The 57,671-nt window shown below is 69.2% G+C and carries 45 protein-coding genes and 1 CRISPR repeat array (1 of these 46 running past the window's edge); of the genes, 8 read left to right on the top strand and 37 right to left on the bottom strand.

Features of this window, described 5'->3' with window-relative positions; translation table 11 throughout:
• Positions 1–1,709: the 3' portion of an O-linked N-acetylglucosamine transferase, SPINDLY family protein gene (locus GGD89_RS09030; protein ID WP_184044313.1), read on the top strand. The gene continues 460 nt to the left of window position 1, outside the view; only the last 1,709 of its 2,169 coding nucleotides appear in the window; its start codon lies beyond the left edge, outside the window; it ends in the stop codon at positions 1,707–1,709.
• A gap of 18 nt (positions 1,710–1,727) precedes the next feature.
• On the opposite strand, the gene GGD89_RS09025 is transcribed toward GGD89_RS09030, so the two are convergent.
• From GGD89_RS09025 to GGD89_RS08895, 27 genes are all read right to left on the bottom strand, one after another.
• Positions 1,728–2,867 carry a hypothetical protein gene (locus GGD89_RS09025; RefSeq protein WP_184044311.1) on the bottom strand — a complete coding sequence of 380 codons (1,140 nt, stop codon included), beginning with the start codon at positions 2,865–2,867 and terminating at the stop codon, positions 1,728–1,730.
• A 67-nt stretch (positions 2,868–2,934) separates the two neighbouring features.
• A complete protein-coding gene (locus GGD89_RS09020; protein ID WP_184044309.1) occupies positions 2,935–3,927 on the bottom strand; it encodes an NAD-dependent epimerase/dehydratase family protein in 993 nt (330 codons plus the stop codon).
• Between the two features lie 179 nt (positions 3,928–4,106).
• Entirely contained in the window at positions 4,107–5,276 is a 1,170-nt protein-coding gene (locus GGD89_RS09015) for a radical SAM/SPASM domain-containing protein (protein ID WP_184044307.1), read from the bottom strand.
• Between the two features lie 335 nt (positions 5,277–5,611).
• Positions 5,612–6,862, bottom strand: coding sequence for a TIGR00180 family glycosyltransferase (locus GGD89_RS09010; protein ID WP_184044305.1), 1,251 nt, complete (start codon positions 6,860–6,862; stop codon positions 5,612–5,614).
• On the bottom strand, positions 6,859–7,515 hold the full coding sequence (locus GGD89_RS09005) for an acetyltransferase (protein ID WP_184044303.1): 657 nt from the start codon (positions 7,513–7,515) through the stop codon (positions 6,859–6,861). Before GGD89_RS09005 ends, GGD89_RS09010 begins: the two co-directional genes overlap by 4 nt.
• Positions 7,516–7,517: 2 nt before the next feature.
• On the bottom strand, positions 7,518–8,033 hold the full coding sequence (locus tag GGD89_RS09000) for a dTDP-4-dehydrorhamnose 3,5-epimerase family protein (protein ID WP_184044300.1): 516 nt from the start codon (positions 8,031–8,033) through the stop codon (positions 7,518–7,520).
• Positions 8,030–8,731, bottom strand: coding sequence for a sugar phosphate nucleotidyltransferase (locus GGD89_RS08995; RefSeq protein WP_184044298.1), 702 nt, complete (start codon positions 8,729–8,731; stop codon positions 8,030–8,032). The genes GGD89_RS09000 and GGD89_RS08995 overlap by 4 nt, the downstream gene beginning before the upstream one ends.
• Positions 8,732–8,782: 51 nt before the next feature.
• A complete protein-coding gene (locus GGD89_RS08990; protein ID WP_184044296.1) occupies positions 8,783–9,904 on the bottom strand; it encodes an osmoprotectant NAGGN system M42 family peptidase in 1,122 nt (373 codons plus the stop codon).
• A 56-nt stretch (positions 9,905–9,960) separates the two neighbouring features.
• Positions 9,961–11,655: a Na(+)/H(+) antiporter subunit D gene (locus tag GGD89_RS08985; RefSeq protein WP_184044293.1), complete on the bottom strand. Its 1,695-nt coding sequence runs from the start codon at positions 11,653–11,655 to the stop codon at positions 9,961–9,963.
• Positions 11,642–11,971 carry a hypothetical protein gene (locus GGD89_RS08980; RefSeq protein WP_184044291.1) on the bottom strand — a complete coding sequence of 110 codons (330 nt, stop codon included), beginning with the start codon at positions 11,969–11,971 and terminating at the stop codon, positions 11,642–11,644. Before GGD89_RS08980 ends, GGD89_RS08985 begins: the two co-directional genes overlap by 14 nt.
• The gene (locus GGD89_RS08975) at positions 11,968–13,455 is read right to left on the bottom strand and encodes a monovalent cation/H+ antiporter subunit D family protein (protein ID WP_246422995.1); all 1,488 of its coding nucleotides are present in this window, start codon (positions 13,453–13,455) and stop codon (positions 11,968–11,970) included. The genes GGD89_RS08980 and GGD89_RS08975 overlap by 4 nt, the downstream gene beginning before the upstream one ends.
• Position 13,456: 1 nt before the next feature.
• Positions 13,457–15,031, bottom strand: a complete 1,575-nt coding sequence (locus GGD89_RS08970; RefSeq protein WP_246422994.1) for a monovalent cation/H+ antiporter subunit D family protein — start codon at positions 15,029–15,031, stop codon at positions 13,457–13,459.
• Positions 15,028–15,441 carry a cation:proton antiporter subunit C gene (locus GGD89_RS08965; protein ID WP_184044289.1) on the bottom strand — a complete coding sequence of 138 codons (414 nt, stop codon included), beginning with the start codon at positions 15,439–15,441 and terminating at the stop codon, positions 15,028–15,030. The genes GGD89_RS08970 and GGD89_RS08965 overlap by 4 nt, the downstream gene beginning before the upstream one ends.
• Positions 15,434–15,922, bottom strand: coding sequence for a Na(+)/H(+) antiporter subunit B (locus GGD89_RS08960; protein ID WP_184044287.1), 489 nt, complete (start codon positions 15,920–15,922; stop codon positions 15,434–15,436). The genes GGD89_RS08965 and GGD89_RS08960 overlap by 8 nt, the downstream gene beginning before the upstream one ends.
• Positions 15,919–16,512, bottom strand: coding sequence for a DUF4040 domain-containing protein (locus GGD89_RS08955; RefSeq protein ID WP_184044285.1), 594 nt, complete (start codon positions 16,510–16,512; stop codon positions 15,919–15,921). Before GGD89_RS08955 ends, GGD89_RS08960 begins: the two co-directional genes overlap by 4 nt.
• Positions 16,513–16,515: 3 nt before the next feature.
• Positions 16,516–16,944, bottom strand: coding sequence for a monovalent cation/H(+) antiporter subunit G (mnhG, locus tag GGD89_RS08950; protein ID WP_184044284.1), 429 nt, complete (start codon positions 16,942–16,944; stop codon positions 16,516–16,518).
• Positions 16,941–17,243 carry an MrpF/PhaF family protein gene (locus GGD89_RS08945; RefSeq protein ID WP_184044282.1) on the bottom strand — a complete coding sequence of 101 codons (303 nt, stop codon included), beginning with the start codon at positions 17,241–17,243 and terminating at the stop codon, positions 16,941–16,943. The genes mnhG and GGD89_RS08945 overlap by 4 nt, the downstream gene beginning before the upstream one ends.
• Positions 17,240–17,749 carry a Na+/H+ antiporter subunit E gene (locus GGD89_RS08940; RefSeq protein ID WP_184044280.1) on the bottom strand — a complete coding sequence of 170 codons (510 nt, stop codon included), beginning with the start codon at positions 17,747–17,749 and terminating at the stop codon, positions 17,240–17,242. The genes GGD89_RS08945 and GGD89_RS08940 overlap by 4 nt, the downstream gene beginning before the upstream one ends.
• A gap of 467 nt (positions 17,750–18,216) precedes the next feature.
• On the bottom strand, positions 18,217–18,456 hold the full coding sequence (locus tag GGD89_RS08935; protein ID WP_184044279.1) for a hypothetical protein: 240 nt from the start codon (positions 18,454–18,456) through the stop codon (positions 18,217–18,219).
• A 46-nt stretch (positions 18,457–18,502) separates the two neighbouring features.
• Positions 18,503–19,345 (bottom strand): CheR family methyltransferase, encoded by an 843-nt coding sequence (locus GGD89_RS08930; RefSeq protein ID WP_184044277.1) that lies wholly within the window; start codon positions 19,343–19,345, stop codon positions 18,503–18,505.
• Between the two features lie 2 nt (positions 19,346–19,347).
• Positions 19,348–20,535, bottom strand: a complete 1,188-nt coding sequence (locus GGD89_RS08925) for a protein-glutamate methylesterase/protein-glutamine glutaminase (protein ID WP_425503026.1) — start codon at positions 20,533–20,535, stop codon at positions 19,348–19,350.
• A gap of 438 nt (positions 20,536–20,973) precedes the next feature.
• Positions 20,974–21,345 (bottom strand): response regulator, encoded by a 372-nt coding sequence (locus GGD89_RS08920; protein ID WP_184044273.1) that lies wholly within the window; start codon positions 21,343–21,345, stop codon positions 20,974–20,976.
• 328 nt (positions 21,346–21,673) lie between these two features.
• Complete coding sequence (gene alaS / locus GGD89_RS08915; RefSeq protein ID WP_184044271.1) at positions 21,674–24,337, bottom strand: alanine--tRNA ligase; 2,664 nt, start codon at positions 24,335–24,337, stop codon at positions 21,674–21,676.
• 129 nt (positions 24,338–24,466) lie between these two features.
• Complete coding sequence (locus GGD89_RS08910) at positions 24,467–25,507, bottom strand: aspartate-semialdehyde dehydrogenase (RefSeq protein WP_184044269.1); 1,041 nt, start codon at positions 25,505–25,507, stop codon at positions 24,467–24,469.
• Between the two features lie 158 nt (positions 25,508–25,665).
• Positions 25,666–26,358, bottom strand: a complete 693-nt coding sequence (locus GGD89_RS08905; RefSeq protein ID WP_343058569.1) for a cell wall hydrolase — start codon at positions 26,356–26,358, stop codon at positions 25,666–25,668.
• A gap of 1,064 nt (positions 26,359–27,422) precedes the next feature.
• Complete coding sequence (gene leuB, locus GGD89_RS08900) at positions 27,423–28,517, bottom strand: 3-isopropylmalate dehydrogenase (protein WP_184044268.1); 1,095 nt, start codon at positions 28,515–28,517, stop codon at positions 27,423–27,425.
• A 95-nt stretch (positions 28,518–28,612) separates the two neighbouring features.
• The gene (locus GGD89_RS08895; RefSeq protein ID WP_184044266.1) at positions 28,613–29,653 is read right to left on the bottom strand and encodes a ChaN family lipoprotein; all 1,041 of its coding nucleotides are present in this window, start codon (positions 29,651–29,653) and stop codon (positions 28,613–28,615) included.
• Positions 29,654–30,000: 347 nt separating this feature from the next.
• Between GGD89_RS08895 and GGD89_RS08890 the strand changes: the two genes are divergently transcribed.
• From GGD89_RS08890 to GGD89_RS08865, 6 genes are all read left to right on the top strand, one after another.
• Entirely contained in the window at positions 30,001–31,053 is a 1,053-nt protein-coding gene (locus GGD89_RS08890; protein ID WP_184044264.1) for a TAXI family TRAP transporter solute-binding subunit, read from the top strand.
• A gap of 145 nt (positions 31,054–31,198) precedes the next feature.
• Positions 31,199–33,391: a TRAP transporter permease gene (locus GGD89_RS08885; protein WP_184044262.1), complete on the top strand. Its 2,193-nt coding sequence runs from the start codon at positions 31,199–31,201 to the stop codon at positions 33,389–33,391.
• Between the two features lie 15 nt (positions 33,392–33,406).
• Positions 33,407–35,026, top strand: a complete 1,620-nt coding sequence (locus tag GGD89_RS08880) for a gamma-glutamyltransferase family protein (RefSeq protein ID WP_343058568.1) — start codon at positions 33,407–33,409, stop codon at positions 35,024–35,026.
• Between the two features lie 98 nt (positions 35,027–35,124).
• Entirely contained in the window at positions 35,125–36,177 is a 1,053-nt protein-coding gene (locus GGD89_RS08875) for a Bug family tripartite tricarboxylate transporter substrate binding protein (protein ID WP_184044260.1), read from the top strand.
• Positions 36,174–36,695 carry a tripartite tricarboxylate transporter TctB family protein gene (locus tag GGD89_RS08870; RefSeq protein WP_184044258.1) on the top strand — a complete coding sequence of 174 codons (522 nt, stop codon included), beginning with the start codon at positions 36,174–36,176 and terminating at the stop codon, positions 36,693–36,695. The genes GGD89_RS08875 and GGD89_RS08870 overlap by 4 nt, the downstream gene beginning before the upstream one ends.
• Positions 36,686–38,176 (top strand): tripartite tricarboxylate transporter permease, encoded by a 1,491-nt coding sequence (locus GGD89_RS08865; protein ID WP_343058567.1) that lies wholly within the window; start codon positions 36,686–36,688, stop codon positions 38,174–38,176. The genes GGD89_RS08870 and GGD89_RS08865 overlap by 10 nt, the downstream gene beginning before the upstream one ends.
• 17 nt (positions 38,177–38,193) lie before the next feature.
• Here GGD89_RS08865 and clpA read toward each other — a convergent pair whose 3' ends face one another.
• The 10 genes from clpA to GGD89_RS08815 form a co-directional block, all read right to left on the bottom strand.
• A complete protein-coding gene (clpA, locus tag GGD89_RS08860) occupies positions 38,194–40,566 on the bottom strand; it encodes an ATP-dependent Clp protease ATP-binding subunit ClpA (RefSeq protein ID WP_184044256.1) in 2,373 nt (790 codons plus the stop codon).
• A 6-nt stretch (positions 40,567–40,572) separates the two neighbouring features.
• On the bottom strand, positions 40,573–40,920 hold the full coding sequence (gene clpS / locus GGD89_RS08855; RefSeq protein ID WP_184044254.1) for an ATP-dependent Clp protease adapter ClpS: 348 nt from the start codon (positions 40,918–40,920) through the stop codon (positions 40,573–40,575).
• Between the two features lie 433 nt (positions 40,921–41,353).
• On the bottom strand, positions 41,354–41,845 hold the full coding sequence (locus GGD89_RS08850) for an Hpt domain-containing protein (RefSeq protein ID WP_184044252.1): 492 nt from the start codon (positions 41,843–41,845) through the stop codon (positions 41,354–41,356).
• A 109-nt stretch (positions 41,846–41,954) separates the two neighbouring features.
• Entirely contained in the window at positions 41,955–42,680 is a 726-nt protein-coding gene (locus GGD89_RS08845) for a fumarylacetoacetate hydrolase family protein (RefSeq protein WP_184044250.1), read from the bottom strand.
• A gap of 47 nt (positions 42,681–42,727) precedes the next feature.
• On the bottom strand, positions 42,728–43,588 hold the full coding sequence (locus tag GGD89_RS08840) for an ABC transporter permease (protein ID WP_246422993.1): 861 nt from the start codon (positions 43,586–43,588) through the stop codon (positions 42,728–42,730).
• Entirely contained in the window at positions 43,578–44,342 is a 765-nt protein-coding gene (locus GGD89_RS08835; protein ID WP_221238385.1) for a methyltransferase domain-containing protein, read from the bottom strand. The genes GGD89_RS08840 and GGD89_RS08835 overlap by 11 nt, the downstream gene beginning before the upstream one ends.
• Before the next feature lie 352 nt (positions 44,343–44,694).
• Positions 44,695–44,871, bottom strand: coding sequence for a hypothetical protein (locus tag GGD89_RS08830; RefSeq protein WP_184044246.1), 177 nt, complete (start codon positions 44,869–44,871; stop codon positions 44,695–44,697).
• Between the two features lie 292 nt (positions 44,872–45,163).
• Positions 45,164–49,338: direct repeats of the CRISPR family, unit length 36 nt; unit sequence GCTTCAATGAGGCCGGGGCATGACTGCCCCGGAAGG.
• A 257-nt stretch (positions 49,339–49,595) separates the two neighbouring features.
• Positions 49,596–49,898, bottom strand: a complete 303-nt coding sequence (gene cas2 / locus GGD89_RS08825; protein WP_184044244.1) for a CRISPR-associated endonuclease Cas2 — start codon at positions 49,896–49,898, stop codon at positions 49,596–49,598.
• 14 nt (positions 49,899–49,912) lie between these two features.
• Positions 49,913–51,640 carry a CRISPR-associated endonuclease Cas4g/Cas1g gene (gene cas4g/cas1g, locus GGD89_RS08820; RefSeq protein WP_184044242.1) on the bottom strand — a complete coding sequence of 576 codons (1,728 nt, stop codon included), beginning with the start codon at positions 51,638–51,640 and terminating at the stop codon, positions 49,913–49,915.
• A gap of 651 nt (positions 51,641–52,291) precedes the next feature.
• On the bottom strand, positions 52,292–53,272 hold the full coding sequence (locus tag GGD89_RS08815; RefSeq protein WP_184044240.1) for a DMT family transporter: 981 nt from the start codon (positions 53,270–53,272) through the stop codon (positions 52,292–52,294).
• A 1,593-nt stretch (positions 53,273–54,865) separates the two neighbouring features.
• Here GGD89_RS08815 and GGD89_RS08810 point away from each other — a divergent pair.
• Positions 54,866–57,133 (top strand): ATP-binding protein, encoded by a 2,268-nt coding sequence (locus tag GGD89_RS08810; RefSeq protein WP_343058573.1) that lies wholly within the window; start codon positions 54,866–54,868, stop codon positions 57,131–57,133.
• The last annotated feature ends 538 nt before the right edge of the window (positions 57,134–57,671 follow it).

Below are 57,671 nucleotides of genomic sequence, written 5' to 3'. Positions count from 1 at the left end.
ACCTGGAGCCGTTCCTGGAGGTGTGCCTGCGTCAGCAGATCGCGATCCTCGACCGCGCCGGCCGGCATGCCGAGGCGATTCCGCTCTATCAACGCCTGATCGCCCTGGAGCCCGCCAAGGACTACTTTTACATTACGCTGACGCGCCACCTGACCGACATGAACTACCTGTCGGCGGCGGCGCTGTTCTGCAAGCGGGCGATTCACCTTGATCCGGAGAGCCTCGCCAGCCGCGTCGAACTGGGCCTGCTCAAGCGCGAGACATGGCATCTGGAGGAGGCGCTCAAGGCGTTCATGCAGGCCCACCTGCTGGATCCGGGGCACCCCGTGCCCCTGGGCAACGCCGCCAACGTGCTGCTGGACCTAGGGCGTCCGGACGAGGCGTGGCGCATGACCGACAGGGCGACCCTGGTCGAGCCCGACAAGACCACGCCGATGAGCAACCGTATCTTCACCGCGCATTATGACCCCAAGGCGACGCGCGAGGACCTGCGCGCCATGATCGATGCCTGGGTCCATCGCTTCGTCCCCGAGGACGAGGCACCGCGGGCGTTCCATGACCCCGACCCGGATCGCCCCCTGACCATCGGCATGGTGTCGTCCGGCTTCATGAACCATCCCGCCCTGGCGCTGTCGCTGCCGGCGTTCGAGGCCCTGGACACCGACACCTACCGGCTGATCGCCTATTCGGACCGGCGGCGGATGGACTTCGTCTCGCGCCGCCTGGCGGCCTGTGCCGAGATCCAGTTCGTCGCCAACCTGGACGACGCGGGCCTGGCCGACCAGATTCGCAAGGACAAGGTGGATATCCTCATCGACATGTCCGGCCATGCCGCCGGCTGCCGCCTGCGCATCATTCCCATGCGGCCGGCGCCCGTGCAGGTGAAGTGGGTCGGGGGCCTGTTCAACACCTCGGGCGTGCCGGGCATGGACTGGCTGATCGCCGACGCGATCGAGGTGCCGCACGGCGAGGAGCGCTGGTACTCCGAGCGCATCTACCGCATGCCCGACGGCTATGTGGTGTTCTGTCCGCCTGACGAAAGTCCGCCCGTCTGGCCGCTGCCGGCTCAGTTGAAGGACCGGGTGACCTTTGGGTCGTTCAATAATCCGAACAAGATCAACGACGAGATGTTGGGCCTGTGGGCGCGCATCCTGCATCGGGTGCCCGACAGCCGGTTGATGTTGAAGGGGGCCAAGTTCAGCGTCGCGGAGGCGCAGGAGGTCACGCTGGCCCGCTTCGCCCGGCACGGCATCGACGCCGAGCGCATCATCCTGCGCGGCTTTACAGTCCACAGCGACCAGTTGCGCACCTTCAACGAGGTCGACATCGCCCTGGACCCCTGGCCCTACTCGGGCGGACTGACCACCTGCGAATGCCTGTGGATGGGGGTGCCGGTGATCACCTGGCCGGGTCCGACCTTCGCCGGGCGCCACGCCGCGTCGCATCTGAACAACGTGGGCCTGTCGGACTGGATCGTCGACAGCGCCGATGCCTATGTCGAACTGGCGGTGTCCTGGGCCAACCGGGTGCCGGACCTGGCGGCCCTGCGCCAGGGCCTGCGGGCGCGGACCGCCGCCTCGCCGCTGTGCGACGGGCCGCGCTTCGCCCGCAACCTGGAAAAGGCCCTGCGCTTCATGTGGCAGACCGGCCTGGCCGAGGCCGGGCTGATCGATCCGGCGTCGGTGACCCACCCCACCCCGGACGGATGACCGCCGCCGCCGGTCGGCTCACGGCGCCCGGCGCGTCTCGGCGGGGTCGGGCGCGATGAGGGTCACGGCCTGCCCGCCGCGCAGGAAGGCGAGACGGAACAGGGACCAGCAGAACGTCTCGCCGGCCTCGTCGCGGTACCGCACCCGTGGCAGCAGGCACAGGCGCTCGTCCGGCCCATCGGCCATGGAGGCCGTGGAGGTCAGGTACCCCACGCGGTCGTAGTGCCCCATGAGCAGTTCCGCCGGCAGCCACCCGGGCAGCACGGTGAGCTGTCCCGCCTCCTCCGGCGGCAGCATCAGGATGTCGGTGGCGGCGTTGGGATGCGGCTTGAGGTGCACCTCCCACCCCTCGTCCAGCATCTCGCGCACCGCCGCCGCCAGACCGGCGCGGCTGGCGTCCAGGTCGACGCGCGGATCCGCGAGCACGGTATCGTCCAGCAGCAGCGCCCGGCGCGCCGCCGCGCGGTCGGGTAACAGCCCCTCCACCAGCGGTCCGTAGCGCCGCGCCAGCGTCGCCCAGTCGTCCAGCGCGACCCAGCGCCGCTCGCCCAGGTCGGCGCCGTCGATGCCCAGGGCGCCGTATCGCCAGTCGTCGCCGCCGCGCGGCCTGGCTTCCACATACTTGATCGGTCCCCCCAGGACCTGTCCGGCATGCAGGAGCAACGAGACGTAGGTCGGATGTGCCGTGCCCGCCAGGTCCTCGGGCCCGCGCCGCTGGAACTGGAACAGGCCGCTCAGGATGTCGGAGTCCAGTTCCACCACCGCATGCCCCGCCGCCGTCGCCTGGATGAGGATGCTCAGCAGCGGCATGCACCCCATGAAGTGCCAGTAGAGAAGCTCGCTGCCCGGCGGCAGCGCCGCGACCACCTGATCGAGGGCGTCGCGGTTGGCCCCCACCACGTCGACGATGCGCCGCCACCCGGCCGGGGGGGCCTCGTCCGCCAGGCATCCCCAGCACATGGCGCCGGGGACGGCGATGAAGCGATCGGGTTTCAGGAAGTCGCCGTAGAAGGCGTGATTCACCGCGCTGTCGGTGGCGATCACCCACAGCGGCCGGTCCGGGTCCAGCACCGACAGGACCTGGCGGACATGACTGATGTTCTCGGCGACCACCACCTGGGGGGCGGGGCCGGTCGGGGACGCGGGGGCGGCGGTCATGCGGCGGCTTCCCTGGCGGGCGAGACTCAACGGCGGGCGCGGCGGGTCCGGCGCTCCCGCGCCGGGGTCATCCCTCGGCGAAGTAGTTCTTGCGATGCTCGTGTTCGGACTGGTTCTCGCGGAACCACGTCCAGGTCTCTTCCAGGCCCTGGCGCAGGCTGGTGGACGGCGTGTAACCGATCCACGCCCGGGCGCGGCTGATGTCCATCACCCGCCGGGGATAGCCGGAGGGCTTGCTGGTATCGAACTCGTAGCGAAAGTCGATGAACGACGCCAGGGTCTCGACCAGGGTACGGATGGAGACCTCCTCGCCGCTGGCCAGGTTGACGAAGCTGCCGCGCGTGCCGTGGTACAGCGCCTGGATGGTGCCGTCGGCCACGTCCCGGCAATAGGCGAAGTCGCGAATGGCGGAACCGTCGCCCCAGACCGTGACCGGGTCGTCGCCCCGGGCGATGCGCGCCATCAGGGTGGGGATGACCATGGCGCTCTCGGGCTTGAAGCTGTCGCCGGGGCCGTAGATGTTGCAGGGACGCACGATGGCGAAGTTTTCCAGGCCGTACTGAACGCGGTAGGTCTGCACCTGCATCTCGGCGATGCGCTTGGCCCAGCCGGGGTACTGGTCCATGGGCGGCTGGCCTTCGTCGTAGTCGTCCTCGCGGAACACCTCGGCCGCCGCGTAGGCGCCGATGGTGCTGGTGTAGACCACCTTGCGGGCCTTGTTCTGGCGGGCGGCCTCCAGGACGTTGGTGTTCATTTGCAGCAGCGGCACCAGGAAGCTCGCCGGCTTGGACTTGGTCACGTCCACCGAGCCCTTGATGCCCGCCACGTGCAGCACGTGGTCCATGTCCTGGGTCAGGTCCTTGATCCGCACGAAGTCCGCGAGGTCGGCCTTGACGTGGTCGGCTCGGTCGTCGACGACGATATCGTCCAGGGAAATGATCCGAACATGCGCGCCGGCGTCACACAGGCGCCGCGCCACCGCGCGGCCGATCATGCCGGTGCCGCCGGTGACGACGCAGTTGGAGCCGGCGAAGCTGTTCAGAATGTCGTCTTCGATCACGGTGTTTCCCTTTCGTGACTGTCAGTCATCAAGGCCGGTCATGGCGGCCGGTCGCGACGGCTGGCGACGCCTTGGGGCAGGCCGCGGCCCCGGCGGCGCGTCGCCCACGGGGACGCCGTGGGGATGCCGTGGGAACGGGGGGACGTCGACCGGCCCGCTGTCGTCGCGGAACGGGCGGATCAACCCCGGACCGACATCGGGGCGGGTGGGGACGGATCGGCGGGGGCCGCCGGCCGTGGCGGGGCCTGCGGTTCGGCGGTGGCCGGGGCGAGGCCCAGGTAGCCGCAGACCTTCTTCTGGTCGCAGCGTTCGGCGCACTTGTGGCCGGGTGGGAACCGGCCGGTGACGTGCCAGTGCCGCAGGTCGCGGTACCGGTCGCCGTTCCAGATCTCTTCCAGGGACTGCTCCATGACGTTGCCGAGCACCATTTCCACGTCGTAGTCCTGGGTGCAGGGCACCACGTTGCCGTCGGCCATGACGGTCAACGAGGTCCAGGGAAACTCGCAGTACTGGCTTTCGTAGTGGGAGCGGTTCTCGGCGGCGGCCTGGTCCTCGAAGTACCAGCGATTGTCCTGGCTCTTGACGTAAGCGAACACGTCCTTGTCCGTCCACAGGTCGAGGAACTGGCGGTGCATGGCGCGGGCTTCGTCGTCGTTGGACAGGGCGATCATGGTGGGCACGATCAGCGTGTCGAAGCCCTCGGTCTTTTTCATCTCCAGGATGTCGAGGATGGTGTCGAACGCCTTCGAGAAGTTGTTGCGCTTGCCGCGAATCTTCTTCTGCAACTCGTCGTTCAACGCATCCATGGAGAACTTGAGCACCGTCAGCCCCGCCGCCATGACGGCCCGGCAGCGCTCGACCGTGATGTTGGCCGGCACGCAGGAGAAATAGGTGGGGATGCCCCGCGCGCTGCAGGACTGCACCCGCTGGACGATCTTCTTGTCCAGCAGCGGCTCGCCATAGCCGTGCAGGATCAGGCAGCGCGAGACGATATGGAAATAGAAGGCGTTTTCGTCCGGCCGGTCGAAGCGCACGTTCCAGCGGTCGCGGACGAAGGTCCAGAAGTCCTCCAGGTCGGCGGTCGCCCAGGGTTTGATCTGGTCCAGGACCCGTTCGAACACCGCGTCGTCGATCCAGATGTTCTTGCGGGTCATCAGGGTCGTGCGCGGGCACATGATGCAGGTCATGTTGCAGTAGTTCGTGGTCTCCACGTTGAAGACCTTCGGCTCGCGGGCGCGATGCGTCTCCAGCGCGGACTCCACGGTCGCCGCATCCGTGGGGCCGAAGTCCCCGGAGACGATGCGACGCTTCACGGAATCGATGGCCTTGAAGAAGGAAATGTCGAACATTCTGTCGTTCCTTTCCAACCGTGCGCCCGGTGTCCGGCAGTGTCGGTCCACACCAGCACAGAATCACCTTACATGAGGTGTGTGCTTTGTGAAGGTCAGGACAGCCTGTCACGGGGGGCCAGGACTGTCCCGATCGACTCAGGGGAAACACACGGGCTTTTGCCGCTCCTCGGCATCCTCGACCCTACGCGACGCGATTTCTTCGGGCAAGGGCATGTCTGGTCTTGGTCTTTTCTGATCCGGCTGCGTTCCTCGTGCAGCGCCGGTGATACAGCAAATAGCATGCCGGTCGGCGCCGGGCGATCGCGCCCCGGCGTTTTCGCGGATCGGCGCCGTCACGGCGCGCTGGTCATCATCGCCTGGAACTCCTCGGTCCGTCCGCTGTCCGACAGCAGCTTGGACAGCATCATGCGCGCCACCGGCGTCGGCGCCATGGCCAGGCTCATGCGGTACCACAGGATCGCCTCGCCGATGCGATCGTCCATCATGGCATCCTGGGCCTGTCCCGCGCAGGCGTCGGCCAGAACACGGGCCTCGGCGCCCGCCTCGATCCCGTCGCCCCGCTCGGTCAGGGCCGACTCCACCGCCACGCGGGTGATGGGGGGCGCGACGGGCGCGTCCAGGAAGGCGGTCACGTCCTGGTAGTCGGGAAACGGCGCCAGCAGCCCCTTCATGTCCGGCAGCGGGTCCGGGGCGAAGGCGGGGTCGTGGCTCTTCTGGAAGTGGTAGGGGATGAGGATGGTCAGGTTGCGCCAGATCTCCCGGTCGATGATGGCGCGGGCCTCGGCGAGGGGGAGGTCGCTTTGGGCCACCAGTTCCTGTCCCAGCCGCTCCAGCAGCCCGTCCCGGAACGCCGGCCAGCCCGGGTCGTTGAGCAGGCCGTACGGGGTGTTGCGCCGCCAGACCCCGCCCGAGTCGTCCAGTTGAGCGATGGGGCCGAAGCGGGGCATCATGCGGAAGCGGCCGCGAATCACCGCCAGGCAGTTGGGCAGGAACTCCTCGCCGAAGTAGGGCAGGTTGAGGGTCTTGCTGGCTTCCAGGCAGGCGCGCCAGGTGTCCGAGCGCATCACCGCGTAGTACAGGCTGAGGCCGTAGCCGGTGTAGTAGGCCAGCCGCTTGACGGGGTCGGGATCCTCGAAGTCCGCGTACTTGGTGAGGATGGCCCAGGTGACCCGGCCCCACGGGACGACCGCGCCCAGCTTGACGTTCAGGCGCTCGCCCATGGCGCCCACGTAGTCCGGGTGGGCGTCCAGGAAGTCGGGCGCCTCCCGCAGGCTGCCCGGCATGTGCAGGTCATCGTCGGGGACCATCACCATGTAGGGGGTCTCGACCAGGTCGACCATGCGCTGCACGCACTCCGCCAGGGTCGGGTAGCGGTCCTTGGGCAGCGGTTCCAGGTGGATGGTCAGGCGGTCCGCGAAGCGTTCCACCGCCGCCTGGACCAGTTGGGCGTGGGGCGCCGTGGAGGAATCACCCAGGATGATGCGCCCGGCGAAGCCCCCGCGCGCATAGAACGCCAGGGCCCTCACCACGAACTCGGCGCGGTTGAGGGTGGGAATCAGCACCGTGACGCGATCGTCGCTCATCCTGCCTCCTGCTTGATCGGTCGGGCCGGCACGCCGACCACGGTTTGTCCGGGCGCGACGTCGCGGACCACCACCGCGCCGGCGCCGACGCGGGCGCCGGGACCGATGGTCACGTTCTGGTGAACGATGGCGCCGGCGCCGATGCTGGCGTGCCGGCCGATCCGCACGGTCCCCAGGACGATCGCCCCTGGCCCCACGGAAACATAGTCGTCAAGGGTTACCTCGTGGTGAAGCGTGGCGTTGATGTTGACGTTGCAGCCCCGGCCGATCCGCACGGCGGGCATGATGGTCACGCCGCGCTGGATGATCCCGGCCGGTCCGACGATGGCGTGGCGAGACACGGTCGCGTGCGGCGAGACCAGGCCCTCCAGGTTTCCCGGTCCGTAGTGCGCGGTCAGGCGCTCGCGCAGGGCCGGCGGGTCGATCACCAGGCAGACCTTCAGGCCCGGCCGCCGCGCCTGCCAGCCGATGAACGCGGTGTCGTCGCCCAGGTGGCGCAGCCCGTGGGTGTCCCGCGCGGCGTCGATGTCGAACACGCCGACGAGGTCGTACCGGTCGAGGCTTTCGGCCAGATCCGCGACATCCCACTCGCACGGCACGATGGCCAGGGGGACGCGGGCGCCGGCCATATCGTCGCCCGGGGGCGCCGCCATCGTCACGCCAGACCCCGGTCGCGGCGGGACAGGATGGGCGCCGGGACCGGCCAGTCGATGGCCACCGTGGGGTCGTTCCACAGCACGGTGAACTGACGGCCGCGATCGTAGCTGGTGGTCTGCTTGTAATGGAAGATCGCCGTGTCGCTCAGCACCACATGGCCGTTTCCGAACCGGGGGGGAATCAGCACCTGTAGCCGGTTGCGGTCGGACAGGGTGAAGGATTCCCACTGGCGGTACTGCGGCGAGTCCGGATTCCAGTTGACGACCACCAGGTAGAACCGGCCCGCCAGGCACGACACCAGCTTGGCCGTGCTGTCGTCCCCATGGATGCCGCGCAGCACATGACGATGCGAGACCGAGATGTCGTCCTGGATGAAGGTCTCGGTGATCCCCGCGGCGCGGTACAGGTCCTCATTGTATGTCTCTACGTATTCGCCCCGGAAATCCTCGAACCGGGTCGGCGGCTCGATCAGCTTCACGCCGTCCAGCGTGGTGGCACGGACCGTCACGCTCATGCGTCGTCTCCCATGAAGGCCGGCACGACGGTCTGGGCCCGGGCGAGGTCCGCCGGCACGCCGATATCGATGAACATCCCCTCGAACACCCGACCCACCAGGCGCCCGGCCGCCGCCTGACCGGGAAACACGTCCCGCTCCAGGGAGCAGGGGCCGGCGATGGCCTCCAGGAGGCCCGGGCGCACCACATAGACCCCGCCGTTGACCAGCCCCGGGCCGCCGTCCCCGCGCTCCTGGAAGCCGGTGACGCGGTCGCCCTCCAGGACCACCCGGCCGCTGCGGCCGGTGTCCTCCAGGTGGCGGAGCGCCATGGCGAGGGACCAGTCGCCCGGATGCGCCGCCAGGGCCTGGACGTCGGCGTCGAACAGGGTATCGCCGTTGACCAGCGCGACCGGGGGCGCCAGCCGGTCGGCGGCGAAGCGCAGCGCGCCGCCGGTGCCCATGGCCTCCGGCTCCACCACCACCGAGACGGTGGCTCCAGCGATATGCCGGTTCTCATAAGCCGCGTGCAGGCGCTCCCCCTGCCAGCCGGCCAGCACCAGGATGTCGGTCAGGCCCTGGCCCGCCAGATGTCGGATCAGGTGATCCAGGAACGGCCGATCGCCCACCGGCAGCATTGGCTTGGGGCAGTCGTTGGTCAGCATGCCCAGCCGGGTCCCGCGCCCGCCGGCCAGGATGACACCGCGACGCACGGCCATGACGAAACACTCCTTTTGGAAACGAGGGACTGCGGCGAGGGGCGATCCCGCTCAGTCGTCCTGAAGCTGCACGTCCGGGAAGTCGCTGCGCGGCCCCAGGGGTACCTTGTCACGCTCGAAGATGGGCGGCATCTGGATGTAGTGGGCCAGCAGCTCGGCCAGGGCGACCAGGGACTTGACGTGGGTGCGCTCCCACCCGTGCGAGCCGTCGCAGGCGAAGCAGACCAGCGACGTACGTATGTCGTTGCCGGCCTCCAGGGCGGCGGCGCCGTCGCTGCGGTAGTAGCGGAATACGTCGCGGGTGTATTCGATCCCGCACGCCTCGCAGAGCTTCAGCAGCCGCCGGGTCAGGTGCCAGTCGAACGGTCCGCTGCTGTCCTGCATGCAGATGGTGACACCGTATTCGCTGGTGTTCTGGCCGGGGGCGATGGTGCCGTTGTCCACGCTGACCATCTCCGCCACGTCGCCGTGCAGCACGTGGCTGGCGCCCACGCCCACCTCTTCCGAGATGGTGAACAGCAGGTGGCAGTCCACCGGAATCCGGGGGTCGGCGTCCTTGACGGCCTTGGCGGCGGCCAGGATCGCGGCCACGCCGGCCTTGTCGTCCAGGAAGCGGCTGTTGATGAAGCCGTTGGGCAGGAACTCGGGGTTGGGATCGACGGCGATGTGGTCGCCGATGTTGACGCCCAGGCGAGTCAGGCCGGCGATGTCGTGGACCTCTTCGTCGAGTCGCAACTCCACCTGCTCCCAGGTGGTGGGCTGGGTGTCCACCGCCTCGTTGAAGGTATGGCCCGACGCCTTCAGGGGAAGGATGGTGCCGCGCCAGGCGCGGCCCTCGTCGCCGTAGACGGTGACCCGCGCGCCCTCGGCGAAGCGCGACGACCAGGTGCCGATGGGCAGCACCTCCAGGCGGCCGTTGTCCTTGAGGCTTTTGACGATGGCGCCCAGGGTGTCCAGGTGGGCGATGATGGCCCGGTCGGGGCTGTAGCGCACCCCCTGGATGTTGGCGCGCACGGCGCCCCGCCGGGTCAGTTCGTAGGGGATGCCCAGCCGCTCCAGTTCGTCGCCCACGGCCAGCACGACGCTGTCGGTCAGGCCGGTGGGGCTGGGGATCGCCAGCAGGCGTTGCAGCGTGGTGACAAGGTAGTCCTGGTCGATGCGCAGGCGTTGCACGGGGCGATCTCCGGAGGCGGGGACAGCCGGTCGAGGCAAGCCGCGCGCGGGCGTCCTCAGGCCGGCCAGAGGAAGAACAACATCAGGTACGCCAGCAGGAACAGCGCCACCATCACCGCCGAGGCGCCGATGGGCCAGGTGCGACCCAGGGCGCCGTCGCGGCCGTGGGTGGCCTCGGTCCAGGCGATGAGCCCGTCGATGCCGCGCCGGGCGCCGCCGAGGCCGAGGGTCCAGGCGCGGCCCACGGTGTTCCGAAGACCCGCGGCCACGGCCGGTCCGGCGACGCGGTACAGCCAGTCCACATCAAGTGTGATCGTCAATGTCCGCTTCATCAAGGGCAGCAGGATGAAGAACGCCAGGCCCGAGAACAACAGCAACTGAAGCTGGGTGACGATATGGGCGCCGGTGTAGGCCGCGTAGTCCACGGGATAGGGCAGCAGCGCGTACAGCGGCCCCGGCGCGACACCGATGCCGATGCACAGGGCGGCGAACAGGATCATGGCCGCGCGCATGGACCAGGGTGGATCCTTGGGCCGCAGGCCGCTGTCCTTCTGGAAGAACACGAACCAGGGGAACTTGATGCCGGCGTGCAGGAACACGCCGGCGCTGGCCGCCTGCAACAGCATCCAGGCGATCATCAGATGCTCGTCCGCCGCGCCCTGGGTGATCATGGACTTGGTGACGAACCCCGAGGTCCAGGGGAAGGACGAGATGGCCAGCGCGCCGATGGTGCCGCAAAGCGTGGTGAGGGGCATGGTCCGGAACAGCCCGCCCAGATCGGTGCACTTGCGCAAGCCGGTCATGTACAGCACGGAGCCGGCGCTCATCAGCAGCAGCGCCTTGTAGATGATGTGCGCGAAGGCATGGGCGGCGGCGCCGTTCAGCGCCAACTCGGTGCCGATACCGATGCCGCAGACCATGAAGCCCACCTGGTTGACGATGGAATAGGCCAGGATGCGCCGCATGTCGTTCTCCAGCAGCGCGTAGACGATGCCGTAGAAGATCATGAACAGGCCGATCCCGATCAGGATCTCGGTCCCCGGGAAGCCGCGCAGCAGCACGTAGACGGCGGTCTTGGTGGTGAAGGCCGACAGGAAGACGGTGCCGCTCCACGAGCCCTCGGGATAGGCGTCGGGCAGCCAGGCGGACAGCGGCGGGGCGCCGGCGTTGATCAGCACGCCCGCCAGCATCAGCCAGGTGGCCGGGCTGTCGACCGTCATGGCCTCGAAGGCGATGGAGCCGGTGGCGGCCACATGCCCGGCGATACCGGCCATCAGCACCGCGCCGCCCAGCAAATGGACGAGGGCATAGCGCAGGCCGGCCTTGCGGCTGGCCTCGGTGCCCGGGGACCAGATCACCAGGGTGGAGGCGACGGCCATCAGTTCCCAGAACACGAACACGGTGATCAGGTCGCCGGCGAAGGCCACGCCCAGCGCGCCGCCGGCGTAGACCAGGGCCGAGGCCATCTCCACCACATTGGTCTGGCGCAGGGCGAACACGCAGCCGGTGAAGGCCATCAGGGCGAAGATGGTGCCGAACAGCCGCGACAGGGCATCGGCCTCGACCAGTTCCAGCCGGTATCCCAGGTACTCGGTCGAGAGGACGACGCCGTCCGGCAGCAGCCAGATCAGGCCCAGCGCGGCCAGCGGCGCGGCCAGCGACAGGGCCTGGCGGCCGAGGCGCGGCAGCAGGGGCAGGGCCAGCCCGCCCAGGATCAGCAGCAGTCCGGGGGGCAGGCTAGCGGCGAGCATCGTAATAGGTATCCTTGCGCTTCAGGAGAAGCCCCAGGCCCTTGGCGACCAGCACCATGGCGACGCAGGACAGGAAGCCGAACCAGGCGTGGAAGCCGAACCATCCGTCCACGCCGAAGTGGGGATGCAGGTGCACCAGAAGCTCGGCCAGCACGCAGGCGGTCAGGATGGCGCCGAAGATCCACCACAGGCCGCGAATGCCCTCGGGGCGCACGATCCAGGGCGCGCGCTCGTCGGGGCGGCGGGTGGCGGGCAGGGTGCCGCAGGGGGGAACCTCGGTGACCCGGACGAGGCGGGGCTTGGTTTCGGTCGTCACGGGCGGCCTCCCACAAGCTGGTCCGCCAGGCTCAGGAACACGTCCGGGAACAGGAACAGCCCGATGCTGCCGGCGGCGGTGAGGGTCAGGGCGGCGACGATCGGCAACGGCGCCTCGCCGTGGTCGGCGTGGCCGGGGCCGACCGGCGCCGGCCGGGTGGCGAAGGCGCGGTAGACGATGGGCAGGAAGTAGGCCGCGTTCAGCACCGTTGAGGCGAAGATCACGGCGATGGCCACCCATGCCTGCGTGTCGTAGGCGCCCGACAGCATGAACCACTTGGAGAGGAACCCGGCCGTGGGCGGCACGCCGATCATGGACAGGCTGCCGATGGCGAAGGCGCCCATGGTCCAGGGCATCTTCCAGCCGATGCCGTCCAACTGGCTGATTTCGGTCTTGTGCGCGGCGGTGTAGATGGAGCCGGCGGCGAAGAACAGGGTGATCTTGCCGAACGCGTGCGCCACGATGTGCAGCGCCGCGCCCATCACCGACAGCGGCGCCAGGATGGCGGCGGCCAGCACCACGTAGCTCAACTGGCTGATGGTGGAATAGGCCAGGCGGCGTTTCAGGTTGTCCTGGCGCAGGGCGACGAAACTCGCCGACAGGATGGTGAAGCCGGCGGCGTAGAGCATCCAGTCGCTGCCCGCCGTGTCGGTCAGCAGGTCCAGGCCGAACACGTAGACCACCACCTTGACCACCGTGAACACGCCGGCCTTGACCACGGCAACGGCGTGCAGCAGCGCCGAGACCGGGGTGGGCGCCACCATGGCCGCCGGCAGCCAGCGGTGGAAGGGCATGACGGCGGCCTTGGCGGTGCCGAACACGAACAGCGCCAGCAGCACCAGCACCGGCCAGCCGTCCACATGGCCGGCGAGCAGGCCGCCGACCTGGAAGTCGAGGGTGCCGGCCAGGATCCAGCAGGCGACGATGCCCACCAGTTGCAGGCCGATGGACGCCCCCATCAGCAGGCCCAGGTAGACGCGGCCGGCGCGCTTGGCCTCCTCGCTGCCCTTGTGGGTGACCAGCGGGAAGGTGCTGATGGTCATCACCTCGTAGAACAGGAACAGCGTCAGCAGGTTCCCCGCGAAGGCGATGCCCATGGCCGACAGGATGGCGATGGCGAAACAGGCGTAGAAGCGGGTCTGCGCGTGCTCGTCGTTGCCGCGCATGTAGCCGATGGCATAGACCGAGGTCACCACCCAGAGGCCGCTGGCGATCAGGGCGAAGATCATGCCCAGCGGCTCGACCGTGAAGGCCAGCGGCGCGCCGGGCAGCACCTCCCAAAGGGTCAGCGTCGGGCGTCCGCCCGCCAGCACCGGGTCCAGCAGGGACAGCACGCAGGCGGCCAGCGTCCCGGCGGTGGCCAGGGTGACCGTCTCGCGCAGGTTGGGCCAGCGGCCGGCCAGCAGGATGGCCAGCGTGCCCAGGGCGGGCACGATCAGGCAGGCGGCGATGATCTGGGCGGGGTCCGGCAGCGGCGGCATCATGTCAGTGCGCTCCTCCGCTGGACGGGACGGCCGGACGCGCGCCCGGACCCAACCCGGGATGCTCTCCCGGGGGGCCCTCGCCGGGCATGTAGGTGAGGATGTAGTCGGCCGCGTCCTGGGCCAGGCCGACCGAATAGGTGGTGTCCAGGCCGAAGTAGAGATTGCCGAGCGCCAGAAGCCACAGGGGCGCCAGCATGACCAGCGGCGCCTCGCGCACGCGCGGCGCGGTGGCCGGGGGGGAGCGCATGTAGGCGACCTCCAGAATCCGCCAGACGTAGACGATCGCCAGCAGCGAGGAGACGACCACCGCCGCCGCCATGAGCCAGTGACCGTCTTCCAGGGCGCCGCGCACCAGGATGAACTTGCTGATGAAGCCGGCCGTCATGGGCACGCCGATGAGGCTGAAGGCGCCCACCAGGAAGGCCGCGAAGGTCACCGGCATGCGGTAGCCGATGCCGTCCAGGTGCTCCAGGCGCACCGAGCCCACCCGCAGGGCCACGGCGCCGAGCGCCATGAACAGGGTGCCCTTGATCAGCGCGTGGTTGACCATGTGCACCAGGCCGGCGGTCATGCCGGTGACGGACACCATGCTGATGCCCAGCATCATGGTGCCCACCTGGGCGATCGACGAGTAGGCCAGCAGCCGTTTCACGTTGGTCTGGAAGACGGCCACCGCCGAGCCCGACAGCATGGCCAGCATGGCCAGCACGGCGACCACCTGGGTCTCCGAGATCGCCGCCGGCAGGGTCTGGAAGGCGTCGATGGGACCCAGCACGGTGAAGAAGATGCGCACCAGCACATAGATGGCGACCTTGGTGGCCGTCGCCGCCAGGAACGCCGTGACCGCCGAGGGCGCATGGGTGTAGGCGCCGGGCAGCCACTTGTGCAGGGGGAACAGCGCCAGCTTCAGCGCCAGGCCCACGGCCAGGAAGGCGATGGCCACGGCCACCGTGCGGGTGTCGGCCACCTCGGGGATGCGCCGGGCCAGGTCCTCCATGTTCAGGGTGCCCGTCATCATGTACAGCAAGCCGATGCCGATGACGTAGAAGGTGGCCCCCAGCGAGCCGAGGATGAGATAGCGGTACGCCGACGTCAGCGCCCGGGGGTCGCGTCCCATGGCCACCAGGGCATAGGTGGACAGCGACGAAACCTCCAGGAAGACGAACAGGTTGAACACGTCGCCGGTGGCCACCATGCCCAGCAGGCCGGTGAGGCACAGCAGGAACAGCACGTAGAAGGCGGGGATCTGGTCGCGGTGAATCTCGGCCTCGACGCTGGGGCCGGCATACACCAGCACCAGCCAGGCGATCCCGGAGACCAGCCCGAGGATCAGGCTGTCCAGCGGGTCGATGACATATTCGATGCCCCAGGGGGCGGCCCAGCCCCCCATTTCGTAATGGATGGGGCCGGTGTGCTGGACCTGGATGATCAGCGCGATGGCCGTGGCCAGGGTGGCGGTGCCCACGGCCATGGCGAACAGCCAGGCCAGCTTCGGGGGACGCAGGAACAGGCACAGGGGCGCGGCGACCAGGGGCAGGACGACCTGAAGGGCGGGAAGAGTCTGGCTCAGCATCATGGTGAGACTGGTTGCTCCCCGTCCTGTGTGGCCGCGGTGTCTCGCAGCGTGTCCTGGCGGTCCTCCAGGACGCGGAGATCGTCTTCCTCCAGGGTGCCGTAGGCCTCGCGGATGCGCACCGCCAGCGCCAGACCCAGCGCGGTCGTGGCCACGCCGACGACGATGGCGGTGAGGATCAACACGCTGGGCAGCGGATTCGTGTACAGGGTCGCGCCCTCGGCCACGATCGGCGCCGTGCCGCTCTCGACCGCGCCCATGGTGATGTACATCAGGAACATGGAGGTCTGGAAGATGTTCAGGCCGATCACCTTCTTGGCCAGGTTGCCGCGCGCGATGACGGTATAGAACCCGGCCATCATCAGGATGATGACGATCCAGTAGTTGTAGAGGCCGAGCACGGTCTCAAGCATGACCGTCCTCCCGATCGTCGGGGGTGCCGTCGGGGGTGCCATCGAGGATACCGTCGGCGTGGGCGGCGGCCCCGCGTTCGACGAAGGCCATGAAGATCGACACCATCACCGCCCACACCGTGATGCCCACCCCCAGTTCCACCAGCAGGATTCCCAGGTGCTGGCCGTGGTGGGGGTCATGGGCGAGGACGTCGTAGTTCAGGAACTCGCCGCCCAGCAGCAGGCTCACCACGCCGACCCCGGCATACAGCAGCACGCCGATGGCCGTCAGCGGTGTGGTGACCCAGGCGGGGGCCACCCGGCGGGCGCGAACGGGGCCGAAAATGAGGGCGAACAGGATGAAGGCGACGGCGAAGATCACGCCGGCCTGAAAGCCGCCTCCTGGGCCGTAGTCGCCATGGAACTGCACGTAGAGCGCGAACAGCATGATCGGCGGCATCAGCAGCTTGGTCATGGTCCGCAGGACGGAATGGTGGTTCATGGCCGGCCCTCCGGAGGCGCGGGGGCCGCCGGGGTCGCGGGCGTGGTTGGGCGCGCGCGCCGGCGCCGGCGCGTCACGCTGCCCAGCAACACCATCACGCCGATGCCGGCGGTGAAGATCACGGTGGTCTCGCCCAGGGTGTCGTAGCCGCGATAGCTGGCGAGCACGCTGGTCACCATGTTGGGCGGCCCCACTTCCCGGGGGCTGTCGACGATGTAGCGGGGCGCCACATGCTGATGGATCGGGGCGTCGGGATCACCAAAGCGGGGCATGTCGAGGGTGCCGTAGATCAGCGCCGCGCCGGTGACCGTCACCACCAGCATCGCCGGCCAGTCGGCGCGCGTCGCCGGCCGCTCGTCGCGGAAGGTCAGGGCCAAGGTGCCCAGCATCAGCACGGTGGAGATGCCGGCGCCCACGGCGGCCTCGGTGAAGGCCACGTCCACGGCGTCCAGGACCACGAACATGGCCGCCGACAGCAGCGAGAAGATGCCCGACAGCATGACCACGGCGAACAGGTTGCGCAGCCGAATCATGGCGATGGCGGTCACCACCATGAAGGCCAGCAGCACGATGTCGATGATCTGTTCCATGGCCTAGGACTCCTGCGGCGGACGGGGCGCCGTGGTCCCGGCCTCAAGGTCGTCGCGGGCATCGGCGAGAAAGCCGTCCTCGTCCGGGTCCTCGGGCGCGAGTCGGGCGTCGGGCGGGCGTCCGTGGCGGGTCCAGGGGACGATGCCGTCCAGCAGCGCGGCATGCGCCAGGGCATGGGTGGCCACCGGGCTGGTGAACAGCAGGAACACCAGGATCAGGATCAGCTTCACGCCCACCAGATCGGCGCCGATCCCGGCCTGCAACAGCAGCCCGAGCAGCACCAGTCCGGCGCCCAGGGTGTCGCCCAGGCTGGCGGCGTGCATGCGGGTGAAGACGTCGGGCAGGCGCAGGAGGCCGATCCCGGAGAGCAGGCAGAAGATCCCGCCGACGACGATGCAGGCCCAGCTGAGGATGTCCAGAATCAGGCTCACGGGGCGGTGCCTCCCTTGGGGGACGCGCCGCGATCGGCGCCGGGGCCGGCCAGGCTGCTGTACTTGACGAACTTCAGCACGGCGATGGTGCTGGCGAAGTTGATCAGCACATAGAGCAGGGCGATGTCCTCGAACTCCGGCCGGTCGGTCAGGAAGCCCAGCAGCACCAGCAGCAGGACGATCATCGTGCCGAACGTATTGACGGCGACGATGCGGTCGTAGACCGAGGGGCCGCGCACGGCCCGCAGCAGCGCCAGGGCCAGGGTGACCAGGATGAACAGGCAGCCGGTGGTGATCATGCGCCGTCTCCGCGACCGGACGGCTCGGCGTGCAGCGGGCTTTCCACCCAGGTGGCGCGCCGGTCCATGTCGCCGGCCTTCAGGTCGTCGATGCCCTCGGACTCCAGCGCGTGCACCAGGATGCGCCGCTGGTCGAGCTGCACCGAAATGGTGCCCGGCGTCAGCGTGATGGAATTGGCGAAGATGACGCGGCCGACCTCGGTGCGCTGCGTGGCCGGAATCCAGTCCAGGCGCGGGGACATGCGGTCCGGTGCCAGGATGACCCGGGCCACCGCCAGATTGGCCAGCACGATCTGTCCCAGCAGCCAGGGCCAGTACACCAGCGCGTGGACGCTGACGTTGATGGGAACGCCCTCGTGGTCCAGGCCCTCCATCCGCCAGGCCACGAACACGGTCAGGGCGGCGGACACCACCCCCAGGGTCAGCAGCAGCGGATCCGTCCAGTGGCCGGACAGCAGCAGCCACAGGACAAAGAGAGTCACGAACAGGCTGATGGCGTGTCTCACGGTCCGTCTCCCCGATCCGGTGCCCGGTCTCTGACCCGGTGCATGGAAGGTCCGTGATCAGGTCGCCCCAATGACCCTCCGGCGGCAAAACCACACGGACTTAAACGACAGCCCGCCACCGCGCAACCGTTGTTTCACAGCGGCGCTGGGGGAGAACCCGGATGGGGTCCCGGCCCCGGGATCCCTCCCGGAACGGTGGGGGGAGGAATCCCTGACGGGCCGTCTCACGCTCCTGGCAACCGCTTCCTACAACCTTCGCTGGCGTCGCCGCGCCGAGAGTCGAGGGCTCGTGCATCGGTTGCGACGACGTTCCCCCGACGCCGTCAAGGCAACCATCCTTGACGGCGTGAGCCGCTGCACAACAGTTTGAAACCAGTGCGCTTTTGATCCAGGCAAAAAGAACGCAGACAGCATCCGTTGTCAGGACCAGCGGACTCGGGTCGACGGAGGACGGCCCGTGGCGGGGCTCAGGTTTCCTTGCGGGAAATCGCGTCCTCGCTGGCGTCGCTGGCGCCCAGGGCGGACAGCGCGCGCGTCACCTTGGCGCAGCGCACCCAGGTGGAGGTCTTGCCGGCCAGCACGCCGGCGACGGCCTGTTCGGAAAGACCGCTGAAGCGCGCCAGGGTGGCGGCGTCGGTGTTGATGCCGTCGGCCAGGGTCTGGCCGTTGGCCAGGGTGAACTGGCCGCGTTCCTTGATGCCGGTCATGGGGGGATCCTTGATGGGTGTGTGAGCGGGCGCGGACCGTGCGCGGTTAGCCGCCCGGCGCGCCCAGGGTGGCGGCGGAGCCGCGCGCGACGGCATAAATGCCGCGCTGGCCGGGCACCGGCTTGAACTGATCGGAAATGCCGAGGACCGTCTCGGCGCCCCCCAGGTACAGCACGGCATCGTCCGGCATGAGGCCGGCCATGCTGCGCAGCACCTTGGTCTTGGTGGGCTGGTCGAAATAGATCAGCACGTTGCGGCAGAACACGACATCGAATTGCCCGAGCGCCTTGAGGTCACCGAGCAGGTTCCATTCCTTGAACTGGACCATGGAGGCGATGGAGGGATCGATGGTCCAGTTCTCGTCCTTTTTCTTGAAGTACTTGACCAGCAGGGTCATGGGCATGCCGCGCTGGACCTCGAACTGGCTGTAGGTGCCGGCGCGGGCCTTCTTCAGGATGTCGGCCGAGATGTCGGTGCCGACGATCTCGATTCGCCAGCCGGCCAGCTTGGCGCCTTCCTCCTTGAGAATCATGGCCAGCGAATAGGGTTCCTGGCCCGAGGAACAGGCGGCGCTCCAGATCCGGAAGGACTTCTTGGCGGCCCGCGCCTTCAGCAGGTTCGGCAGCACGATCGTGCGAAACTGGTCGAACGGCTTGTTGTCGCGGAAGAAAAAGGACTCGTTGGTGGTCATCGCCTCGACCACCGCCCGTTCCACGACGGTGTCACGGCGGCGCACGGCGGTGACCAGATCATCGAGCCCCTTGAAGCCACTTTTGCGTGCAAGCGGCATCAGCCGGCTTTCCAGCAGGTACGACTTGTCCTTGGTCAGGACCAGCCCGGATCGCTCCTTCAGGAGCTTGGAGACATAGTCGAAATCATCCGGTTTCATGGTCACCGCTTGCTCGCCATCTTGTAAATCCAGGGGCCGATGTCATTCACCGGCAGGATAGCCGTGCAAACCCCGGCTTGCGCGGTGGCGCCGGGCATGCCCCAGACGACACTGGTGGCCTCGTCCTGGGCGATCACGGTGCCCCCGGCCTTGACCACGTCTCCCGATCCCTTGGCCCCGTCGGATCCCATCCCCGTGAGTACCACGCCCAACACGCGACGACCATACGCTCGCGCCACGCTGCGGAACATCGGGTCGACCGCCGGCCGGCAGAAGTTCTCCGGTGGGTCCTGGGTCAGGCGCAGGACCTTGTCCACGCCCTTGCTCTCCACCAGCATGTGATAATCCCCCGGCGCGACGTAGATCCGATTGTTGCGAACGACCTCGCCGTTCTCGGCCTCGCGCGCTTCCATGGTGGCGATCCGGCTGATGTGCCCGGCCAGGATGGTCGTAAAGGTGGCCGGCATGTGCTGGGTGATCAGCATCGGCTGCGACACGCCCCCCAGCTTGGCGATGCTGCTCAGCACCGCGAACAGGGCCTGGGGGCCGCCGGTTGAACTGCCGATGGCGATGATGTCGACGGGCTCGGGTGTGACCGCCGGTCGACGCAGGGTGATCGGCACCGCGGGGCGCGCGGGAATGGCGGCCGCCGCGGCGGCGGTGCGCGTGGCCAGCGAGTCGCGCGAGCGGGCCGCGGTGGTGGCGGGGCCGGGGCGGCGCACGCCCCGCCGGCGCGCCTGCCCCAGGGCCTTGACCTTGGACACCAACTCCCGCTTGAACGGGCTGTCGCCGGTGATGTCGCGGGATGCGCTGGGCTTGGGCAGGTACTCGGTGGCACCGGCCTGGAGGGCCTGAAGGCTGATCTCCGCGTTGCGGAGCGTCAGGGTCGAGGCCATGATGATTTTCAGGTCCGGGTCGCGCGCCAGCAACTTGGGCAACGCCGACAGCCCGTCCAGGACCGGCATCTCGATGTCCAGGATCACGACCTCGATGTCGTGCTTGTCCAGGGCCTGCACGGCGAGTTGGCCATTGGAGACAGACGCGACGACCGTGATGTCCGGATCGGATTGCAGCATCCGTGTTTCAAGGCCGCGGACCACGGCGGAGTCGTCCACCACCATAACGCGGACCGGGTCGTTTCCGACACCGCCCGGGCTTCGCGCCCCTGCACTGAACGTTGGCGATGACAAGACGCTGCTTCCCTCCGCTTTCCGATTGAGTCCACCCGGAACCGGCCGATCCTGGTCCGGAGAGGGGGCGGATCGCCGACCCCGCGACTGCGGTGACGTCGGCTGTTACGCCAGACGCCGAACCACGACGACATCGCCGCACGGTCCCCCTGTCGAAACCCCCGTCGGGGCACCAAGGCCCGCGATCTCCATAGCGTCTTCACACCAGCGTTTTCACACCAGACACCCTGATCACCGACCGCTCCGGTTCCCGGTTGCCTCGCACGCTTTCGCAGCCCGTTGGCCAGGCGACCCCTTGGCCAGGCGACCCCTTGACCAGGCGACACGTCTTGTGGCGATCGAGAACGGCTCCCCGGGTCTTGGCGTTGCCGCGTCCCGGAGTCCCAGGGCGATTGGCTGACCGCTCCCTGCGGGGGATCGACGGGCACCCGGTGGCCGCTATTCCCCGATCAGGCCGACCTGCGCGAACTTCGACTGAAGGATTTCGCTGTCGAACGGCTTCATGATGTATTCGTTGGCGCCTGCCTGGATGGCTTCCTGGATGTGGTCGATGTCGTTTTCCGTGGTACAGAAGACGACGACGGGCTCGTTGCCGCCAGGGAGGGCGCGCAACTCGCGAAGGAACTCGATGCCGCTCATGATCGGCATGTTCCAGTCGAGCAACACTGCGGTTGGCAGATGGTCCTTGCAGATTTCAAGGGCGCCGCGACCATCCTCGGCTTCCTCGGTCTCGAAGTCCAGTTCCTGAAGGATTTTCTTGGCCACCATTCGGATGACCTTGGAATCGTCCACGATCAGGCAAGATTTCATGACGAACCTTCGCTTCCCGAGCGCTCGATCGGAGGTCGGCGGTGAACGGGAGCCGGATCGGCGCCCCGCCTTGGCACGTGGCCTCCAAGGGCATGCGATCCATCGGCCCAAGCGCGGCGACGGGCCGTCCCGCCTCGCGTATGCCTTGCTATAAAGGCCAATTTCGCAGCTCCGTCAAGGATTCCACAGGGTCTCGGGATCATTGAACACCACTTCGAAGCGGGTTTCCAGACCCGGTCCAGCCTCAAGACGCGCTGTCGGGTCCACGACCCCCGCCCGTCCTTTCGGCCGGCATGGCCCCGCCCGCGCGACCGCGCGCGGGCGGTCCCTATCCCGCGACGGCCGCCTCGATGGCCGCCAGCGCCTCGGCCGCCTTGTCGGCGTCGGGGCCGCCGGCCTGCGCCATGTCCGGCCGCCCCCCGCCGCCCTTGCCGCCAACGACGGCGGCGCCGGCGCGGACCAGGGCCACGGCATCATGGGTGCCTTTCAGGTCGTCGGTGACGGCCACGACCAAAGATACCTTACTTTCGCCCGCGGACACCAGGGCGACTATACCGCTGCCGATCTGTTTTTTGATCTCGTCGGCCATGCCCTTCAGGTCCTTGGGCGGCACGTCGGCCAGCAGGCGTCCGACGAAGGCCACCCCGGCCACCGTCCGGGGGGCGGACGCCGGGGCCTCGCCGCCGCCCCCGCCGCCCAGGGCCACCTTCTTGCGCAGGTCGCCCAGCTCCTTTTCCAGGCGGCGGCGCTCGTCCAGCAGCGCCTGCACGCGGGCGGGCAGGTCGGCCGGCGTGACCCGCAGCATGTCGGTGGCCTGGGTCAACAGGGTGTCACGCTGCCCCAGCCAGGCCAGGGCGCTCGCGCCCACCACCGCCTCGATGCGCCGCACGCCGGCGGACACCGCGCTTTCGGACACGATTTTCAGCAGGCCGATGTCGCCGGTGCGGCCGACGTGGGTGCCGCCGCACAGTTCCACCGAGAACACCGGCCGCCCGTGGTCGCGGTCCTCGGCCCCCATGGAGACCACGCGCACCTCGTCGCCGTACTTCTCGCCGAACAGGGCCATGGCCCCGGCCTGAATGGCCGCCTCGGGGTCCATCAACCGGGTGGTGACGGGCGTGTTGGCGCGGATCTGGGTGTTGACCTCGGCCTCGACGCGGGCGATTTGCTCGGCCGACAGCGGCTTGGGGTGGCTGATGTCGAAGCGCAGCCGGTCCGGTGCCACCAGCGAGCCTTTCTGCGTGACATGGTCGCCCAGTTCGTGGCGCAGGGCCTGGTGCAGAAGGTGGGTGGCCGAGTGATGCGCCCGCAGCGCGGCGCGGCGCGCCGCGTCCACGGTGAACAGCGCCTCGTCGCCGACGGCGATCGGGCCGCCCTCCACCGTGCCGCGATGAACGATCAGGTCGCCCACCATCTTGTGGGTGTCGCGCACCCGCAGGAGCCCCTTGCCGGCCACCTGGATGACGCCGGTGTCCCCCATCTGGCCGCCGGACTCGCCATAGAACGGCGACTGGTTGGCGATCAGCGCCGCGTCGGTGCCCGGCGCGACGCTGTCGACCGGCGTGCCGTCCACCACCAGGGCCTGGACGCAGCCCTCGGCGCTGTCGGTGGCGTAGCCCAGGAAGTCGCTGCCGCCCAGGGTCTCGCGCAGGTCGAACCACACCTTCTCGGTGGCCGCGTCGCCGGACCCGGACCACGCCTTGCGGGCCTCGGCGCGCTGGCGCGCCATGGCGTCGTCGAAGCCGGCGGTGTCCAGCGTCAGGCCCTGGCTCCGCAAGGCGTCCTGGGTCAGGTCCAGGGGGAAACCGAAGGTGTCGTACAGCTTGAACGCCACCGTGCCGGGCAGCGTTCCGCCCTCGGGCAGGCTGGCGGTCTCCTCGGCCAGCAGGCGCAAGCCCCGGTCGAGCATTTGCTTGAAGCGGGTTTCCTCCAGCTTCAGCGTCTCGGTGATCAGGGCCTGGGCGCGGTCCAGTTCGGTGAAGGTCTGGCCCATCTCGCGCACCAGCGTCGGCACCAGCCGGTGCATGAGCGGATCGGCGCATCCCATCTGGTGGGCGTGGCGCATGGCCCGCCGCATGATGCGGCGGAGCACGTAGCCCCGTCCCTCGTTGGAGGGCAGCACGCCGTCGGCGACCAGGAAGCCGCAGGAGCGCAGGTGATCGGCGATTACGCGATGGCTGACCTTGTGCGGCCCGTCGGGGTCGGTGCCGGCGGCGTCGGCGATGGCCTCGATCAGGGTGCGCATCAGGTCGATGTCGTAGTTGTCGTGCTGGCCCTGCAGCACGGCGGCCAGGCGCTCCAGCCCCATTCCGGTGTCGATGGACGGGTGCGGCAGATCGACGCGCTCGTCCTTCGACAGCTGCTCGAACTGCATGAACACGAGATTCCAGATCTCGATGAAGCGATCGCCGTCCTCGTCGGGGCTGCCGGGCGGGCCGCCGGGGATGTGCGCGCCGTGGTCGTAGAAAATCTCGGAACAGGGACCGCAGGGGCCGGTCTCGCCCATCATCCAGAAATTGTCCGAGGTCGGGATGCGCAGGATCCGGTCGTCGGGCAGCCCGGCGACCTTGCGCCACAGGGCGGCGGCGTCCTCGTCGCTGCTGTGCACGGTCACCAGCAGGCGCTCGGCGGGCAGGCCGTATTCCCTGGTCACCAGGCGCCAGGCGAAATCTATGGCCTCTTCCTTGAAGTAATCTCCAAAGGAGAAGTTACCAAGCATCTCGAAGAAAGTATGATGACGCGCCGTGTAGCCAACGTTGTCCAGGTCATTGTGCTTGCCACCGGCACGCACACATTTCTGTGACGTCACGGCGCGCTTATAGGGACGGGACTCGTTGCCGGTGAAGACGTTCTTGAACGGCACCATCCCGGCATTGGTGAACATCAGCGTCGGGTCGTTCAACGGCACCAGCGGGCTTGACGCGACGTGCTCGTGTCCCTCGGCCCGGAAGAAGTCGATGAAGGTCTGGCGGATCTGGCTGGTGGTCTGCATGGCGTTCCTGGTTCCCGTCCCCGATCTGGGCTCCCCCGACCGGCGCCCCTGCGAGGGGTCTCGGGGACCGCGCGGAGTTTTACCGCGCGGTTCGTTTCAGAGTCCAGGTGATGGCCTCGCGCGGCGTCATCACGTGTCCAGATAGTCGCGGCACAGAACCTCGGCGATCTGCACCGTGTTCAGGGCCGCGCCCTTGCGCAGGTTGTCGGAGACGCACCAGAACGACAGGCCGTTCTCCACGGTGGCGTCGTCGCGCATGCGCGAGACGTAGACGGCGTCCTCGCCCGCGCATTCGGCGGGGGTGACATAGCCCTCGTCCTGGCGGTGGTCGACGACCGACACGCCCTCGGCCTCGCGCAGGATGGCGCGGGCGGCGTCGACGTCGATGGGCTTGTCCGTCTCGATGTTGATGTACTCGGCATGGCCGATGAACGAGGGCACGCGGGCGCAGTTGGCGTGCACCTTGATCTTCGGGTCCAGGATCTTGCGCGTCTCGACGTTCATCTTCCACTCCTCCTTGGTGGAGCCGTCGTCCATGAAGACGTCGATGTGGGGGATGACGTTGAAGGCGATCTGCTTGGGGAACTTGCTCTGGAAGTCGCGCCAGGGCTGGTTGACGTAGATGCCGCGCGTCTGGTCGAACAGCTCGTCCATGGCCTCCTTGCCGCCGCCGGAGGTGGACTGATAGGTGGACACGACCACACGCCGGATGCCGAAGGCGTCATGCAACGGCTTCAACGGCACCACCATCTGCATGGTCGAGCAGTTGGGGTTGGCGATGATGCGCTTCTTGCGGAATCCGGCCAGGGCCTGCGGGTTGACCTCGGGCACCACCAGCGGCACGTCCGGATCCATGCGGAAGAACGAGGTGTTGTCGATCACCACGCAGCCGGCCTTGGCGGCGCGGGGCGCATGCACCGACGACACCTTGGCGCCGGGCGACGACAGGGCGATGTCGGTGCCGGTGAAGTCGTAGGTCTCCAGGTCCCGGACCTTGAGAACGTCGTCCTCGCCGAAGGAGACCTCGCGCCCCGCCGAACGCGACGAGGCGAGGGCCACGACCTCCTTCACGGGGAACGCGCGCTCCGCCAGGATGGCCAGCATCTCGCGGCCCACGTTGCCCGTCGCGCCGATCACCGCCACGCGGTATCCCTCGTCACGGTACGCCATGTCTGTTCGCGTCCTTCCACGGTGTGAGTGCGGGGGGGACCGGGCGCGACGGCCCGTCCGCCCCCATGCAAAAAGGGCAGGCCGTGATGGCCCGCCCCCCTGGATCTGTCAACCCCGCCCGCGCGGGGCCGGGCAACCCCGCCCGCGCGGGGCCGGGGTCAGCGCCGGGTTCGGGCCACCTGGCCATCCTCGCGCGCGGTGGTCGGTCCAGCGGTCTCGGCCTGCTGGGCCTCGGTCCAGTCGGCGAAGGTCTGCGGCGGCTGCCGGGCCTGTTCCAGGCGCGGCCCGGTCTCGCGATAGAAGTAGTGGTCGCCGACCCGGGTGGCGAAGGCCAGCCGGCCCGCCCAGCCCGGATTCACGGTACGGTTGTGGTACCAGAGGGCGCCGCCGGTGAGGTCGCTGATGGCGTTGTTGCGCGTCAGCAGGGACTTGGCCAGCAGCACCGAACTGCGCCAGGCCGTGGCATTGGTCGGCCGGTCGCTGCGTCCGTCGCAGTACCAGGAGAACTGGCAACTGCGCGGCTTGCCGGACCGGTTCTGGCTGACGACGTCGCAGATGCTGCCCGGAAAGCGCGGGTCGCGGGCGCGGTTCAAGACAACCTGGGCCACGGCGACGCGGCCCCGGGTGCTCTCGCCCCGGGCTTCCCAATAGTCGTTCAGGGCCAGGCACAGAAGCTCGTCGCGCGACACCACCATGTTGGTCCAGTCGATCCGCAGATCCCCAGGCACGCTGACGCGCACCATGTCGGCGTGCGCCGGTCGCGCGGCACCGGTCGCCAGCACGGCCAACACCAGGGTGGTGGCCATGGCCAACGGTACAAGACGACGGACGAGCTTCTGGACGTGGGTCACGGTGGTCCTCTGCGGTGGTTTGCGGTCCGACAGGCGTGCCGGTCAGTGGGTCGGTGGCCCGGTGCTGGTGGCGCGGTGCCGGTGATCGGGGCCGGTGGCGTGGGGACGGAACCCGCCACCTCCGGCGTCAAGCCAAGCCCTGGCGCGGCCAGGGTCTGTCAGGACCGTGGCTCCGGGCGCCAGTTCAAGGCTCCATCGATAGGGCGGGGCCGGGCGTTCCGGGACATGCGGCCCTTGAAAAAGGGCATCCCGGTCACCCAAAAAAGGAGACCACCCAGGGACCATTCCGCCCCGGGCCGACAGACCGGACGCCGCGTCGACCGCGTCGCCCTCCCGTGTCCGTGGGGTGCTCCAGACCACCCAGACGGCACCGTAATCAACGAACGGCCCCAAAGCCAACACAAATCTTGCTGCACCGCAGCATGACAGTGGCGGGGCCAAGGGGGGCCGGCGACCGTCCGTCAGGGCGGTTGAGACCGGAAAAAGACATTTGACGAAAAAGTTACGGGGGATGGCTTGAAGGCGCATGCGAACCCCGATGGCGCCGGATTGGGGGTGGGCGATGCCGGGGCGCGGGTGTTGACGGCGCGGACGTGTTGCAGAAACGCAACTTATTTTTAAGGGTTTTTCTCTCTCGGGACTCCCTGAAATTTCAATCATCCGGTTTCCTGGGGCCATCGCGTCCGGGGCGCCGCGCGGGGATCGCCATGCGCGGGACGCGCGCCGGGTCGTCCGTGGCCCAGGGGTCGGGGGAGTCTCGACGGTGGTGACGGTGGCGCCGAATCGGCCGGTTCACGCCATGGTCGGGCAGGGGCGGTCCGGATGGGGGCGGGGCCGGCGTTCCATCACCCCGGACATTCGTCGCCCGCGCTTGCGTCTTCGCAATGCGGGGTCCGCTCGCCTGTCTCCACAGTGGCGATAACGATGTCAGAAGGACGGCGGCCGCGCGCCCATCGCGGCCGCCCGTCCCATCCAAGCCGTGTGCCTTGGTCCGGTGGCGTCCGTCGTCTGAACCTCCCCCGCGCCGCCGCCGCCGGACCGTTCCGTTGACCGGGGATCGCGCCTCAGCCGCCCGATCGCGCGTCCATGGCCGCGAGCACCGCGTCACCCATGGCCCGCGTGCCCACCGGCGTCATTCCGGGCGCGACGATGTCGCCGGTGCGGATGCCGGCGTTCAGCACGTCCTGGCAGGCGGCCTCGATCAGGTCGGCCTCGGCGCCGCGATCGAACGAGTAGCGCAGCATCATGGACAGCGACAGGATGCAGGCCATGGGATTGGCCTTGTCCTGGCCGGCGATGTCCGGGGCCGAGCCGTGCACCGGCTCGTAGAGCGCCTTGCGGCGGCCGGCCGCGTCGGCGGCGCCCAGGCTGGCCGAGGGCAGCATGCCCAGCGACCCCGTCAGCATGGCCGCGCAGTCGGACAGCAGGTCCCCGAACAGGTTGTCGGTGACGATGACGTCGAACTGCTTGGGGTTGCGCACGAGCTGCATGGCGCAGTTGTCGGCGTACATATGCGACAGGGCCACGTCATTGTACTCGGCATCGCCCAGCGCCTGGACCTCTTCCCGCCACAGCAGGCCGCTTTCCATCACGTTGGCCTTCTCCACCGAGCACACCCGGCTGTCGCGTTTGCGCGCCAGATCGAAGGCCACGCGGGCGACGCGCACGATCTCGTGTGTCGTGTAGACCTGGGTGTTGATGCCCCGGCGCTCGCCGTTGGGCAGATCCTCGATGCCGCGCGGGTCGCCGAAGTAGACGCCGCCGGTCAACTCGCGGACGATCATGATGTCCAGGCCGCGCACCAGGTCGGTCTTCAGGGTCGAGGCCTCGGCCAGGGCATCGAACACCAGCGCCGGGCGCAGGTTGGCGAACAGCGCCATGTCCTTGCGCAGGCGCAGCAGGCCGCGTTCCGGCTTGTCGGCGAAGGGCAGGGTATCCCATTTCGGCCCGCCCACGGCGCCCAGCAGCACCGCGTCCACGGCCATGGCCTCGGCCATGGTCTCGTCGGTCAGCGGCGTACCGTGGGCATCGTAGGCGGCACCGCCCACCAGGTCCTCGCGGACGTCGAAGCCGCCCAGGTGGTCCAGCAGGCGACGGACCTGGGCCATCACCTCGGGGCCGATGCCGTCGCCGGGCAGGATGAGAACGGTGCTGGACATGGTCGCGGGACCTCCCTGGAGTGATGAACGCGGCCAGGTATGCGAAACGGCGCGCGCTTTGTCCAGGGCCGGCGATGGCGGTCGCGCGGGACCCGTCAGTCGGCGCCGGTCGCGCCGTGACCCGGGGTGTCATGGCCGTCCGGGGCATGGCGCTCCCGCAGGCGTTCCAACTGCGCCGCGAACTTCTCGCACGGATCCACGTCCTCCAGCGCGGGGGTCCACCACACCAGATCGAAGGGTGGCGTATCCGGGGCGGCGGCCTCGCCGACCTCAAGGACACCCAGGGTGGCGATCGACAGGTCCGGCGCCAGGCGGGCCAGGGTCCAGGGCACGCCCCGATCGGCGCGCACGTGGCCGTTGCCGGCGATCAGCAGGGCGCCGTCGGTGTCCGGGCGGGCCGCGGCGGCCAGCAGGGCGCGGGCCATCTCGCCGTCGCGGGCGCGCTGGGCCGCGATCATGCCCGGCACCGCCGGCTCCGGCAGCATGCCGCAATGGCTGTCGAGGATCTCCCGCCCCAGGCTCTCGCGCAGGGCGTCGGGCAGGGGGGTGTCCAGTCCGCGCGGCGCCAGGCCCGCCGCGCCCAGAACGGCCTCGGCGCCGTCCCGGGCGATGCGCCGGACCTCCGCCGTGGGCAGGTTGCCGGGCAGGATCGGCAGGCCGGCGTCCAGCGCCACGGCGGCGATGGGCTGGTATAGCGTCCAGTCGGGCCAGCCGGTCCGCGCCCAGCCCACGGCCTCGCCCAGGCCGGCGGCGTCGGCGTCCGGGCGGGCCTGATAGGCGGCCAGGGCCTCGGCCTGGGTGCTGTCCAGCATCTCCATCACCACCGCCGGGCGTCGGCCGGCCTCCACGAGGCGCTCCAGAATCCAGGCCCGGGCGCGGTGATGGTCGGGGTTGTCGTGTTTCTCGCCCAGCAGCACGAGATCGGCGCCGGCCAGGGCCGTCACGGCCTCGGCCGGTGTCCGGGCCGTGCCGGACGGTCCGGCGCGCAGGGTGCCCACGTCGGGGTGCGCGGCCCGCACCGTGGTCTCCCACGGCGTGCCCCAGGGCGGGGTGGACTGGGCGGACGCCGGCATCGGGGGCAGCAGGATCATGGCGAGCAGCGGGACCAGCGAAAGAGGGAGGCCGAATCGGGGCATGGGCACTCTCTTGAGGCGTGAACGGGGACCGTTTCGGGATATGGGGATGACGGCACGCCCCCGCCACCTGGCGCCGGACGCGCGGTCGCGCCCCGTTTCTCGACCTTTTTCCTCGAAACCCCCGGTCTGAAGGCCCTATGATCCCGGGTGTCCGCGTCGCCGCCTACCCGACCAACGCGCTTGGCCGGCGGGGGTGGTGCCGGTCCAAAACCGGATCCAAAACCGGATCCAAAACCGGATCCAAAACCGGATCCGCGACCACGGCGGCCGGAGCCGCGCCGTCCAGGGCGGCATGCCGGCGTCACCGTCCGCCCCGGTCCACCGTTTCGAACAGGGAGCGCGAGTCCATGCACGTACCCTTCACCCGCCGTTATGTCGCCCGGGGCGCCGCCGCCGTGCTGGCCGTGGGCCTTGGCGCGGTCGCCGTGTCCACCCCCTGGGGCGGTCCCGCCCGGGCCCAGGAGGACCGGAGCTACATCCTGACCACCGCCACCACCGGCGGCACCTATTATCCCGTCGGCGTGGCCCTGGCCACCCTGACCAAGGTGCGCCTGGAGCCCAAGACCGGGATCTCCATGTCGGCCATCACCTCGGCCGGGTCGGGCGAGAACGTCAAGCTGCTGCGCGAGGATCAGGCTCAGTTCGCCATCCTCCAGGGGCTCTACGGTCAGTGGGCCTGGACCGGCACCGGCGCCATGGCCAACGAGGGTCAGCAAGAGTGGCTGCGCACGGTCACCATGCTCTGGCAGAACGTGGAGCACTTCGGCATCCGCGCCGACCAGGCCACCACCGGCACCATCACCGACATCACCAACCTGGACGGCCGGGGCTTCTCCATCGGCAAGAAGAACTCAGGCACCGAGGGCTCGGGCCGGACCATCCTGGGCAACCTCGGCATCGACGTGGACGCCACCTTCGATGTCGCCTACCTGGGCTATGGCCCGAGCGCCGAGGCGTTCGTCAACCGCACCATCGACGGCTTCAACATCCCCGCCGGTCCGCCCGTGGCCGCCGTGACCCAGGCGTTCGCGGGCGCCGGATCGGATCTGGTGATCCTGGACTTCACCGACGAGCAGGTGGCCCAGGCCAACGGCGGCGGAACCCTGTGGACCCCGTACATGATCGCCGCCGGGACCTACCCGGACCAGAACAAGCCCATCAACACCATCGCCCAGCCGAACGTTCTGGCGGTCCATGCCGACGTGGACGAGGAGGCGGTCTACCAGATCACCAAGACCATCTACGAGAACCTGCCGTTTCTGGGCAACATCCACGCGGCCACCAAGGTCATGGCGCTGGACAAGGCGATCACCGGCCTGCCGGCGCCGCTGCATCCCGGGGCCGCGCTCTTCTACCAGGAGCAGGGCATCACCATCCCCGAGCACCTGATCGCCGAGTAGGCTGGTCGACGGGAGGCACCCGGCGGGACCAACCGGCGGGACCAACCGACAGGCCCCGGTGCCGTCCGGTGGTCATAGTGCGCGGACCGGGCGATGCCGTCGGCGTGTCGGGGCCGTGCTTGTCTCACGCGGGACAGGGGTGGACATGGGGCGGAGGGACCGGGACAGCCATGATGACGCCGACGCCGAAGCCGTGGCGCGCGCCGGCCACGGCGTGGAGGTGGGCGAGGTCTCGACGGTCGCGCGGCCGTTGGCCGGGCCGCTGCGTCTGGTCGTCTTCTGGATCGGCGTGGTCACGGCCGTCGTCCACATCTACCTGAACACCTTCGGCACCATGTCGGAACTGCGGGTGGCGGCGCTGCACTTCGGCCTGTTCGGGCTGCTGTGCGCCCTGATCTACCCGTTGCGCCCGGTCGCGGGACGCGCCGCCCGCCGCTGGGTCCTGGGGATCGACGTGGTCCTGGGCCTGCTGTGCCTGGTGACCGTCGGCTACCTGTTCCTGTACGAGGACGCCTTCCATGCCCGGGGCATGGCCTTCGATGGCTGGGACTGGGCCATGTCGCTGCTGGCCCTGGGCCTGGCCATGGAATTCGCGCGCCGCTCCTCGGGCTGGCTGATCCCCGTGTTGATCATCATCGCGATGACCTATGCCACGCTCTGGGGGCCCTGGGTCTCGGGTGTGTTCCACTTCGCCGGCCTGTCGGGCGAGGTGATGATGATGCGCGCCTACCTGACCGGGGACGGCCTGTTCGGCCCCATCGCGCGCATCTCCTACTCCTACGTCACCATGTTCATCCTGTTCGGCGCCTTCCTGGTGCGCTCCGGCGCCGGCGACTTCATCATCGATCTGGCCCGCTGCGCCGCCGGCCGCTTCGTGGGCGGCCCTGGCCTGGTGGCGGTGTTCGGCTCCGGGCTGATGGGCTCCATTTCCGGCTCGGCGGTGGCCAACACGATGTCCACCGGCATCATCACCATCCCGCTGATGAAACGGGCCGGCTACCGGCCCCGGTTCGCCGCCGGGGTGGAGGCGGCGGCCTCCACGGGGGGCCAGATCATGCCTCCGATCATGGGCGCCGGGGCCTTCATCATGGCCAATTATACCCTGGTGCCTTACGTGGAGATCGTCGCGCTGTCGGTGCTGCCGGCCATCATCTACTTCCTGTCGGTGGGGGCCTTCGTGCGGGTGGAGGCCATCCGCCTGGGCCTGTCCGCCGAGGCGCCGGAGGACGGCAAGAGCTTCGGACAGGTGATACGCGAGGGCTGGCATTTCCTGCTGCCCATCGCCGTGCTGGTGGGGCTGCTGATCCAGGGCTTCACGCCCACCTATGCCGCCGGCCTGTCCATGGGGGCGGTGGTGGTGGCCTCCTGGCTGTCCAAGGCGCCCATGGGGCCGCGCGCGGTGCTGGAGGCGCTGGCCGAGGGCGCGCGCATCGCCGCCACCATGGCCATCCTGCTGGTGGCCGTGGGTGTCGTCGTGGCCGTGATCGCCACCACGGGCATCGGCAACACCTTCAGCCAGATGATCAGCGCCTGGGCGGGTGGCCAGTTGTGGGTGCTGCTGATCCTGGTCGCCCTGGCGTCTCTGGTGCTGGGGATGGGCCTGCCGGTGACGGCGGCCTATGCGGTGCTGGCGCCCCTGTCCGCGCCGGCCCTGAACGACCTGATGCTGGAAGGTCATATCCTCCAGGCCCTGGTGGACGGCACGGTCCCCCAGACCGTGGCCATGACCCTGAGCGCGCTGCTGCCCGACCTGGGCGGGGTGCTGGGCGAACCCATGACCCAGGCCCAGGCCCAGGCGGTCTGGGCGCGGGTTTCGGCGCTGCCGGGCGACTTCACCGCCGGGCTGGCCGGCCAGCTCGTGGATCCGGTCACCGTCTCCATGACGCTGCTGGGCGCGCATCTCATCATCTTCTGGCTGTCGCAGGACTCCAATGTCACCCCGCCGGTCTGCCTGACGGCGTTCGCCGCCGGGGCCATCGCCGGGACCCGGCCCCTGCCCACGGGCATGGCCGCCTGGAAAATCGCCAAAGGATTGTATATAGTCCCTGTGCTGTTCGCCTATACGCCGCTGGTCACCGGGACCTGGCCGGATCAGGTCGAGGTGTTCGTGTTCGCCTGCTTTGGCGTCTATGCCTTCGCCGGTCTGTTCCAGGGCTGCCTGGAAAGTCCGTTGCGCTGGTACGAGCGTCTGGGGTCGGGGGCGGCGGCGGCCCTGATGTTGTGGCCCCACGGCGCGTTCCCGGTGCACCTGTCCGGGCTGGTGCTGCTGGCTGTCCTGGTCGCCGTGACGTGGCGCCGCCGCCGCCGGACCATGGCCGACAGTGCCCCCGCGACGTGATGGAAAGGGTCCGACGTGCCATTGCCCCGCCAGCCCGCCGCGCCGTCGGCCGCCCTGTCCCCCTACCTGACGTGGCGCGCGCCGGTGCTGGCGCGGAACATCGTCGCCACCTCGCAGCCGCTGGCGGCGCAGGCGGGCCTGCGCATGCTGCTGCACGGGGGCAACGCGATCGATGCCGCGCTGGCCGCCGCCATGGCCCTGGTGGTGGTGGAGCCCACCGGCTGCGGCCTGGGCAGCGACGCCTTCGCCATCGTCTGGGACGGACACGCCCTGCATGGCCTCAATGCCTCGGGCCGGTCGCCGGCGGGCTGGACGCCGGAGCGCTTCCGGGATCACGCGGTCATGCCCACGGACGGCATCGAGGCCGTCACCGTGCCCGGCGCGGTATCCGCCTGGGCGGCGCTGTCGGCGCGCTTCGGCCGGCTGCCCCTGACCAGGGTCGCCGAACCCGCCATCGGCTACGCCCGCGAGGGCTTCCCCGTGTCGCCGACCATCGCCGATGGCTGGGCGCGGGGGGCCGTGCGGCACCAGGTCCAGCCGGGCTTCGCCGACGCCTTCCTGCCCCACGGCCGCGCGCCCCGGCCCGGCGAGCTGTTCCGGCACCCAGCCCTGGCCGCCAGCCTTGAGAGCATCGCCGACTCGGCCGGCGAGAGCTTCTATCGCGGCGATCTGGCGCGGCGCATGGCCGCCTTCTCCGCGTCCCTGGGCGGTGCGCTGACCGAGGCCGACCTGGACGCCCACCGTTGCGACTGGGTGGAGACCCTGTCGCGGCGATTCGTGGGGGTGGAGCTTCACGAGATCCCGCCCAATGGCCAGGGACTGGCGGCACTCATCGCGCTGGGTATCCTGGCGCACACGTCGATCGCCCACCACCCGCCCGACAGCGCCGACGCCCTGCATCTGCAAATCGAGGCGATGAAGCTGGCCCTGGCCGATGCCTACCGCTACATCGCCGATCCGGCGGCCATGGATACGCCGGTGACGGCGCTGCTGGACGCCGGGTATCTGTTCGAACGCGCCCGGGAGATCGACCTGAACCGCGCCGGCGACCCGGGCGCGGGCCAGTGTCCGCCCGGCGGCACGGTGTACGTCGCCGCCGCCGATGCCAGCGGCATGATGGTGTCGTTCATCCAGTCCAACTACATGGGGTTTGGGTCCGGTCTGGTAGTGCCGGACACGGGCATCAGCCTGCAGAACCGGGGCGCCGGCTTCACCCTGGAACCCGGCCATCCGAATCGCGTGGGACCGGGCAAGCGGCCGTTCCAGACCATCATTCCCGGGTTCGTGACGGCTGGCGGCCGGCCGCGCATGAGCTTCGGGGTCATGGGGGGACCCATCCAGGCCCAGGGGCACGTGCAGATAGTCCTGCGCACCCAGCTTCATGGCCAGAGCCCGCAAGCCGCCTGCGATGCGCCGCGCTGGCGGGTGGACGGGGGCCTGTCGGTGGCCGTGGAACCCAGCCTGCGCGAGACGGTCCGCGACCAGTTGGCGCGGCGCGGCCATCGGGTGTCGGTGGAGGGGCAGGACGCGAGCTTTGGATTCGGCGGCGCCCAGATCATCCAGTGCCTGGAGGACGGCGGCGGCTACGGGGCGGGCTCGGACCATCGCAAGGATGGGCAGGCGGTGGGGTTCTGATCCGGGACCACCGGTTCGGGCCGGAATCGCCGGTCCGGTCTTTGGTTGCATTTCTCCTCTTCCTGTCGTATCTCGGATGACGTCAGGGGAGGGGACCCATGCACCAAGAACCGTGGCGGATGCCCATGCGGGCCGGGTCGTGGCGCCGGCTGTGGCCGGCCGTCGTCCTGGCCCCGGTGGTGATGCTGGTGGTCATTCTGGCGGCGATGCCGGCGGCGGGGGGCGTCCGGGACGCGCGCGCCGACGGGTGGCCGAACCGGCCGGTCACCCTGATCGTGCCCTCGGGCGCGGGCGGCGGCACCGACCAGACCGGCCGCCTGCTGGCCGAACGCCTGCGGGCGCGTCTGGGCCAGCCGGTCGTGGTGGTCAACCGGGGCCAGGGCGGGGGCGTGGTGGGCATCGGCGCCATCCGTGATGCCCGGCCCGACGGATATACGCTGGGGATTCTTTACAACTTCGCGCATTACACGCCCCTCGGGCAGGCCGCCGTCGAGGCCGAGGATTTCACCGCCATCGCCCAGTACAACGCCGACCCGGCGGCCGTGGTCGTGCACCGGGACAGCCCGTGGACCGATGTCGGTGCGGCCCTGGACGCCGTCAAGGCCGATCCCGGCGGTGTCACCATCGCCTGTGCCGGCGGCTGCGGAGGGTCCTGGCCGGTGGCCATCGCCAGCCTGTTGCGGGCCTGGGACGTGGATCCGGCGGCGGTGCGCATGATCCCCAGCCAGGGGGCGGCGGCGTCGTTGCAGGATCTGGCGGCCGGTGGCGTGGACATGGTGCCCTGCTCCCTGCCCGAGGCGCGGGCGCTGATGGAGGCCGGCGTGGTGCGCGGGCTGGCGGTGTTCGGGGCCGAGCGCCTGCCGGCCTTTGCCGCCGTGCCGTTGCTGGCCGAGGAAACCGGCCTGACCCTGGACCTGGGGGCCTGGCGCGGGCTGGTGGGGCCGGCCGGCCTGCCCGAGGCCGTCACCGCGCGCCTGGAACGGGCCATGGCCGATGTCGTCGCCGATCCTGGCTTCCGGGCCGAGATGGCGGATCGCGGTTTCGGCGTGGTCTGGCGGGATGGCGCGGCCTTCGCCGCCTTTCTGCGACAGCAGCAGACCACCGTGCGGGCCCTGCTGCGCGACCTGGGCCTGACCCGGGCGGACCCGTGACGCGGTCCCGGGACCGATGGGCCGGGGCGGTCGCCGCGCTGGCCGGCCTGGGGCTGATCGTCGCCACCCGCGACCTGCCGGGGGTGGGACAGCATCCCGTGGGGCCGGATCTGGCGCCCTGGCTCATCGGCCTGGCCATGATGGGCGCGGGTGCCTTGCTGGTCGCGCGGCCGCCCGCCGCACCGGAGGATGGCGGCCCCGACCCCTCGTCCCCCGGGCTGGAGGGCGGCACCGGTCCCGTCCTCCTGATGCTGGCCGGCGCGCTGGCCTGGGCGGTTCTGCTGGCGCCGCTGGGCTTCCTGGTGGTCACGCCGCCCCTGCTGGCGGGGCTGCTGTGGATGTGCACCGGGCGGCCGGGGCGGGCCGTGGGCCTGGCGGTGCTGGTCACGGGGGTGCTGCACGTCCTGGTCGCCGGCCTGCTGGGGGTGCCGCTGCCCTGGGGGCTGCTCGCGCCGCTGGCGCCCGCGCTGATGCCCGCGTTGGTGGGAGTCCCGACGGGGGCGCCGGCGTGGACCTGAGCGTCCTGGGCGCCGCCGCCGCCCTGGTGCTGACGCCCGCGGTGCTGGCGACCATGCTGGCCTTCGCGGTCGCCGGTCTGGTGGTCGGCGCCATCCCGGGCCTGACCGCCACCCTGGGTGTGGCGCTGCTGGTGCCGGCGACCCTGACCCTGGATCCGGTACCGGCGCTGGCCGGCCTGATGACCCTGGCCGCCACGGCGATCTTCGCCGGGGACCTGCCCGGCGCGCTGCTGCGCATTCCCGGCACCCCGGCCTCGGCCGCCTACGTGGACGCCGCTCATGCGCTCAGCCGGCAAGGGCAGGCCGGGCGGGCGCTGGGCCTGGGGCTGCTGTGCGCGGCGCTGGGGGGCGTGGCCGGGGCGCTGGCCCTGCTGACGCTGGCCCCGGTGCTGGCGCGGCTGGCCCTGTGCCTGAGCACGGTCGAGGTCTTCTGGCTGGCCCTTTTGGGGTTGTCGGCCGCCGCGCTGGTGGCCCGGGCCCATCCGCTGAAGGGCGCCGTGTCCCTGCTCGTCGGGCTGGCCCTGGGCTGCGTGGGGCTGGACCCGGTGTCGGGACACCCGCGTCTGACCGGGGGCCTGGAGGCCCTGAGCGGCGGGGTCGGGGTGATTCCGGTGATGATCGGCCTGTTTGCCCTGCCCGAGGTGGCGCGGGGCATCGGCACCCGGGCCGCGCCTCGGGGTCTGCCGGGCATGGCTCCGGGCTGGGGGGCGGCCGTGGCGCGCGATCTGTGGCGGCAGCGTGGACGCATCGCCGTGGGCTGCGGGCTGGGCACGGTGGTCGGCGCGGTGCCCGGGGCGGGGGCCGACATCGCCGCCTATCTGGCCCGGGCCGTGACCGATCACGGCGGGGGCGGGGCGGCCCGCGACCCGGGCGATGCCGAGGCCGCCGTGATCGCGCCGGCCGGCGCCGCCAACAACGCGGCCATTGGCGGCGCGCTGGTGCCGGCCACGGTGGTCGGCATCCCCGGCGATTCCCTGACCGCCGTGGTGATCGGCGCGATGACCCTGCACGGCCTGACGCCGGGGCCGACGGTGTTCCTGGTTCAGCCGGAGCGGATCACCGCCGTGGTGCTGGCCTTCCTGCTGGCCAATCTGATGCTGGTGCCGGTGGGACTGCTGGCGATCCGGTCGGCGCGCGTGGTGATGCGGGTGCCGCGCGCGGTGCTGGCCCCGATCATCCTGGTGGTCTGCCTGGTCGGCGCCTATGCGGTGGGGGGCACGCCGGAGGCCGTCGTGGTGATGCTGGCGGCGGGCCTGCTGGGGATCGCCCTGGAGGCGGCGGGCCTGCCCCTGGCGCCCCTGGTGCTGGGGCTGGTGCTGGGGCCGACGGTCGAGGAAACGTTGCTGGTCTCGTTGCTCAAGGCGGGCGGCGACCCGGCCATCCTGGTGAGCCGCCCGGGCGCGGTGGCCCTGGCGACGCTGACCCTTGGATTGTGGGGTGCCGGACTGGGCATGACGGCCCGCCGGCACCGCCGGTCCTGATGGATGGCCGGCGGGCGCTACTCCACCAGCGCCAGCGGTTTCTTGCCGCCGCCCTTGCCCGAGGTGTCCGGTCCCGAGGTCCCGGAGTCGTCCGGGTCGTCCGGCCGGGGGCCGCCCTTGGTGGGGCCGCCCTTGGTGGGTTCGATCTCGAACGCCGGGGCGTTGTCGACGATGGTGACGCGCACCACGCCGCCCTTGGTGAGGCGGCCGAACAGCAGTTCCTCGGCCAGGGGCTTCTTGATGGACTCCTGAATCACCCGGCTCAGCGGCCGCGCGCCCATGAGCTTGTCGTAGCCCTTCCGGGCCAGCCAGGAGCGGGCGTCGTCGGACAGTTCGATGACCACGTCGCGGTCGGCCAGTTGGGCCTCCAACTGCATCACGAACTTGTCCACCACCTTGCCCACCACCTCCGGCGCCAGGTTGGCGAAGGGGATGACGGCGTCCAGGCGGTTGCGGAACTCGGGCGAGAACATGCGCTCGACTTCCTTCTGGTCCTCGCCCGCGCGGTCGGCGCGGTTGAAGCCGATGGCTGCCTTGGCGAGCTGCTGGGCGCCGGCGTTGGTGGTCATGATGAGGATGGTGTTGCGGAAATCGACCGTCTTGCCGGCATGATCAGTCAGCTTGCCGTGGTCCATCACCTGCAACAGGATGTTGAACAGATCCGGGTGGGCCTTCTCGATCTCGTCCAGCAGCAACACGCTGTAGGGATGCTGATCCACGGCGTCGGTCAACAGGCCGCCCTGGTCGAAGCCCACGTAGCCGGGCGGGGCGCCGATCAGCCGCGAGACCGAGTGGCGCTCCATGTACTCGCTCATGTCGAAGCGCACCAGTTCGACCCCAAGGGTGATCGACAACTGGCGGGCCACCTCGGTCTTGCCGACGCCGGTGGGGCCGGAGAACAGGTAGCAGCCGATGGGCTTCTCGGGTTCGCGCAGGCCGGCGCGCGCGAGCTTGATGGCGCTGGACAGAGCCTCGATGGCGTCGTCCTGGCCGAACACCATGGTCTTCAGGTCCCGTTCCAGGTTGGCCAGCGCCGCCTGGTCGTCGCGCGACACCGTCTTGGGCGGGATGCGGGCGATCTTGGCGATGATCTCCTCCACGTCCTTGACGGTGACCGTCTTGCGCCGCCGGCTTTCGGGGATCAGCATGCGCGCCGCGCCCACCTCGTCGATGACGTCGATGGCCTTGTCGGGCAGCTTGCGGTCGTTGATGTACTTCGACGACAGGGTGACCGCCGCGCGCACCGCGTCGTTGGTGTAGCGCACGTTGTGGTGACGCTCGTAGTACGGCTTCAGGCCGGCGACGATCTTGATGGCGTCGTCCAGGCTGGGCTCGTTGACGTCGATCTTCTGGAACCGGCGCACCAGGGCGCGGTCCTTTTCGAAGTGGTTGCGGAACTCCTTGTAGGTGGTCGAGCCGATGCAGCGCAGCGAGCCCGCCGCCAGCGCCGGCTTCAGCAGGTTCGAGGCATCCATCGACCCGCCGGAGGTGGCGCCGGCGCCGATCACCGTGTGGATTTCGTCGATGAACAGGATGGCGCCCTCGAACTCCTCCATCTCCTTGATGACCGCCTTCAGGCGCTCCTCGAAGTCGCCGCGATAGCGGGTGCCGGCCAGCAGCGCCCCCATGTCCAGCGCGAAGATGGTGGCGTGCACCAGCACCTGCGGCACCTGGTCGTCGATGATGCGCCGCGCCAGCCCCTCGGCGATGGCCGTCTTGCCGACGCCGGGGTCCCCCACCAGCAGCGGATTGTTCTTGGTGCGCCGGCACAGGATCTGAATGGTGCGCTCCACCTCCAGGTCGCGGCCGATCAGCGGATCGATGCGCCCGTCGGCGGCCTTGCGGTTGAGATTGACGCAATAGGTGTCGAGGGCCTCCTGGCCCTTCTTGACCACCTCTTCCTCGCGCGTGCTTTCGGTGGTGCCGCGCGGTGCCCGGGGCTCGGCCTTTTCGGGGGCCTTGGCGATGCCGTGGGAGATGTAGTTGACCGCGTCCAGGCGGGTCATGTCCTGCATCTGGAGGAAGTAGACGGCGTGCGACTCGCGCTCCGCGAACAGGGCCACGAGGATATTGGCGCCGGTCACCTGCTCGCGTCCGGAACTCTGCACATGGATGGCGGCCCGCTGCACCACCCGTTGGAAACCGGCGGTGGGCTTGGGGTCGCCCTCCAGGCGGTCGACCACCAGACTTGACAGCTCGTGGTCGACGAAGGTGGTCAATTGCTCCCGCAGGCTTTCGGTGTCCACGGTGCAGGCCTTCAGCACCGCCACCGCGTCCTGGTCGTCCACCAGGGCGAGCAACAGGTGTTCCAGGGTGGCGTATTCGTGATGGCGTTCGGCGGCCAGGGCAAGCGCGCGGTGAAGGCTCATCTCAAGGTTGCGCGAGAGCATGGGCTGCTATTCCTTCTCCAGCGTGCACTGCAAGGGGTGCTGGTTCCGGCGCGCCAGATCCATCACCTGCGTGACCTTGGTTTCCGCCACCTCGTAGGTATAGACGCCACAAATCCCCACGCCGCGCTGGTGGACGTGCAGCATGATGCGGGTGGCTTCCTCATGCGACTTGCTGAAGAAGCGTTCCAGCACCATGACGACGAACTCCATGGGCGTGTAGTCGTCATTGAGCATCAGAACCTTGTACATGGCGGGCTTCTTGGTCTTTGGACGTGTTTTGATCACCACGCCCGTGTTTGGCCCGCCACCGCCAGGACCCTCGTCCCCATCCGAACCAAACAATGGACCCGTCATCGATCCGTTCCGCTTCCTGTTGTGCCTGGCGCCATCGTGTGGGGCGCGTCATGGTGATGATGTCAGCTGTTCGAAAAGCCCAGGACCGGTTGCGCGCGGCCTTTCCGCGGCGGCCCTGTCCTTGGCGCTGTCGTTCGCGTCGGACCGCCGGCCTCCCGACGCCCCGGGGGCGGCCGCGTGGCCTGTCCGGGTATTGTAGGGGGTGCGGGGCGGTCCAAGAAAGGGCCTACGGCAGGGCGGGCCATGGGCCGCCGAGACCCCTTTAACCGCCTGGATATGGGACCGCCCTCCGGTGGCCGCAACGGTCCCTGAGGCCAATCTATTGGTCCGGATCCGGCACGATCGCGGCATTCCCGAGTCGCCCGGCGCCCCGGACCCGGCCGCCGGCGGTGGCTCGCGGCGGTCCACGCCCGGCAGCGGCGCGCGGGCGGCCTCAGGTGGAGACCTTGCGGATCGCCCGCTGCAGTCCGTCCAGCAACACGTTGGCGTCGCGGCCTCCGTCCCCCTTCATGCGGCGGGTCAGGATCAGCCGGATGGTCTCCACGTGCACCCGCAGCACCTCGGCCTCGGCGCGGGTCGGCGTGCCCTCAAGGCCCTCGACAAACCGGCACAACTGGTCCCCCACCACGGTGATGAGGTCATAGCCGAAGCTGCCGCCCTGGCCCTTCATGTCGTGGGCCACGCGGAACAACTCCTTCTTGGCCGCCTCCGGGTCCGGAGGATCGTTGACCAGGTCGTCGCAGGCCCGTCCCAGCTGGGTGGCGTCCGCCTCGGCCCACGTCAGGTAGTCGTCCTGAAGATTGGCGATCAGGGCCTCGGCCTTCTCGATGGCCGCCAGATCGACGCCCCCGGCGGTCACCGGCGCCTTGCGGGACAGGTCGTCGGGGGGCTGGATGAACTCGGCGTCCTTGGTCTCGTCGGTCATGGCGCGCTCTCCTGGCCGGTCCGCGCGCATCCTGGCGACGATGGCCTCGGCCGGCCCCTCATCCCTATGTACCATCCTTGTCGGGGACCGCCAAAGCGAACGTTTCCGATCATGGCGACCTTGGGGTGATCCGCAGGGTGAGCGGCGCCAGTCCCTCGGCCTCGGCCCTCAGCGTGTCGCCGGGCCGCACCGGGCCGACGCCGGCCGGGGTGCCCGTGAACACCAGGTCGCCGGGGCGCAGCGTCACCAGACGCGACAGGTGGGCGAGGATGTCCGCCAGGGGCCAGATCATGTCGGCCAGGTCGCCGGCCTGGCGCGCCGCGCCGTTGACGGTGAGCGTGATCGTGCCCCGATGCGGCGGGCCATCCCGACCCGGTAGCGCGGTGGCCAGGGTGACCGGTCCCACCAGGGCGCTCTGATCGAAGCCCTTGGCCATGTCCCAGGGCTCGCCGGCGCGCTTGGCGTGTGCCTGAAGGTCGCGCCGTGTCATGTCCAGGCCGACGGCGTAGCCGGCGACCAGCGACAGCGCGGCGTCGGGGTCCAGATCGCGTCCAGCGGTCTCCGCCGCATCCCCCAGCACGACCACCAGTTCCACCTCCGGGTGAAGGTCGTCGGTCGCCGGAGGGTAGGGGCGGTCGCCGTCGCCCGGCACCACGGCATCCACCGGCTTGGTGAAGAACACGGGCGGCTGGCGGCCGGGGTCGGCGCCCATCTCGCGGGCGTGGTCGGCGTAGTTGCGTCCGACGCAGAAGACCCGGCGCAGCGGGATGGCGAGATCCTGGCCCAGGACCGGCAGGGCCACGGGGGGCATGGGCGGAAACAGAAACGGCGGCATCGGAACCTCGGGGTCGGCATGGGCTTGGGAGTCGGGATCGGGACCGGTCACTCGCCGATGGACAGCAGCAGGCCCTTGACCCGGGCCACGCGGAAGACCGACAGAAAGAACGCCGTGGCCGCGACAAGCAACACCCCGTTCAGGACCACGGCGGCGGCGAAGTGCATCAGGTTGAAGGTTCCGTCGAACATCACCTGGCGCATGCCCTCGAACACGTGGCTGGGCGGGAAGGCGTAGCCCACCGCCTGCAGCCAGACCGGCAGGGTGTCCATGGGATAGTAGATGCCGCTGATCGGCCAGAAGGCGAAGATCAGGATCCACGGCAGGCTCTCGGCGCCCAGGCCGAAACGCAACACCAGGGCGCTGACCAGCAGGCCGATGACCCAGCCCATCACCAGCATGTTCGCGAAGAAGGCCAGCAGCGGCAGGCCCAGGCCGTAGATGTTGTAGGCGTAGAACAGCCAGGCCAGCACCGTCGCCGGCACCAGGCCGATCAGGGTGCGGATGAGGCTCATGCTCATCAGCGCGCCCACCAGTTCCAGGGGCCGCAACGGGCTGACGAACAGATGGCCCAGGTTGCGGGCCCACATCTCTTCCAGGAACGACAGGGACAGGCCCAGGTTGCTGCGGAACATGACGTCCCACAGCAGCACGGCGGCGATGAAGATGCCGGCGGCCTGGGCGACCAGCGAGGACTCCTCGGCGAGGAAGCTGGTGATGAAGCCCCAGGTGATCATCTGCATGATCGGCCAGTAGGCCATTTCCAGCAGCCGGGGAATCGACCCGCGCATCACGTACCAGTGCCGCAGCATCAAGGCCAGCACCCGGCGGGGCGCGAAAGCGCGCGCGGCATGCGCCTCGCGGGGGTCGACGGTGGCCGGCGAACCGGGCGGGCGCTCAAACGGCATCGTCCACCTTGCGCAGGACATGGAACACATAGCCATAGGCATCGCCGAAGCGCCGCCACATGTCGATCTCGCGGTCGTTGGCGTCCAGCACCCGGGTTAGCGCCGGACCGGCATCGGCGCGCAGGGCGGCGCTGCGCTCGGCCAGCGGCTTGTAGTAGTCGTCCCACCACGCCTCGCGTGGAAGGGCATGGGTCCCCAGCACCTCGAAGCCTTCGGCGGCGGCCTGCTCGGACTTCTGCTCGACCGTCAGCAACCGGATGCCTTCCTCCTCTTCCCAGAAGGCGCGCGCGTCGGCCGGCGGGTCGTCGGTCAGCCAGGCCGCGTCGCTGGCCACCAGCAGTCCCCCCGGTACCAGCAGGGGGCGCCACAGGCGCAACCCCTCAATGAAGCCGGGGATGTAGATGCAGCCCTCGGCCCAGATCAGGGCCACGCCCCCGGGCTCGTCGGCCAGATTGAAGAAGGATTGCTGGCGCGTCTCGATCAGGGTCGACAGGCCGGCCAGGTCGGCGGCCATGGCCAGCCGTTCCAGGTACGGGCGGTGGCTGTCGATGGCCACCACGGAGTGCTTCAACACCCGGGCCAGAACCAGGGTCTGGCGTCCGGGGCCGCATCCCAGGTCCAGGACCGCCCCGGCGGGCAGGGGAGGCAGGCCGCGCGCCACGGCCTCGGTCATCGCGTCGCTGCCGGGGCCTTCGCGCGGCAGGTCATGGTGCAGGGTAAAGAAGGCATCCCAGTCTATGGTGGTATCGTCCACGGCTCCAGTCCCGAACGGCGGCGAACCCCGAGGCGCGCCGACGTGACGGGTGTCAGCGGGGTCGACGACCCTGGGCGCGGTCGGGGATGACTGGGGTCAAGTGTACGGACACGGACGCGCCTTGGGAAGACGGGTGGCGGCGATGCGCCGCCAAGGCGCCGGATCCACGCCATAATCTTCACCGTCTCGTCGCGGTGTCTTTCCGTGGTCCGGCGGTCGGACCGGAGGCGCGTCCCCGCCCACCCCGCCCGTCCGAGACCCCGACGGGTCAGGCCCCGCGAATCCGGTCTGACCGGGGGCAAGATGAGGCAGGAGGGGGACATGGCCATGAAACGGCTGGGTGTGCTTGCGGTCACGGGGCTGCTGCTGGCCGGATGCGCGGGTGGCGGCGGGCGAACGCCGCGCCTCGGTCCGCCGCCACGGTCAGATGCAGCACATGGGGCGAGGCTTCCGTATCAAGCCGCTGGTCCACCAACCGCCACGGCGGTTCGATCCCGAGGCCAAGGGCGAGAATCTCGTTGGAATGCATGCGGTCCCCCACGCCCGTCCGACCCTGGCCAGCCAGCCATCGGTGCCGGCCCCGTCAAGACCAGGCCGCGCTGCGCGCGGTGGCCCGCGGCCCGTCTTGACCGGCCCTTCCCCCGATGGCCCGGCGGCTGGCAGGTCGGGACGGAGGGATGATCGTGGTCCCGATCAAACCAAGGGATATACGGTTTCTGGTAGGCGTCAGCCAGCTCCGGTCCTCACACCTGATTCCACTTCAAATGTCGAAGAGGCGGAAGGACGGGGTCTTGCCCCTGCCAGCCGTTCAGTCCCGCCGGGCTTCAATGAGGCCGGGGCATGACTGCCCCGGAAGGTACCAAACGGCCATCCTCCTTGTTCACCATAAGGGGCTTCAATGAGGCCGGGGCATGACTGCCCCGGAAGGGTCCCGCGCGTGAGTTGATCCCGGTCCGGTCTGTCGCCGCTTCAATGAGGCCGGGGCATGACTGCCCCGGAAGGATGGCAGACCCTCACATGGACGCCGACCTTTATCGCAGCTTCAATGAGGCCGGGGCATGACTGCCCCGGAAGGAGAACATCCGCCCCCGGAACACTCTCTCGAACAAGTCGCTTCAATGAGGCCGGGGCATGACTGCCCCGGAAGGGAGATACCACCGCATGGTCAAGACTCCGCTCTGATGCTTCAATGAGGCCGGGGCATGACTGCCCCGGAAGGGAGTAGCCATGAGAACAACGAGCCAGTGGGATTATGAATGCTTCAATGAGGCCGGGGCATGACTGCCCCGGAAGGGGGAACGCGGCCGGGGCTGCGCCGGCGTGCGTTACGTCCGCTTCAATGAGGCCGGGGCATGACTGCCCCGGAAGGGCGACCTGCTGTCCCACCCGCCCGACCCTGACCCCGACGACGCTTCAATGAGGCCGGGGCATGACTGCCCCGGAAGGCCGTCGTCTGGTCCACGGCGTAGACGAGTCCCGCCCAGGCTTCAATGAGGCCGGGGCATGACTGCCCCGGAAGGAACGGCGTGCCCTATCAGGGGATCAACGTCATCCTGCTGCTTCAATGAGGCCGGGGCATGACTGCCCCGGAAGGTCGAAATGCTGGTATATCGCCCCGACCTATTCGATGGGCTTCAATGAGGCCGGGGCATGACTGCCCCGGAAGGAATGGCCGATACTCGTGGGGTTTCAGTCCGCGATGAGCTTCAATGAGGCCGGGGCATGACTGCCCCGGAAGGGAAGCAGATGTGGCGCGGCCATAAATACACGATTTGGCTTCAATGAGGCCGGGGCATGACTGCCCCGGAAGGCGCGTCTGCCGGACAACGTCCAACGAGTCGGCGCCCTCGCTTCAATGAGGCCGGGGCATGACTGCCCCGGAAGGCGCAGAATCGTCCGGGCGTGTCTGGTTCAGCTTCGCCTGCTTCAATGAGGCCGGGGCATGACTGCCCCGGAAGGCCAGACATGAATATCCCAGGATCGTTCGAGAAATCCTGCTTCAATGAGGCCGGGGCATGACTGCCCCGGAAGGGGGTAGACTAGGTCCATCGTGGCACGGTCCGTGTGCTCGCTTCAATGAGGCCGGGGCATGACTGCCCCGGAAGGTATCAGTTGACGGTCGAAGCCGTCTTTGACTACAGCGGCTTCAATGAGGCCGGGGCATGACTGCCCCGGAAGGCCGCAGCCTGGAGACGTCTTCAGCGGCCACCGCTCGGGCGAGCTTCAATGAGGCCGGGGCATGACTGCCCCGGAAGGCGCCTGCATCTGCGTCCCAGCAAAACGCCCGCCAGCCGGCTTCAATGAGGCCGGGGCATGACTGCCCCGGAAGGATTAGAGGAACATAATCGATTCCAGGCGGTCGCGGAGCTTCAATGAGGCCGGGGCATGACTGCCCCGGAAGGCGGAATACGCCTCCCTACCATCCGAGCCTCATGAGTCAAGCTTCAATGAGGCCGGGGCATGACTGCCCCGGAAGGAGTGACTAGGGGGCGGTCGTCCCCTGCACACATGGACGCTTCAATGAGGCCGGGGCATGACTGCCCCGGAAGGGGCCGATCTGGCTGCCGAGGTCAAGGCCGCGCACCAGCTTCAATGAGGCCGGGGCATGACTGCCCCGGAAGGGCGCCCGCAAGCGCTGCACCCAGCACAGCGGACGATTCGGCTTCAATGAGGCCGGGGCATGACTGCCCCGGAAGGCATCGGTGGGCGGCCTTGTGGCCGTCTCGATGCAAAGGCTTCAATGAGGCCGGGGCATGACTGCCCCGGAAGGCAGTTTCATCGCGCACGTCACCCGGTTCAGCGACGCGGAGCTTCAATGAGGCCGGGGCATGACTGCCCCGGAAGGCGCTGGCCCCGCCGAGCGGCGCGCCGCTCTCGTCAGAGGGCTTCAATGAGGCCGGGGCATGACTGCCCCGGAAGGGCCCATGCCTAGGCAGGGCTTCGACAGATTCGACCCGCTTCAATGAGGCCGGGGCATGACTGCCCCGGAAGGCTCGCCCAGGCGACCGCGCATCAGGGGGATCGTGCCGCTTCAATGAGGCCGGGGCATGACTGCCCCGGAAGGGGGACCTGGATGGCCGGCTGATTTGCGAGGCGGCCGAGCTTCAATGAGGCCGGGGCATGACTGCCCCGGAAGGTTGATTGGCGGGGGGTTGGATGAAGAGGACATCCCAGGCGCGCTTCAATGAGGCCGGGGCATGACTGCCCCGGAAGGCGGTATCGCGAGCGTGGAGAAGATGCTGGCATCCCTGGCTTCAATGAGGCCGGGGCATGACTGCCCCGGAAGGCCCCTTGTCGCCATCACAGCACCTCCAGGCATGCACAAGCTTCAATGAGGCCGGGGCATGACTGCCCCGGAAGGTTGGCGATGCGGATGCTCCGGATGGCCGGATCGGCCAAGCTTCAATGAGGCCGGGGCATGACTGCCCCGGAAGGCACAAACACAGGCCGAGGGTTCCGGTCAAAATGAGAGCGCTTCAATGAGGCCGGGGCATGACTGCCCCGGAAGGCGACGCCGGCATGAGCCTTCGCGACTGGTTCGCGGGGGCTTCAATGAGGCCGGGGCATGACTGCCCCGGAAGGCTGCACGTCCGGGTAGTGACCGGACGGGAGGGCGTGTGATGCTTCAATGAGGCCGGGGCATGACTGCCCCGGAAGGCCGTTTGAATATCCGGACGCGCATATCGAGCACGATGGCGCTTCAATGAGGCCGGGGCATGACTGCCCCGGAAGGGCGAATCAAAGCTACCGAGTGTATCTCGCCAGCCCGTATACGCTTCAATGAGGCCGGGGCATGACTGCCCCGGAAGGCTTGGTTCCCACCAAGCTCACAGCGCCAGCCCCCATGCTTCAATGAGGCCGGGGCATGACTGCCCCGGAAGGCGATCGGCTTACCGTAGGCAAGCGGGCGCACCCACGATCGCTTCAATGAGGCCGGGGCATGACTGCCCCGGAAGGCCGAACAGGCCCAGGCCAGCCAGGGCAGCAGGTGGGCCGGAGCTTCAATGAGGCCGGGGCATGACTGCCCCGGAAGGCTGTCCATGTCCTGCACCCTGGGCGAGTTCAATCAGGAGCTTCAATGAGGCCGGGGCATGACTGCCCCGGAAGGTTGTGAGGCCCGATCATGGCGACGCTCCCCCCAGTGGCTTCAATGAGGCCGGGGCATGACTGCCCCGGAAGGATGTCTCCCGTTTCACCGGCCGTGCGCGCAAATTCCGTGCTTCAATGAGGCCGGGGCATGACTGCCCCGGAAGGGTCAGAGAAGTTGATAGCCCCCGTCAAGAGACTATCCAGGCTTCAATGAGGCCGGGGCATGACTGCCCCGGAAGGAGGCCGGCGAACGGCCCGGTGCCGCCGGAGCCGAACCGCTTCAATGAGGCCGGGGCATGACTGCCCCGGAAGGGTTGAATGTGAGTCGAGCGTAGGAGTACGCACGGTATGGAGCTTCAATGAGGCCGGGGCATGACTGCCCCGGAAGGCACCCGGGTGCCGTTAGCCTCCTGGTGGTAGTCCGAAGCTTCAATGAGGCCGGGGCATGACTGCCCCGGAAGGGCCCAACCCGTCGGTCGGGGCCGCTGTGGCGTCCGCCCCGGCTTCAATGAGGCCGGGGCATGACTGCCCCGGAAGGGCCCGGTTGGGGTCGGACTGGCGGCAGATTATGGCGCGCTTCAATGAGGCCGGGGCATGACTGCCCCGGAAGGGGGGACAGGGTCGTCCTCGCCGAAAAACATCCGCCCCCGCTTCAATGAGGCCGGGGCATGACTGCCCCGGAAGGACGCCCATCGGAAGTCGGCGCGTCCACACCAACGCCAATGCTTCAATGAGGCCGGGGCATGACTGCCCCGGAAGGGGCCAGCCGAACGCCGATGAACACAGACGCTATCTGAAGCTTCAATGAGGCCGGGGCATGACTGCCCCGGAAGGCGGGCTACGGAACTCCTGGACAAGGCCAATCGGCACCGCTTCAATGAGGCCGGGGCATGACTGCCCCGGAAGGAGCCCCCCTCGCAAGGCCCTGAATCGCCCGTAAGTCTGCCGCTGTTTTCGAGCGCTGGCAAGACACACGCGGTGAACACCGAGTCGGACCAGCGGTCCGCATCGGCGGGTGCCGCGCATCGTCGCGCATCGTGTTGATTCACCATGGCAAACAGCGGATTCGAGCGCTGCGGGAGTCGGCGGCGCCGCACCAGCGCTCGCCCGCGCGCGGCACCCCGGTGCCCAACCGGGCGCTCGGGACGATGACGCATCGGAAGATTACACGATGACGGGCTTGCGCTCCACCACGGCGACAGACTTGCCCAGACTCTCGATGCGGGGCTTGACCGTGTCCGCCGGGCCCAGGTCGAGGATCAGCACGTGATCGGCGCCGTCTTGGATGGCCTCCGAAAGCGCCCCGCGCAGGTGCACCAGGCGTTTGCGCGACAGCCGGCACTGGAAGAGGGAGAGTTGCAGCCATTCCCCATATCCGTTCATCACCGTCCACACCCGGCGCCAGCGTTTCTGGTCGGCGATGTCGTAGGCGACAATGTAGAGACGCTCGTCAGTCGCGGTCGGCATCGGACGCATCTTCTCTATCGCGGTGTCACCCAGGGGAAGGTGTCGATCTCCCCGTGCAGGTGGCGGCAGAGCAGGCGTGCCTGGACCTCGATCAGGCGGCGGTAGCTGATCTGATAGCCGAACACGGGGTGGGTCAGGTCCTGCTCCAGGCGGCGTTCGAAGGCGGCGATCAGGGCCTTGCGGGCCGCCGGGGCCATGGCGCAGCTGCCGGCCGCGTGGACGAAGTCGCCGGGCGCGACCTCGCCATTGTTGATGACCGTCAGCACGGCCGATTCGGCGATCAAGGGACGGTCGGGTTCCATCATGTCCAGGGCGAGGGCCGGGCGGCCGTGGCGGACGGTGTGGTAGAACCCCCGGTACGGGTCCAATCCCACGGCCGACAGGGCGACGTGCCACGTCCGCACCAGCAAGGCATAGGCAAAGGACAGCAACGCATTCACCGGATCGGTGGGCGGGCGACGGTTGCGGGTGCGGAAGTCGAAGGCGACCGGTCCGCCCTCTTTCAGCATCAGCGGAAAGGCCCCGAAGTAGGCGGCGGCCGCGGCCCCCTCAATGCCCAACAACGTGGCGGTATCGTGTGCCTGTCCGGCGTCTCCCGCCAAGCGCTTCAAAGCACGGAGAGTCTCGGTCGCGGCGTCGGGTGGATGCGTGTCGCGACGGTTGCGGCGCAGCAAGGTGCGGGCATTGCGGATCTTCGCCGCCACCGCGCCGCGCGCGAACCGCAGCGACCAGCCGGGGTCGAACGCGCATCGGTACTGCGCCTCGCGGGCCGCCACAGTGCGATGGCCCAGCCCCACCGTGTGGCCTAGGAACCAGCCGCCGTGGCTGTGCCAGGAGACGGGGATCTCGCGGCGCATCATCTCGTGCAGGGCCGGCGCCGTGACCGAGACGTTGCCGAACACCACAAGCTGTGAGACCTCGGGCAGGCGCGCCTTGACCGGGGCCGCGTCGTCGAGCGTGACGACAAGCTGCCCGCCCGACTTGCCGACCTTGCCGTGGCCGGCCTGCACGATCAGCGGCAGGGCGTCGGGCCGCGCGGCCGCCAGTGGACGCGGCGCGGGCGCCGTGCCCAGAGCGTGACCGATTTCGTCGGGCAGGCAGATCCCCACCAGGGCGCAGCGGGGGCATTTGGGGCTGTCGATCAGGGGTGGCGGCGGTCGGGCCTGTGCCGCCGCCAAACGCAGTCCATGGACCGCGTGCAGGGCCGCCTGTCGCAAGGCGTCGTCGAAGGGAACCCGGACCCGCTCGCGGCTGGCGCGGTAGTATAAAAAGCCCTCGTGACAGCGGTAGCCGTGCTCCTCCAGCAGCAGACCCTGCAGGCAGACCTGCACCCGTTCGGGGTCGTAGGCGCCGAGGGCGACATGCGGGCGCTTGCCGCGCTTGGTGTCCACGGGGCTGACGCGGCCGCCGTCCCCCTCCACCAGATCCAGCACGCCGGTGATGCCCAGGCGCTCCGACGTCAGAGCCACCGAGCGGGCGTGAATGTCCTCGGTGTCGTCCTCGTCCGGTGGCGCATCGGGCAGCGTGCCGCCACCCGCGTCCACCCGTTTGTGAACCTGGCGCCCCTCCTCGGTGTCGGCGGTGTCGGTCCAGGCCCCATCGACCCACATCAGCCAGGCAACACGCGGACAATAGACATACTCACTGACCATCCGCACCGGCACCAGGGCCGCTCCCTCCGGCGCTGGCGGGGCCGGCAACGGAAGCTCGGGCTCGCGGTTGGGATCGGGGCGGTCGGTCATGGGAGCGCGCCCTTGCCTACAGGGCCTCAGCGTGGGTGACGGCCTCGACGCGGTCGGCGTGGGTCAGCGGCATGACGGGGTCTCCTTGGGGGGCAAGGCGTGTCTGGTCCGACCCGAAACACGTCATACTCGTCCCCGACACCCCACAACGCAAGAGACGGAGAGGTGTGTTTATGCGGCCATGGGGTGTAGGCAGTGGTGCTCGCCAGGCCAATGGCGTCAACTGATACCAGCGGCGGACGAGTGTGACTCATCCGCCGAGCGGCGCCGGCAATGGGACCGACGGACTGAGCGGAGTCGGTGTGTGCCGAATCCCCGGCCGGTCCGTGATCACGCGCGATCAGGCTGAACCAGTCCGTTTGCCCCTATCCGATTCACACTTTTTTGTGTCGATGTAATTGAGGCCACCGAAGTATAACCGGGCTGGCGCCCGGTTTTGTCCTGGGGGCACAGCCCCCAGTCCCCCAGTTCTTCTTCCGGAAAGAAAAAGGAGGGCTTGGGAGGTCTCCTCCCAAACGGGGGTCCTGGGGCCGTCGCCCCCGCATCATCCTCGGCAAAGGCCGCCAATGGGAAAAAGGTGTGTGAACACGATCGCGCTCACCCGGGGGTTCGGCGTGCACCCGTGCCGGACAGACGCCGAAGGGGCCAGACTCAGGCGTGGGCCGCCCGCCGCCGCTTGGCCACGACGCGCTCGCGATGGATCACGTACAGGCCGGCGGCGGTGATCAGGATCAGCCCCACCCAGGTGCCGGCGGTCGGCAACAGGCTGAAGACCAGCAGGTCGAGCGCCGTGCCGTACAGGATGTAGCTGTAGTCGAAGGGGGCCACCAAAGCCGCCGGTGCCAGGCTGAAGGCGCGGGTCAGGCATAGCTGGGCCAGCCCGCCGATCACGCCGATGCTCACCAGGCCGAGGGCCTGAACCGGGCTGGGCGGGATCCAGACCCAGGCCACCAGCGGCAGGGCGACCGCCAGCATGATGAGCGCGTTGGCGGCCGTCACCAGGGTGGATGGCACCGCCTTGCCGGCCACCCGCAGGCTGATCATCCACAGCGCGTAGCAGAGCGCCCCCGCCATCGCCCACAGGGCGGCCGGGCCGAACACGGCACCGCCCGGGCGCAGAATGACCAGCACGCCCACGAATCCCACCAGGACGGCGCTCCACCGATGGAGGCCGACGGGTTCGCGCAGCAGCGGCACGGACAGGGCGGTGACGATCAGGGGGGCGGTGAACAGGATCGCGGCGACCTCGATGAGCGACAGGGTGCGCCAGGCCACCAGGAAGCTGGCCAGCGCGCCGGCGCCCAGCAGTCCCGCCAGCAGCAGCTTGAGGGCCGCGCCCCGGGCCGTGCGGATCAGCGCGCGTCCGCCGCCGCCCAGCCGCCAGGCCAGCGGCAGCACGATCAGCAGCGCCCCGGAGGCCCGGAACAGCAGGATCTGGGCTACGGGGAAGTGAGGGGTCAATGCCTTGGCCAAGGTGTCCATGCCTGAGAACAGGGCCACGGCCAGCAGCATGAAGCCGATTCCCGCGAGGGGGCGGTCCATGCTTCGTCCCGTGTCGCCGTCCGTGATGGCGCGATGGGGGACGGCGGCCGGGGGGGCGCCGGGACCCGGATTGGGCGCGGGATCGGTCATGGAGGCTCCCGTGACGGGCGGAATGAGGACGGATGCGCCCTCGCTTAGGCCGGCGGACCCGGGCGGGCAAGCCTAAAGATCGCGGGTCTGGTCCGCCAAGATCGCGCCTGCGCCCGGGAGTCCGCCCCGGGGGTCCGCCCCGGGGTGCCACCGGAGAGGCGTCGGCGAGAGTCCCGACGCCGGCCGCCGGCATGCGGGAAACGGCTGGCCAAAAGTTCCGCGTCAGCGATGATGCATGCACGCTGTGTTTTTTGCGGCTGGAGCGGCCGGACTCTCCGCCTGTTCCGCCGCATTACCGCGAATTCACCAGCGGAATTCCGTATGTTCCTTGAACCCATCGGCGATCTGTGTCTATGATCACGATTGTTGCTATGACCCACCGGGGCTGGGTGGGGAAACAACATGATACAAAAGATGGTTCGCTCATCCGAAAGAACGATTTTGGGGCGCGATCGAACCAGACAAAAAAGAGAGCCAACAGCCCGGAACGTTCAAGTTCAAGACGGAACCAAATCAATGCGCATGGGTGCCTTGAGGCCCTTGGCAGGGCAGCGTTCGGCCAGTGAAACGAATCGCGAGGGAGAGGGCCGCCGCGCCCACCGAGGAGGCTCGACAGAGGTCGCGTGGCCCGCGTCGTCGGGGCGGTCCTCGACCCGGCACGACGCCGCCGCCTTCGCCGGCACGCGGGAGCCCAGCTTGGTTGAGGTCCTGAACGACCCGATCGTGCTGTCCATGATGCGTCGCGATGGCGTGCCCATGGACTCGTTGCAGGGGCTGTTGCGCAAGATCGGGCGGGGCCTGTCCTGAATCCTGATCCCGTCCGCCGGCCTCCGATCCCTGTCGTGACCGTTTGCGGATGACGGCTGATGGCTGTCGTGGGCGCCCGGTCGGACGGTGATGCGCCGGGCTCGTCCGTCCGCCGGGACCCGGAACGCCCCCTCTCCACGAACACCCCTGGCGCCGATCGCTCGACATCGGACCCACAGGCTTGATCCGATACCCAGCGTGAGTCGGCTCGCTAAGGCACTGATTCAGGCGAAAGATGCAGTCCGCATTCTTTTGTCTGAATCGAGAGCAGAGTCACGCCCCGAAAAGGGATCGAGCAGCGAGTCCACGTCGCCGCGATCCGCCCTGGCGGCCCCCCCTTCACGCGAGCAGGGTTCGGTGCGCCTGCAATTTTGAGGCATTACTGGACTTGGCTCCGGCGTGCCGGAGCGGTATCGTGGCCCATGGTTGGCGACGTGTGTCGATCGGTCGTGCCCTGTGTCAGGCCCCCGATCCAGCTGCCTCGGGTCCCTACCGGGCGCGGACAGGGGGCGGGTGACCGGCGGTGGGGCGTTGGCCGACCGTCCGGGCCTATGGGGAGCCGGGTCGCGGGTCCGCGCGCTGGGCTCAGGTCCTTGACCCGAACGACAGGTCCAGAACGCCAGAACGACAGATCCGAACGGTGGGGCACGACCAAACCCCGAGTGTCGGGATCCGGTGGTGTAACGGGGGGAGCGGGACGGGCGGACCCTTTGCGACTTGGAGCGGCCTGCCGCAACGGTCCGTTGTGTGCCGCTGAAGGGGAGGAGGTCTGATGTCTTGCCGCCCGTGAAGATCGACGAGGACGACGAGGATCTGCTGTTCGCCGACGACGGCGACCCGTCCGTCGATCCCGATCCAGCCGGTCGTGATGCGTCGGCCTTGGGGGGCGATGCGACACCCTGGCGTGTTCTGGTGGTGGACGACGATCCCGAGGTCCATGTCATCACCCGCACCGTTCTGCGCTCGGTGACCTTCCGTGGCCGGCCGCTGTGCATGATCGACGCCACGTCGGCCGCCGAGGCCGCCGATATCCTGCGCCGCGATCCGGATGTGGCGCTGATCCTGCTCGACGTGGTGATGGAGACGGAGGACGCCGGGCTGCGTCTGGTGCGTCAGGTGCGCGAGGACCTGGGCAACGCCGCCGTGCGCATCATCCTGCGCACCGGGCAGCCCGGCCAGGCGCCGGAACGCGAGGTGATCACCGATTACGACATCAACGATTACAAGGCGAAGGCGGATCTGACGGCGCAACAGCTGTTCACCGCCACGATTGCCGCGTTGCGGGCCTACGCCGACATCCGCGCCCTGGAACAGAGCCGCGAGGCGTTGCGGCGGGCCAACCAGACCCTGGAGGAGCGGGTGGCCGCGCGCACGCGCGATCTGGAGCGGCTCAACCGCGCCCAGTCGGACTATCTGGCCACCGTGAGCCATGAGATTCGCACGCCGCTCAACGGCATCCTGGGCATGGCGCAGCTTCTGCTGGCGGATGACCTGCCCCCGGCGCAGCACGATCAGACCGAGACCATCCACTTTTCCGCCGAAGCCCTGCTGTCCATCATCAACAACATCCTGGACTTCTCGAAGCTGGAAGCCGGGCGCATGGAGCTGGAGGTGCTGGACTTCGAGCCCCGTCGCCTGGTGCGCGGCATCATTACCCTGATGCGGTCACGGGCCACGGAGAAAGCCCTGGTGGTCGATGCCCGGATCGCCGACTCGGTGCCGCCGGCCCTGCGCGGCGATCCGGGCCGGTTGCGCCAGGTGGTGCTCAACCTCCTGTCCAACGCCATCAAGTTCACCGAGGACGGGTCCGTGACCCTGTCTCTGGACGTGACCGAGGACACAGGGCAGGCGGTGCGCCTGCGCTGCGCCGTCATCGACACCGGCATCGGCATCTCGGAGGAGGCCAGCGCCCATCTGTTCGAGGACTACAGCCAGGCGGACCGCACCATCGCCCGACGTTTCGGCGGGTCCGGCCTGGGGCTGGCGATCTGCCGGCGCATCGTTGATCTGATGGGGGGCCGCATCGGCGTGGACAGTCACCCGGGCCAAGGCTCGACGTTCTGGTTCGAGGTCACGCTCCCGCGCGGCGCCGCGCCGCCGCGGACGATCGCGACGGCCCCCCTCGGCCCCCCCGGGGACGGCCGCCGCCAGCTCTCGTTGCGGGTCCTGGTCGCCGAGGACAATCCGATCAATCAGAAGGTCACCACCCTCATGTTGCAACGGCTCGGGCACCGGCCGACGGTGGTTGCCACCGGCAACGAGGCGGTGGCCCGTGCCGTGGACGGCGCGTTCGACGTGATCCTGACCGACCTGCGCATGCCGGTCATGGGGGGCCTGGAGGCGGCGCGCCGCATCCGTGCCCTGTCCGGAGCGGCCGGGCGCGTGCCGATCATCGCGCTCAGCGCCAGCCAGTTGGCGGGCGATGAAGGGCAGTGCCTTGATGCGGGCATGGACGGCTTCGTCTCCAAGCCCGTGCGCCTGGAGGCGCTGTTCTCGGCCCTGGCCCCGTACGCCGAGGGCGTGGCGGCGCCGACGGATCCCGCCCTGGCGAAACGAGACGGGCCGGAGACGGCACCCGGTGCCGCCGCCCACGCCGATGACCAGGACACCGACGCCCTGGTGCTGGACCTGGACATCCTGGGCTGCCTGACCGATGCCCTGGGCCGGGCCGGCGTCGGGGACATGTTGCAGGCGTTCCGGCGAGACGCCGGGCGCTGTCTCGTCACCGTCGACTCGGCGCTGGTCCACGGTGACCTGGAGACAGTCGGTGGCGAGGCCCACGACCTGAAGTCGACGGCCGGCAACTTCGGCCTGCGGGCCCTCGCCAGGACGGCCGCCGCCCTGGAGGTCGCCGCGCGCGGGGGGCACCTGGACGAGGCCCGTCGGTTGGCCGCCGGACTGCCGGCCCGCTTTCACGCCGCGCTGGCGGCCCTGGGGCCGGGCGGGCACGGCATCATGGCGGCGGACGACGGCGAGTCGGACGCCGGCGGTGGTCCGGATGCCGGGCGTAAGGCCGCAGAGTCCGGGGCGCCGGCGGCTGGTGGCCACGGGTGACCCTTGACGACGCCCAGCCAGGACACGGAACCGGGACACGGGGCCGAGGCGCTGGGACCTCGGCGTGGTCAGGTGTCATGACCGCATGCATGACCGCCGGTCTCATACCAACGGTCATTGAGAATGACCGTTGCAGTCCGTGGCCGGCCCACTCCCCCACCCGGCCACCCCAAGTATACTGCTGTGGGTGGCCGGGTGGGGGAGTGGGCCGGTGCCGCTCGGCGGATGAGTCACACTCATCCGCCGTTGGTCTCATATATGGCGTAATCGGGATGTGGCTGCTCTTCCGCTTGGCACGGGATCGAGTCAAACTCACCCCGGGTACAAGGCCGTGAAGGGGGGTGAACCGCCCCTGGTTTGGCGGAGGCTCCATGGGCCTGGCCGCCCTGGCCACCGCAGGCCGCCACCGGACACCGCCTGATCGCCCACCCTCAGCCCCACCGTCAGACCACCAAGCCACGCCGCCCCGGACCAATGTCCGATGTGCCAAATCCCTGCCGATTTGTGCCAAATCGACCGCCGCGCTACACGGTGGGGC

It is taken from the genome of Roseospira visakhapatnamensis (assembly GCF_014197915.1).
In the GTDB taxonomy this organism is placed as follows: domain Bacteria; phylum Pseudomonadota; class Alphaproteobacteria; order Rhodospirillales; family Rhodospirillaceae; genus Rhodospira; species Rhodospira visakhapatnamensis.
This window is presented reverse-complemented; position numbering and strand designations above follow the sequence as displayed.

Bases quoted from the DNA above. Each gene is read 5' to 3' on its own strand.
- GGD89_RS09025 (WP_184044311.1), bottom strand. From the start codon at position 2,867: ATGACCGCCGCCCCCGCGTCCCCGACCGGCCCCGCCCCCCAGGTGGTG.
- GGD89_RS09015 (WP_184044307.1), bottom strand. From the start codon at position 5,276: ATGTTCGACATTTCCTTCTTCAAGGCCATCGATTCCGTGAAGCGTCGC.
- GGD89_RS09010 (WP_184044305.1), bottom strand. From the start codon at position 6,862: ATGAGCGACGATCGCGTCACGGTGCTGATTCCCACCCTCAACCGCGCC.
- GGD89_RS09005 (WP_184044303.1), bottom strand. From the start codon at position 7,515: ATGGCGGCGCCCCCGGGCGACGATATGGCCGGCGCCCGCGTCCCCCTG.
- GGD89_RS09000 (WP_184044300.1), bottom strand. From the start codon at position 8,033: ATGAGCGTGACGGTCCGTGCCACCACGCTGGACGGCGTGAAGCTGATC.
- GGD89_RS08995 (WP_184044298.1), bottom strand. From the start codon at position 8,731: ATGGCCGTGCGTCGCGGTGTCATCCTGGCCGGCGGGCGCGGGACCCGG.
- GGD89_RS08985 (WP_184044293.1), bottom strand. From the start codon at position 11,655: ATGCTCGCCGCTAGCCTGCCCCCCGGACTGCTGCTGATCCTGGGCGGG.
- GGD89_RS08975 (WP_246422995.1), bottom strand. From the start codon at position 13,455: ATGATGCCGCCGCTGCCGGACCCCGCCCAGATCATCGCCGCCTGCCTG.
- GGD89_RS08970 (WP_246422994.1), bottom strand. From the start codon at position 15,031: ATGATGCTGAGCCAGACTCTTCCCGCCCTTCAGGTCGTCCTGCCCCTG.
- GGD89_RS08965 (WP_184044289.1), bottom strand. From the start codon at position 15,441: ATGCTTGAGACCGTGCTCGGCCTCTACAACTACTGGATCGTCATCATC.
- GGD89_RS08960 (WP_184044287.1), bottom strand. From the start codon at position 15,922: ATGAACCACCATTCCGTCCTGCGGACCATGACCAAGCTGCTGATGCCG.
- GGD89_RS08955 (WP_184044285.1), bottom strand. From the start codon at position 16,512: ATGGAACAGATCATCGACATCGTGCTGCTGGCCTTCATGGTGGTGACC.
- GGD89_RS08945 (WP_184044282.1), bottom strand. From the start codon at position 17,243: ATGATCACCACCGGCTGCCTGTTCATCCTGGTCACCCTGGCCCTGGCG.
- GGD89_RS08935 (WP_184044279.1), bottom strand. From the start codon at position 18,456: ATGACCGGCATCAAGGAACGCGGCCAGTTCACCCTGGCCAACGGCCAG.
- GGD89_RS08930 (WP_184044277.1), bottom strand. From the start codon at position 19,345: ATGAAACCGGATGATTTCGACTATGTCTCCAAGCTCCTGAAGGAGCGA.
- GGD89_RS08920 (WP_184044273.1), bottom strand. From the start codon at position 21,345: ATGAAATCTTGCCTGATCGTGGACGATTCCAAGGTCATCCGAATGGTG.
- alaS (WP_184044271.1), bottom strand. From the start codon at position 24,337: ATGCAGACCACCAGCCAGATCCGCCAGACCTTCATCGACTTCTTCCGG.
- GGD89_RS08910 (WP_184044269.1), bottom strand. From the start codon at position 25,507: ATGGCGTACCGTGACGAGGGATACCGCGTGGCGGTGATCGGCGCGACG.
- leuB (WP_184044268.1), bottom strand. From the start codon at position 28,517: ATGTCCAGCACCGTTCTCATCCTGCCCGGCGACGGCATCGGCCCCGAG.
- GGD89_RS08895 (WP_184044266.1), bottom strand. From the start codon at position 29,653: ATGCCCCGATTCGGCCTCCCTCTTTCGCTGGTCCCGCTGCTCGCCATG.
- GGD89_RS08890 (WP_184044264.1), top strand. From the start codon at position 30,001: ATGCACGTACCCTTCACCCGCCGTTATGTCGCCCGGGGCGCCGCCGCC.
- GGD89_RS08885 (WP_184044262.1), top strand. From the start codon at position 31,199: ATGGGGCGGAGGGACCGGGACAGCCATGATGACGCCGACGCCGAAGCC.
- GGD89_RS08875 (WP_184044260.1), top strand. From the start codon at position 35,125: ATGCACCAAGAACCGTGGCGGATGCCCATGCGGGCCGGGTCGTGGCGC.
- clpA (WP_184044256.1), bottom strand. From the start codon at position 40,566: ATGCTCTCGCGCAACCTTGAGATGAGCCTTCACCGCGCGCTTGCCCTG.
- clpS (WP_184044254.1), bottom strand. From the start codon at position 40,920: ATGACGGGTCCATTGTTTGGTTCGGATGGGGACGAGGGTCCTGGCGGT.
- GGD89_RS08850 (WP_184044252.1), bottom strand. From the start codon at position 41,845: ATGACCGACGAGACCAAGGACGCCGAGTTCATCCAGCCCCCCGACGAC.
- GGD89_RS08845 (WP_184044250.1), bottom strand. From the start codon at position 42,680: ATGCCGCCGTTTCTGTTTCCGCCCATGCCCCCCGTGGCCCTGCCGGTC.
- GGD89_RS08840 (WP_246422993.1), bottom strand. From the start codon at position 43,588: ATGCCGTTTGAGCGCCCGCCCGGTTCGCCGGCCACCGTCGACCCCCGC.
- GGD89_RS08830 (WP_184044246.1), bottom strand. From the start codon at position 44,871: ATGCATTCCAACGAGATTCTCGCCCTTGGCCTCGGGATCGAACCGCCG.
- cas2 (WP_184044244.1), bottom strand. From the start codon at position 49,898: ATGCCGACCGCGACTGACGAGCGTCTCTACATTGTCGCCTACGACATC.
- cas4g/cas1g (WP_184044242.1), bottom strand. From the start codon at position 51,640: ATGACCGACCGCCCCGATCCCAACCGCGAGCCCGAGCTTCCGTTGCCG.
- GGD89_RS08815 (WP_184044240.1), bottom strand. From the start codon at position 53,272: ATGACCGATCCCGCGCCCAATCCGGGTCCCGGCGCCCCCCCGGCCGCC.